A 57671-nucleotide genomic window follows, 5' to 3' on the forward strand; every position below is an offset into this window, starting at 1 on the left:
TTCTTGCACCCTTACTACTTTTTTGGTCGGAAAACCCATACACTGTTTACTTTTCTCACTGATTCAGCAAGCCCTAATTAGCTTTAAATAAAGAGAAATTAAACTTTACTAACTTAGAGGTATCTCTTCACCAAAATCTATTCGGCAAATCCCTAAGAATGACTTTGAGTTCTGGTTCATCAACCCGCTTAATTGCTTTAGGAATACTGACCCACTGCCGCTTTCTCTTATAAGCTTCAGGCCAATTTTCCACAACTGTTTCTACTTGCAGTAAAAATACATCGACTTGCCAAATACAGCCAGACTTATAGTATTCATAAGTTCCCATCAAATCAGGAAACACTCGACCCAATAAACCTGCTTCTTCCCAAGCTTCCTTGGCTGCGGAATCTTCGGGAGTCATGTCAGGTTCAATTAAACCTTTCGGTATTACCCAGCGCTTACCTCCCGACGAAGTAATTAGCATTACTTCTATGTTTCCGTCTAGAATGCGGTAGGGAATCACCCCGGATTGTTCCACCAATACAATGGTTCTGCTACTCATAATTTGTGCAAGAGATTTGGATGCCAAAGCTGCTTCAACTCGATCGGCAGTTCAAGACTAAAAACAAAAATTGCAGCGTGATTTTACAGAACTTACGCACGCGAGGTCAAAAACCCGGTTTCTGAGTAGCTGGTAGGGTGCGTCGCCCGAAACAATCCTCAATCGTAGCGACAATCGATGAGCGACGCACCTGACTACGCACGCGAGGTCAAAAACCCGGTTTCTGAGTAGCTGGTAGGGTGCGTCGCCCGAAACAATCCTCGATCGTAGCGACAATCGATGAGCGACGCACCTTACAAAATTTACTTACCTAATCTTTTTTCGCCTTAGCCTCCAAACTTTCCATACGACTCCTCAAATCTTGATTCTCCTTTTTCACCTGGTCTAATTCCTCCCGCAACTGCTTTACCGCTGCATCAGAACCAGCATTTTTCTGCACTCTTTGCACAGCTTCATCAGCCATGCGGCGGACGCGGCCGTCAGGAGTTTGGTCAGCTAAAGAACGCAAAATGCGAATTGCTTTGCGAGTTTCCATTTGTCCTAACCCCGCTACGACAGATACTTGAGTCAAGAAAAACGTCTCTCTAGACAATTCTGCCAATCGCTGCAAAATCCGTTCTAAATTGACCTTGGTTTGACCAGTCGAAATTGTGCCCAAAGAGCGAATTGCAGTTAAGCGCAAAGCTTGCGGAGTACCCGCAGCAGTGTATTTCAAAATTAGATCCAGCGCATCTTCAGAAGTTTTCATTTGCGCCAAACCGGCGATCGCCCCCGATCGCACAACCTCATTCCACCCCTGACGCTCTTTCAGCACCAATTTTAACTCTTTCAGTACCTGTTCGTCGGTCGGTTTTTCGTCGGGGTTAGCCCCTGCAATTCCGCCAAGAGCACTCGCTGCGGCCGCTTCTACGTAATAGCTGGCGTCGCCTTTTTCGACGATCGATCTCAGCGCTTTATAAGTTTCGTGAGTTTTGATTTTACCCAGCGCATTCACTACAGCGCGGCGAACCCTAGCATCTTTATCCTTCAAACCAGCTACTAAACCATCAAAAGCTTGGTCGAGTTTAATTTCAACTAAGTGACCGGCGACTTCGGCGCGCACGGCCCAAAACTGCTCTTTCTTGAGAACTTCTGACAGCGTTTTCACGGCTTCCAATCCTCCCTTTTTCGCCAAAGCTTGGGCGGCATAAATCCGGGAAACCGGGTCGGGATCGAACTGCAACTGAGCTTTTAGTTCGGCAACTGCATACTCTAACACAACAGTTTTTAAGTATTTATTCCCGACATCGAAACTGATAAAGGCGGGCTTCTCTTCGAGAGGGAAATAGAAACTTTGCTCGCGTTCGTAGACTCGCACTGTGAAAGTTTTTAGCTTGGCTGAACTGTCATCGCCGTCTTCTTTGTCCGGCTTGTAACCGAAGCCGATCGGAATTTTCAGGTCAAAGACATCTTTGCTGTTGCCGCTGTCATTTTTGCTATCTTTTACCTGGGTTTGAGTGACGGTAACTTTTGCTAATTTGCTGTCGCCGTCCCAGGAATAAGCAACCTTATAATCTGGATGGCCGCCGCGATAAACGTACTGGTCAAACAAAAACATGAGATTGCGACCGGTAGCCTTTTCTATTGCTCTGAGCAAATCGATCGTTTCCACAGTTTTGTGAGCGTTATCCCGCACAAAAGTGTGAATTGCTTTGTAAAATAAGTCATCGCCCAACTCGGCGCGAATCATGTGATAAACGCAAGCGCCTTTTTCGTACAAATGGCGATCGTACAATTCAATGGCTTCGCGGTAAACGTGAGTAACGATCGGGCGGCGGTAGCGGGAACTATCTTCAGCTAAATAATTGCGGGCTTCATTTAACATATAGTAAGCCGCGTCTTCTTTGCCATATTCTTTGTCAGTCCACAGCACCTCGGAATAAGAAGCCATGCCTTCTTTCAGCCAAGCATGAGACCAATGTTTAATTACTACTAAATCACCGAACCACTGGTGAGCTAATTCGTGGGCGACTAAGCTTTCAGTACCTCGATTGTCGAGGGTGGCGCGTTCGTCTAGCAAGCACCTATCTGTCAGCAAAGTGGTCGAAGTATTTTCCATACCGCCGAAGATGAAATCATCGACGCAGACTTGAGCGTATTTGGGAAAAGGGTAAGGATAGCCAAATGCTTTAGAGAAGAATTCAATCATTTGAGGCGTTTTGCCCATGCTGCGCTTAGCGTCTGCTTCGCGGCTTCTTTCCACGTAATAATTAACTGGTTTGCCGTTCCATTCGTCTTTGATTTCGGCGAAATCTCCGACTGCTAAGGTCATTAAATACGTCGGGTGTACCTGGGTTTGCGACCAGTGATAAATTTTATCGTCGCCGTCGTTTTTTGTGCTAATTAATTCGCCGTTGGAAATCGCAAAAAATTGTCTCGGAACTTGCACTCGAATTTCGGAAGTTGCCAACTGTCCGGGATAGTCGAAACAGGGAAACCAGAAGCGGGAATCTTCGTCTTCGCCTTGAGTCCAAACTTGTGTTGGTTTGTCTGGATAGTGTTTGTCCGGGCCCACGAAATAGAGGCCGCGCTGGGGTTTTTCGACCGAGTATTCGATCGCAATTGTAATTGGTTGGTACGCTTCTGTTGGTTCGTGCAGTTGAATTTGCAGCACTTCGCCGTCGCTGTCGAAATTTTGCTCGGTTTCGCCAACTTTTACCGATTTAATGTTCAGGTTTACCGCATCTAAGGTTAATTTGTCAATACCGCTGCGGACTGGATTGATGCGGATGCTGCAAGTGCCGCGAAAGCTTTGTTTGGGAATATTCAGCACTAAGTCGAGGAAAATGTGCTCTACTTGACCGGGGCGATCGGGGTTGTAGTGGGGCCGGGCACCGGGCATCTCGAAGGATTTGTGACCGTTTTCAGAATCAAAGTAAGTGTGTGACATTATGATGGCAAAGTTGTGAGTCGATCGGCGATCGCTGGCAGCGCAGATCCGGCTGAACTACCAGCTTATTATAGAGTAGCGCGTCCTAGTTGCTGTTGTCGCTAACTTATTAAAAACTGAGTCGATCGTGGTCGGGATGGAAAATATGATTTTTTCGCTACAATATCAGCAAGGCTAATGTCTGCAATCATCAGCCTGCAATTGAAATTGAGAGGGAAATCTGCATGACAGCTACACTATCAGTTCCCAGTTCGCTCGAATCTTGGCTGGGCGACGAAGCGGAAGACTTGCTCACCCATCAAGCGAAAGTTTCTAAAGATTTGTTGCACCTGCCGGGCCCGGATTGGGTCGATCGCAGTTTCGCTCAAACCGATCGATCTCCCCAAGTTTTGCGATCGCTTCAGCAACTCTATTCTAGCGGACGCTTGGCAAATACCGGCTATTTATCCATCCTGCCGGTAGACCAAGGAATCGAACACTCGGCGGCAGCTTCTTTTGCACCGAATCCCATCTATTTTGACAGCGAAAACATCATCAGACTAGCAATCTCTGCTGGCTGCAATGCTGTCGCGACAACGCTGGGAGTTTTGGGAAGCGTATCTCGCAAATACGCGCACAAAATCCCTTTCATTCTCAAACTCAATCACAACGAATTGCTGACTTATCCCAATCAATACGACCAAATAATGTTTGCTTCTGTCGAGCAAGCTTGGAATTTGGGAGCCGTTGCAGTGGGAGCAACAATTTATTTTGGTTCGCCGGAATCGACGCGACAAATCCAAGAAGTCAGTCAAGCTTTTGCTCACGCTCACGAATACGGAATGGCGACAATTCTGTGGTGCTACCTCCGCAACGATATTTTTAAACAAGACAAAGATTATCACCTTGCAGCGGATTTAACCGGGCAAGCAAATCACTTGGGAGTGACAATTCAAGCTGACATTATCAAGCAGAAATTGCCCGAGTGCAATAACGGCTACGAAGCTGTTGCTAAAGCAAGCGGCAAGAGTTACGGCAAAACCGACAAGCGCGTTTATTCGGATTTGACAACGGATCACCCGATCGATCTAACTCGCTATCAAGTGCTCAACTGTTATGCGGGAAGGATGGGTTTAATTAACTCCGGCGGTGCTTCGGGAAAAACCGATTTTGCCGAAGCACTTCGCACGGCGGTAATCAACAAACGCGCTGGCGGCTGCGGCTTAATTTCCGGCCGCAAAACTTTTCAGCGGCCCTTTGAAGAAGGTGTAAAATTGTTCCACGCCATTCAAGACGTTTATTTGTCGCCAGAAATCTCGATCGCCTAAAAATTCACAGTGCAGAGATTTGCTTCAATATCACAACCTAAACGTAGGGTGCGCACTGCGCACCTTATAAGTTGCAACTTAGCTGTAATATTAATACTAGCTCAACACATATAGAGACACACTATATAATTTTAAAATGCCCCACAGCGTTGTTTTAAACCTGCTGCCAGTTGCACCAATTCCATCTCAGTTTTTAACGGGACGGCATCTCCACGCTTTATTTTTGAACCTTGTGAGTGCTGTAGACACCGATTTGAGCGCGTACCTGCACGACCAATCTAATGAAAAAGCTTTCACTTTAAGCCCTTTCCAAGTAAGCAGAAAAGAGGCTTACAAAAGCAGCACACCGCAGATCCAAAAGAGAGTTTTGCCGACTGCTTCGCGCACTATTTCGCAGGCTGTACAGTGGGATTACAAGCAAGCAATTCACGAAAATACGCCGATTTGGTGGCGCATTTCTCTGCTGGATGACAGTTTGTTCGATCGCCTAACTCAACTTTGGCAGCAATTGAATTTCGAGATCCCTTGGCATCTGGGCCCGACAAATATATACATTACTAATATTGTGAGCGAACCGCAATCAAACCAGCCTTGGGTGAACTTTTGTACTTATGCCGAACTGTTCGATCGAGCTTCAGAAACTGAGCGCGTCATTGCTTTTACTTTTTGCACTCCTACTAATTTTAGGCAAGGTGTATACGATAGTGCTATGCCAAGTAGAGAAAGTGTTTTTGGCAGTTTGGCCAACCGCTGGAACAAGTACAGCAGCATTGCGATCGAACCTACTTTCACAGAAGCTATTTTCCCCAGTTTCTTCGATATCCGAACCGAAGTGAGTACCGATTCTCGAAGTAAATTTATTGGCTGCGTCGGCGATGTTAGTTACCGAATTATGGGAGATGTTAATCCGGTTGCTATCAAGCAAATTAATGCTTTAGCTGATTTTGCGCTTTACAGCGGAGTCGGGCGAAAGACGCCGATGGGTATGGGAATGACGCGCCGGTTGCAGGATTTTTAATCATTCACTTTTTGGCTGAATTTCACTGACGATTTCATAAACATCAGTGTCGGGAATTTTCGCAAACAAAGGCGTCATTTGCTTCAATATTTCCTGATAAGCTTGGCTTTGATTGGCGGCCATCTCTTCTACGCTTTCCCAAAAAATGATGGCAATACCTTTGTCAGTATTGGGCAATTGCAGCAAGTACGCTCCCTTAAAACCTGTAGCATAAGTTGCGACGGCTTTTTCAAAAAGTTCTTCTGCTTCTTTAAATTTTCCTGGTTTAAATTCGCCAATGGCAACGTAGGCAAACTGATGTCTGAGAAAGTCTAGAAATTCTGACATATCCTTTTCCTCAAAAAATCGCGATACACCAAGTTATATTTTACCCGATCGGCGGATTTTTGTGAATATCGCTGTTTATAAGTTTATCGACCTAAAAAAACCTAACAGCGATCGATCTTTCGATTATTCTGCTCTATCTAACCAAACCATTAAATCGGATAAACTAGAAAATTCGGCTATCTCCTCCACCAAACTCTCTAATTGCTCAACCGATAATTCCCCAATCCGCGAAACTACATCGGGATTTACTGCTCCTACACGTCGCTCCAGCAGACGCAAAATTAATGCTCTTTGGCCTGCTTTAATCCCTTCTTGCATCCCTGCTTGACGGCCTTCTTGCATCCCTGCTTGGCGGCCCGCTTGCATCAATTGAATCCTAGCTCGCTCCAAACCTTCTTCTATCCCTCTAGAAACTATTCCCCGCTGTTCTTCGATCGCCGCTTCTTGGGCTTCCATATCCTGGAACTCTTTCAAGCTTAAGTTAGCCTCATTGGCAATTTGAAAAGCTTTTTCTAGTTCTGGAACTGTTTCCATTGTGGCTGGGATTGTTTCTAAATCGGGAGTGTGCTTCATAAAATAAATCCATTTATCAGTCAAAGTTGTGAGTGCGTTTAACTCTTTTTTGAACTTCGGCAATTCGACAAAAAACATTTCTACTTGGAGATGGGTATAATCAAATAGTTTCTCTTTTTCTTTGAACACAAAATGAGAAATAACATCAGGTTGTTCTTTAAACATTTCAAAATCAGTAATCGTCAAAGCAATTACTGGTTTTAATCTAGGATAACCTTCTCTGATTTTGAGTTGATTGGCATAGGTTTTGGCTAGGTTGTAGACGACTCGTTTTTCAAAAGCGGCTACATTTAAAACTTGCATTTCAATAATTACCGTCTTGTTGCCGGTAATTCGAGCTTTGACATCCAAATAACTATCTTTGAGTCCGCTAACGGTAGCAGCCGAGTAAGGGTCAATAATTTGTAAGTCTTGGATGATTGGCTCACCGGCGTAAATTAGAGCATTTAAGAAGCTGATCAGGATATCTTGGCTGTCGGTGGAACCAAATATTTTTTTGAAGGCAAAGTCTGTTTTAGGGCTGATAAATCTCATGATATTTTTCCTAATCTGTTTTATTGATTTATGAAAGATTTTGATGAAGTGCGATCGCTTCGGGGTTGCGAAAACTGGGTAGCTGCAATAGCCCACTTGAATTTATGATAATACGGGTGATATAAATTTAACATACAAGTAAAAATAAAGCCAACAAAAAAGTAACAAAAATGACCAAAATATTAGTAATAGAAGACGATAACTTGATCCGAGAAACCGTATTAGAACTTCTGGAATCTCGCGGTTTTGAAGCTGTCGGCGCCGAAAACGGACAAGTGGGTATCCAGTTAGCCACCGCCCAAATTCCTGATTTAATTTTGTCTGATGTCATGATGCCCGAACTAGACGGTTTACAAGTTTTCGCGGTTTTGCGATCGCACCCTGCAACCGCCAGCATTCCGTTTATTTTTATGACGGGTTCAGAAATGGAAAAAGCTCTCGAACTCAAAGCAGACGGCTATCTCAAGAAACCTTACAGCATAGCAGAAATGCTCGGGGCGATCGCAACTAAACTAGAAAAACCGACAGTTAGCAACCCAAAACATCAAAAAGTACCGGACAATTCTGCGCCATCAAATCTCAGCTTGCGCGCCTGGAATCAAAAATCTCGGTTTGAGATTGCGTCGGTTTGCTGGCAATGACACGCACAGTAACGTTATTGATACATAAGTTGAGGGAATTTCAAATTGCTTCCAGCCAGAGGTGGCTTAGACTGGGTATGTTGAATTTGGTTAAAAATTTATGAACGCACAACCCAAAGGCCGCCTAGTTTGGAATCACTCTACCCACCTTCCCGGTTTGATACCAATTTTACAGCGGCTCACCCTAAAAATGGGCATTCAAACCGTTACTCCAGGCGTCATCAACAAAGTTAAAGGACACATCCCCCGCATGACATTAAGAGTGTCAGTACCCATTCGCGGGGGATTTAAAATCATTGCCAGACAGGGCACAACCGTACAAGAAGTCTTTATATTAACCACTCTCAGTCAAGGGGACTTGGAAGAGACGATCGCCCTAACCCTAGCCAAGTGACAATCTTTGTTTGGCCAGCATTGCCCGGGCTCTAACTGAAGCAGTTTCGTCGCGATCGACAATTTCGTCAAGTCTGGCCGAAACTTCCGCTAACCAATCCGGTTTAACAGTCGCAGCACCCGCCAAAGCTTGCAAACCCCCCGCTGCTGCGTAGCGAACCACCCATTCCGGGTCTCGGGACGCTTGCAGCAGCGTTTTAACAGCGCGAATTTGAGCCTCTAAAACTTGCTCTGCCGGCATAAGTTCCCAGCAAATCGTCCCCAAACCCCTAGCCGCCGCCCGCCGCACGCTCAAAGCAAAGTCATTCGCCGCTGCATCGAGCAAAATCTCCAAACCCCTGGGATCGCCAATGGCGGCCAAAGCCCGAACAGCCCAAGCTCTCGCCCCGTAATTGTAGCCGTCAAGCTGTTCTAGAAGCGGCAGCACCGCAGGTTCTCCGAGTTGAATCAGCCCGTCAACGGCGGCAACAGCGGCGCCTGGGTTGTTGTAACCGAGCACTGTAATTAAGGTAGGAATTGCTTGTTTTGAGGGAGCCGCCGCCAGTGCTTTGACGGCGTTTAACAAGCCCTCGGAAGAATCTGCTTGTTCGACAGCCTGAATTAGTTCTAATGCCATTTACTTATAAACTGTACCGTGACCATTGTAATTGTAGGTTGGGTCGATCGCGCGATCGAACCTTTTGTAGCCTCACCCATCAACATTCTCATCTATGCCGTAGGGACACAGCAGTGCTGTGTCCTGCCTAAAATACAGATATGCCGTAGGGAAACAGCACTGCTGTGTCCTGAATATAAGCTGTTCTGGATTTAAATTGTATGTTAAAAAACAATCAAACTCTTGTGGGGTGGGCCTCCCGCCCGCCCTGAATATACAATTTAAATGCGCGACAGCTTACTGTGTCCTGAATATACGGTAGACCATTGAGAATCGCTACAGCAATCGTATTTCAGTTGTGAACTAATTTTTTTCACAGTAAACTATCCATTAACTTCATAACTTGAATAGCTTCATCTGACAAAGATAGAGATGCTTGTTGTTCGAGATGATGCTCCAAAACTCCTTTCAGCGCAATCAATTTTATGCTATTTTCTGCTAAAGTCTCAGAAATAGCTTGCGCTCCCGGCAAATAGCCGATCGCCCCCAAGTCCATCAAAGCCGATCGCCTCAACTGCAAATTATCCCCATTCAAAGCACTTACCAACCGCTCTCCGTAAACCCGCTCACCAGTTAACTGATACATCGCCCGCGCAGCAGCGTACTGCACCCGCTCCACAGAATGTTCTAAAAAAGGTGAAATTAGCGGTATGGCCTCTATCGCTTGCAGCGTTCCCAAAGCTTCAATTACCGAGTCGTAAGGCTCCACTAGATGCGATTTTTCCGGCACTCGCACCGCCACCGAAATTCCCCCATCTAAGAGTTTCATTAACGGTGGAATAGAATCGCGATCGCCCAGCATTTCTAGAGCTTGAGCCGCCGCTTCCCGCACGTAATAATCGGCGCATTCCAAACAGCGAATCAGCGCCGGCAAGGCTTGTTTATCTCCCAATTTACCCAGGGCCCGCGCCGCATTTCGCAATAGGGAATAATCGCCTATTTTTGTTTGTTCTGACTCTTCTTGCAATGCGGCAATTAAAGCTGCAATAGCTGCCGGTTCCTTGACTCTAAACCTGCCAACCCACCAAGCAGCATAATACCGGAGACTGTAATCTTGGGAGTGCAAATTTGCGATCGCCTGTTCAACAGTTAAAGACTCGCCCTCAGCTACACCCGCCGGCGGTGAGTCGGATTCGTAATAATCCATAGTCATTAGTTATTAGTTATTAGTTATTAGTTATTCGGCGATTGAAATCGCTGCTACCCAGACAAAAGCTGCAAGGCTAGGGTTAGGGAAACTCGGCGATTAAAATCGCTACTAAACAGACAAAACCCGCCTGCGCGGGTTGCATTAACTCTTAGTCGTCTTGGAGTGGACGAAAGTTTGTGTAGCAGCGATTTCAAGAGACTGTTGGCGAATTCGCCGAGGGTGTTACCCCTCACCTCTGGGAGGCAGTTTTCCGTTCACTATTGGTAGTTAATAGCTATATGGTCAATTAGACATTTAGTCTAGAACCACTATTTTTAGGGGTGAGGGGTGAAGCCCTTTATTGATTCGCCAACAGTCTCTTTCAATCGCCGCTTTTAGCTTGTGTAGGAGCGATTTTCATCGCCCGTTCTAGCTTGTGTAGGAGCGATTTTCATCGCCCCTGCTACCAAACTATTCGTGCTCACCCGATGGTTCATGGGATGATTCATGGGATGATTCATGGGATGATTCATGGGATGATTCATGGGATGATTCATGGGATGATTCTGCACTCGCGCTTAAAGGATGAATGCTGACAATTTTCCCGCCCATGCGAGTAACCCGCTGCATTTCGTGATTCATCCGATTGTAAGGCACGGTGATAAATGTACTCGCGCTCGATCGAATCGAATAATCCACATTATTTGTTTCATCGCTTTGGCGCAAGCCCACAACTTCATACCGAAAGCAGCGACCAGCCGAAGCTGTATTGCCACTTTTTCCAGCTACAATTTGACCCAACATAAGCTTCTTGGTAATTGGTAATTGGTCAGTAGTCCTTAGTCCTTAGTCCTTAGTCCTTAGTCCTTAGTCCTTAGTCTCTCGTTCAGAATTTATGCAGAACCTAATTATGTAGGGCTCTCTGCACACCGCACCTTACGCAGAACCTTAGTATGTAATGACTAATGACTGATAACTAACAACTAAATTGGAGTAATGCTGGCGATTTTCCCGCCCATGCGCTGAAATTTTTGCATTTGCGAAGACAAATCATCAACTGGTACGATAAACGCCTTGCTGCTGCGGCGCACGCTGGGATAGCCACCAGTGCGAATTCCCGAAACTTCCACGCGGAAAAGCCGCCCTTCTTTACCGTAAGCTGCCGCGCCACCGAAACCGCTGGCGGGAGTTACGTTTCTCGCAGAAGGCCGATATGCCCAACCTTCGTTACCGCCAGAAGGCCCAACTACAGCCGTAGCGCTGTTAGTGCCGAGTTCGACAGCTAAGCGAGAGTTATTGCCTTCTAGTTGAGATGTATCGCTGTTTGCATAGCCGCGATACAGCCGGAACATCCGGGTAAAACCAACGGTTTTTTGCCCGCGCTGCGTGTTAAAGCCGCGGTAGTAAGGCACGATATTCTCGCCAAAGTTTTCTTGATACTCCACTGAATCGATGTAAGAATCAATATCAGCGTCGTAGCCTTGTGTTTGGTACAAATCTAAGTGCTCAACTACTTCAGATTCGTCGTAGGGAGCGCGACCGAGCAAGTGTTTGTAGTTTAGTTCTATCGTCCGAGTTTGGAAGCTGTTGTAGAAAAACTTGGTTTTGTACAGTTCTGACTTAGCTACAGCGCGTACAAATTCTCGTACCGTCAAACTCCCGTCCCGCAGCAAAGACTCGGAACTTATAAGTCGCTCGGATTTCATTAAATAGTCGTTGCCCAGCACCTGACGGTAAACGGCACGAATCACAGTTTCAACGTCGTCTTTGCTGTAGTTCGGGCGCAATTCTACCTTCGGCGCATCGCTCAATGCGGATGTTCCCAGTCTAGACGCTGCTGTCGTAATCGCCACCAGATTTTCTCCTAAATTATTAATGACCAAAGTTTAATGCTTTGTTGCACTTGAAATTTTTAGGACTAAGGATAATATGCCTCAAAGTAGGGTGCGCCGTGCGCACCTGCTCAAAGTAGGGTGCGCCGTGCGCACCTTACCTATACACATAAATTTGAAGAATTTTTTAGCCTTAGTCCTAATTTGCTAAAGACGTTTTTTTGAAACGTCTTTACAAACTTTAAGCTGTGGTAATACTTACCACTTTGCCGCCACGTTTGTTGATTTGCTGCAAGCGGCTCGAAAGTTGCTCGTAAGGCACGAGATATTCGGTAGTAGTCCGCCGCACTTGGGGCGAAAACTTAGCCGCACCTTGCATTGCGGTGACTCGGTAGAGTTGGTCGCGAGAACCGCCGGAATTGCCGCCTAGGGTTTTTCCGGTGGAGGGGGTATAGATGGGCGAAGCCGTATTTCTGGCAACTTCCCAGGTTAGCCGCGCTTGCTTTTGGTTTTGGGCGCGATCGCTAGAAGCAAAACCCCGGTACAATTGAAACATCCGGTTAAAACCGACGGTTTTTTGACCTCTTTGGGTCGCGAAACCGCGATAGTAAGGCACTATACTTTCGCCAAAATTTTCTTCATACTCAACTGAGTCAATGTAAGAATTGATTTCAGCTTCGTAGCCTTCTGCATTGTACAAATCAACGTGGAAAGCAATTTCCGACTCGTCGTAAGGAGCGCGGCCCAACAAATGCTTGTAATTAAGCTCGATTAACCGCGTTTGCGAGTTCGGGTAAAAAAACTTTTTCCGATAGGTTTCGGAATGTGCAATTGACCGCACAAAATCTTTCACTGAAATCTGCCCTTGCAGCAGCAGAGATTCAGGACTGGTAACTCGTTCGCTCGACATTAAATACTCGTTGCCGAAAACTTGGCTGTAAGCGGCGCGAATTACTGCTTTCGCATCGTCTTGCGTCCAGTGGGGGCGCAGTTCTACCCGTCCCGCTTCTTCAAATGCTTTTATTCCCAACCGTTCTGCTGCACTTAATCCCGCCATCTTCGCTTCTTCCTTTTTTGCTTTAAAAACTGATAACTGCTTAAAAAAAGTATTTGGAAAACTCGGCTTAGATCGCAGATGCCCGGAATTCTAAACAACCGCTAACAATCAAGCTAACAGTAGCTTACAATTCCGGGCATCACGCAAATCTAGCTCAGGGCGTTGATTGCGTAGTCGATGTAGGAAGTCGCTTCAGTTGCAGCGTCGCCACTCAGACCGTGGTTGGCTTTGATGTACTTGAGAGCTTCAACGTACCAGCTAGGAGACAATTCAAATGTCCGGTTGATTTCGTCAACACCTGCAATCAGGTACTCGTCCATCGGACCGGTGCCGCCTGCAACTAAGCAGTAGGTTACCATCCGCAGGTAGTAGCCGATGTCGCGAGCGCACTTGGCTTTACCGGTTGGGGTAGAAGCGTAGTTCGGGCCTTGCATTTGTTGGGTGTACGGGAATTTGTTGTACACAGCTTGAGCTGCACCGTCGATCAAGCGCTGAGAGTTGGCGGTCAACGCTTTGGCTGCCTCCAAACCTGCTGCGGCTTGGCGGAAACGGCCGAAGGCGACTTGCAGTTCAGTGCTGCTCAGGAAGCGGCCTTGAGAATCGGCTGCGGTTACTGCTTCAGTCAAAGGGGTTTTCATTGTTCTGGTTTCTCCCTAATGTTGTGTTGTTTTTGTTGTACAAAAATGATTGTTTGCAAAAATGCGATGCTCGCTATCTTTACAAGAAATGTTCGCTTGGCTATTTTTAGCCGACTGCACTGGCTGCGCGGTCGAAGTAGCTGCCGATTTCAGACATCAGCGAGCTGCAATCACCACGGGTAACGCCGTTGGGGTCGTTAGCAAGCGCGATTGCTGCTTCCTTCATTTTTTGCACGCCGGCTGCAACCGAGCCACCGGGAACTCCCAGAGCTTGGTAGGTTTCGCGCAGACCGTTCAAGCAGCGGTCATCCAAAACGCTGGCGTCGCCTGCAAATGTTGCATAGGTGACGTAGCGCAAGATGATTTCCATATCGCGCAAGCAAGCTGCCATGCGGCGGTTGGTGTACGCATTGCCACCAGGAGCGATCAGTTGCGGCTGTTCGGCAAACAGGGTGCGAGCTGCATTGGCGACGATGCTGGATGCGTTGCCGGTGATGCGGTTTACTGCGTCAATCCGCTTGTTAGCGTCGGAAACCATGCTGCTGAGAGCATCTAGTTGGCCCTGAGCTAGAAATTCGCCCCGAGCGTCAGATTGGGAAACCACTTTTGTAAATGCGTCAAACATGAAAGAACTCTCCTACTTGAGTTAATTGAGTTTGGTTGCGGTATAAAACCGTTAAGTTAAATTTGTTCAGGCTGCTAGTGCCTGCAAGGGTTGAAATTTGATGCCAGCTAATCTGCTGCTTCGATCGATCTCTCCCTTTCCGCTACCTGCACTATTGTTACATTGCAACGGACGTTTAAGAAACCTTAGAAAATTTTACACCTTTTATGAGATGCGACAAACCTTGTCAATCAGTGTTTTTGTTAACTTTGGCCTGTCGTTTCAACCCTCTGATAACTTTATACAATGCTCGCCCGCGTTTGTTTATTACAAATTATTACAGGAACTTATCTCTCAGAGAAGGTAAATTGGGGTTGGGCGAGAGGTGGCAAATATCCTCCCTGCGGTAGATGCGCGGGTGCAGATATAAACCCCTAGTCTGGTTTTATTACCGTGCTGTGGCGGTGGAACCGCCCCAAACCATCGAGTCGGGCATCGCCTCTGTGGACTTTCCCACGAAAAACCGAATTGTTAAGAAGAGTTAAGCAAATTAACGTTTGGCTAAAACAAGGTATGGGGAATAGGGAAAAAAGCAAAAATTCTGCCCCAGCCAGGATGCAGGCAGAATTCGGTAGGTAAAATCCAATCTTATTGCGACCCCGATCGCCACAGCCACAGCTTTTGCCCGAAATATCATCATTTACAGACTAAACTCAGCCGTTGGGCCTTGGGTAAAAGCGGAAGAAATTGCTAATTTTTAGTAGTAAGGTGGATAAGTGCTATCAGCGGTAGGTCTACAAACGGCGCGATCGAGCAGCCAGACGCAATGAAGTTAAAAGCTTTTTGCTTCCCCGGCATCGAACCGCCCAAAACCAATCCCAAGTTAAACAGTTTTTTATTCAGAACTCAAAACTTAAAACTTTCTTACTGTAATCAGCCAGATGGATCGGCTGTAGCTGTCCGGCCGCAACCACCTTTATGCCCCATGACCGATCGTAATTTATGTCTTCAAATTCTCCCTCTTCTTGGCACACCGTAGCAATTGACCAAACTCTCCAGCAGCTAAGCAGCAACAAAGACGCTGGCTTGAGCAGCCAACAGGTGTCAGAACGCTTGCAGCAATACGGCCCCAACGAACTAGAAGAAACAGGAGGCCGCAGTCCGTGGTCGATTTTTGTCGATCAGTTCACCAATATCATGTTGTTGATGCTGATGGGTGTGGCCGTGATTTCGGCTTTTTTGGACATCAGGTCGAATACTTTTCCCAAAGATGCGATCGCCATTTTTGCGATCGTCATACTCAACGGCATTCTCGGCTATTTCCAAGAGCAAAGTGCTGAAAAAGCCCTCGCAGCCCTCAAAAACCTCGCTTCCCCCCTAGTCAGAGTCCTGCGGGGCGGCAAAACTTCGGAAATAGCAGCCAAGGAACTCGTACCCGGAGACGTGATGCTGTTAGAGGCTGGGGTAAAAATAGCAGCAGACGGACGGTTGATCGAAGCATCAAATCTGCAAGTTAGAGAATCTGCTTTGACGGGAGAAGCTCTAGCAGTTACCAAGCAAGCAGACCTAGAACTTCCAGAAGATGCTTCCTTGGGCGATCGGCTCAACGTGATTTTTCAGGGAACAGAAGTTGTTCAGGGACGAGCAAAGGCGATCGTCACCAACACCGGAATGCAAACTGAACTGGGCAAAATTGCCGCCATGCTTCAGTCAGTAGAAAGCGAACCGACTCCCCTGCAACAGCGGATGGGCCAGTTGGGAAATGTTCTAGTGTCCGGTGCCCTAGGCTTAGTCGCAATTGTCGTCATCGGCGGCATGATTACCTTCCAAAACGGCAGCATCGGTTTCGATACCAGCAGGTTTGAAGAACTGTTAGAAGTTTCTCTCAGCATGGCTGTGGCTGTGGTTCCCGAAGGACTCGCAGCAGTCGTGACAGTTACTCTGGCACTCGGAACTAGGCGGATGGTGAAGCGAAACGCCCTGATTCGCAAACTGCCTGCTGTAGAAACTTTGGGCTCGGTAACAACCATTTGTTCCGACAAAACAGGTACTCTGACTCAAAATAAAATGGTAGTGCAGCTAGTGTCTACGGGCGACTGCACTGTCAGCGTCGGAGGCGACGGCTATGCCCCGATCGGAGATTTTACCGATCGCCATACATTGACCAAAATTAATAATTTAGAAGAATACCCAGAACTCGAATCTTTATTAATTGCCTGTGCAGTTTGCAACGACGCAGTATTGCAGCACGAACAGCAAGAATGGAAGATTTTGGGCGACCCCACGGAGGGAGCTCTGCTTTGTTTAGCGGGAAAAGCAGGCATTTATAAGGAAAAACAGTCTCAATTGCTGCAACGCAGGGCGGAGTTTCCTTTTTGTTCCGAACGCAAGCGGATGAGCGTGATTTGCGAAGTGCCCGGACATTCGGGACATTCGGGATTTCCCTCGGACAAAGGACAGCAGCAGAATTATTTGATGCTGACCAAAGGTTCTCCAGAATTGACTTTGGAGCGCTGCAAAGGCATCATAATCGGCGATCGAGTTGAACCTTTAACTCAGGAAATGCGCGATCGCATCCTCGCCGAAAACAACAATATGGCAAGCGCAGGTTTGCGAGTCCTCGGGTTTGCATATAAAATCTGGGAAAACGTGCCGCCAGAAGGTTCTGATGAAACCAGCGAACAAGAGATGGTGTGGCTGGGACTCGTGAGTATGCTGGACGCCCCGCGCCCGGAAGTGCGGGAAGCAGTGGCGAAGTGCCGCGATGCAGGGATTCGGGTGGTGATGATTACAGGAGACCACCAGTTGACAGCAAAAGCCATCGCCTACGATTTAGGTATTGCTAAAGAGGGCGATCGAGTTCTCACCGGTCAAGAATTAGAAAAGCTCAGCCAAGAAGAACTCAAACAGCAAGTCGAACAGGTTAGCGTTTACGCCCGCGTTTCCCCAGAACACAAATTGCGCATTGTCCAAGCTTTGCAAAGTTGGGGCAAATTTGTCGCAATGACCGGCGACGGCGTTAACGACGCCCCCGCCTTGAAACAAGCCGATATCGGCATCGCCATGGGGATTACCGGCACCGATGTCAGCAAAGAAGCTAGCGATATGGTACTCCTCGACGACAACTTCGCAACTATTGTCGCCGCCGCTGAAGAAGGGCGAGTGGTTTATAGCAATATTCGCCGCTTTATTAAATACATTTTGGGTAGCAACATCGGCGAAGTTTTGACAATTGCGGCCGCACCTTTAATGGGTTTGGGAGGAGTGCCGCTGACGCCACTGCAAATTTTGTGGATGAACTTAGTAACAGACGGCGTTCCCGCTTTGGCCTTGGCTGTGGAACCGGGGGAACCGAACGTGATGAAAAGGCCTCCTTTCAGTCCGCGAGAAAGTATTTTTGCGCGGGGTTTGGGTTCTTACATGATTCGGATCGGGATTATTTTTGCAATTTTGACGATCGCGATGATGTCCTGGGCTTACGGATATACTACAAACCCCAACCATGTCGGAGATCCCGATGCTTGGAAAACAATGGTGTTTACAACTCTTTGTTTGGCGCAAATGGGTCACGCGATCGCAATTCGGTCTAACACTCAGCTAACTATTGAGTTAAATCCCTTCACTAATGTTTTTGTGTGGGGGGCTGTAATTGTGACTACTATTCTGCAATTGATGCTGATTTACGTTCCGCCGCTGAGAGCATTTTTCGGCACTCATTATTTAACGGCGTTTGAATTGATGGTTTGCTTCGGTTTCAGCGCCCTGATGTTTGTCTGGATTGAAATGGAAAAACTGTTCGTGCGCTTTTACAAATCTCGAAAATAGTGTTAACTGCTGACGAATACTGAGCGATATTTCATTATTAGCTATAACCCTCGCATTTGGCACTATTCTCTCTTCACATCCGCCAGGGGTTGCAACCCCTGGCTCACAGCCAAAGTCATCGCTATGAAAACTCAATAGATTGTGTCACAATTAAACATTTATTAGTTCGTTATAATGTGATTGCGAGCGCAACGCTCGGCGAAAATCGCAATCGTAAAGGCGATCGGTGGCCAACCTGTAAGGTGCGCCCGGTCGTTCACCCTACGATCGGTGTATTACTAATTACCAATTACCAATTACTAATATTATGTATTTGAAAACGCTGCACCTACGGCAGTTTCGGAACTACTTCGATCAAAAGGTAGCCTTTGACGCTCCCAAAACCATTTTAGTAGGAAACAACGCTCAAGGAAAATCTAACTTGTTAGAAGCGGTAGAGTTACTTTCTACATTAAAAAGCCACAGAGTAGGGCGCGATCGCGATTTAATACTCGACTCAAAGCCGATCGGGCAAATAGATGCTACACTCGAACGCCAAACCGGAGCGATCGACTTAGCTTTAACTCTTCGCTCTGGGGCGCGCCGGATATGCAAGCTCAACGGCGAACCGCTGCGCCGCCATTTAGACTTTTTGAGCGTCTTAAATGTAGTGCAATTTTCTTGTTTGGATTTGGACTTAGTGCGCGGCGGGCCCGAAGGAAGGCGCAATTGGATCGATCGCCTAGTCATCCAGTTAGAACCGATTTACGCTCACATTTTGCACCAGTACAATCAAATTTTGCGCCAGCGAAACGCTCTATTGAAACGTTCTAAAGCAATCAGGAAAGCGGAATTTTCAGAAAGTTTTGACAAAATACAATTTCTTGCACCCGAAAGTCTCGAACCGGAAAATAAAGAAGATTTACCAATTCCCAACTCCCAATTCCCCATTCCCAGTTCAGAATTAGCTTTGTGGGACGCGCAGTTGGCGACAGCGGGGGCTCGCGTGATCCGCAGGCGCGATCGAATTTTGGAGCGTTTGATGCCTTTAGCTCGAAATTGGCACGGTTCAATTAGCGGTTCAGCAGAAGTTTTAGATGTGAAATACGATGCTAATATTGAAGTAAGTTCGGAATTAATCGCTAAAGACAATCTCGAAGGAGTGCGGCAAGCATTTTTAGAGAAAATTCAAAAAAGGGCGATCGCAGAACAGTTTCAAGGAACAACTTTAGTCGGCCCCCACCGCGACGATATTACATTTACAATTAACAGTACCCCAGCTCGTCAATACGCTTCCCAAGGCCAGCAGCGAACTCTGGTATTAGCATTAAAATTAGCCGAATTGCAGCTTATTGAAGAAGTCGTCGGCGAAGCACCTTTACTCTTGCTCGACGACGTACTTGCAGAACTCGATCTGAGCCGGCAAAATCAACTTTTAGAAACAATTCAAGAACGATTTCAAACACTGATTACTACAACTCACCTAGGCGCTTTTGATGCTCAGTGGCTGCGACAAACCCAAATTCTCTCCGTCGTTGCCGGACAAATCAATCGATTTTAGATGTTAGATTTTAGATTTTAGATTGACAAATTTTCTGTTTCATGGTAAGAATGCAAAAAATTTGAAAAATTGGCATTATTACCTCACTTTGAGATAGGATAAAGGTTAATTTTGATTGCCGCTTTCGCTTCCATTTTTCTAACCCTTGTCAACGACCCAGGTCTAAAGACACTGGGCTTCTAGCCTAAGACTTAAACCACAGTTGACCAGACTAAGTACCTCGCGTACTACGTTAACGGTAAGAGTTTAAAGACCTACCAAGGAATGCGAAGCTAGTTCCTTGCTCTAGAAATTTAGGATTAAACAGACTTATTGGGTTAAATCAGTGTCCTAGATATAGTACCGGCCGTTAACTTTGTCGAAGCTAACATTACCCCGAAAGGGAGGCTCATAAAAGAGCGAACATTATGCGTACAGGGTTGCGAAGTTTGAGATGGTAATTGTCCCATCGAAAGTACACTACAAAAGTACACCGAATCTAGCAATCCCAAGGCGGTAATGGAAAGATTCACGCCGGTTTCAACCGCCGAGTCGTTTCCCTCTCAGCACTCTTCGTGACTGAGTTTCCCACTTACCGAATTTTTTATGAAGCATTACATTTCCCGTCTGTTAGCTCTGGTATTAGTTGTTGTCATCGGCATAGCGGGCTGTACCAATGTTCCCGCCACTCTGAGTGGAGATTACGGCCAAGACACATTAGCATTAGTGAAGAGCTTGAGAACAGCGCTCACTTTGCCAGAGGGCGCGCCGGAAAAAGCAGCCGCTCAAGCCGCTGCTCGCACAAGTATCAACGATTTTTTTGCTGCATACCGCCGCGATCCCGCTCTTACCAAGCTGGCATCTTTCACGACAATGCGCACGGCATTAAACTCTTTGGCAGGACATTACAGTTCCTATCCCAACCGTCCCGTTCCTGAAAAGTTGAAAAAGCGTCTTGAGTCAGAATTTCAGCAGGTAGAAGCTGCTCTCAACAGAGGATCTTAATCTCACAATTTAGGATAAAGGATAAATTTTAATAATTCATCTTTCATCCTTGATATTTGAGTGTTAACAATTTTTAGTAGAAATATCAACTGCTTTTAGCGCCCACTGTACCCTGGCGCTTTTTTCAGCAGCATTTAGTGAAAAAATACTGAAAAATTGAACTGGATATGAGATCGAATTCGGGCTTTTTATCCCGTTTATTTTTGAGTCCGCGAAGGCGCGTGCCTGCGCGCAAACACTTAGGCAGAGGAAAGTTTGTATAACATAGCAGCGGTTTAATCACCGAGTCTTATCTTGCCCGTCCTTATTGAATTTAAATAGCCGCCAGATAGAATTTGCATTGTGCGATCGACTTGTGCCATAACTAGGTCAACCGAAAAAAGTAGAAAATTTGTAGCTGCTTGTTGAGCGCGATCGGCTATCGGGCGATCGCTACCCAATTTAAACCAGAAAACCCCATTCAATTCTCCCATGAAAATTGCACCAACTCGCATCGCGAATTTTCAACACCAGCGACGCTTTTTAAGTGCGGTAACTGCTGTTTTTACCAGTAGCTTCATCAGCCAGCTTGTTTGGCCGTTTATCGAAACTCAACCAGCTTTTGCCGAAACATCAGCCTATTGCCAATTATCCAAAGAACAGGTAAATCAAAAAGAAGACTTGCGCCGCGCCGCCCTGTCAGGAAAACGGGAATCTCAGCAAGCATATTTTGCTGTTTTGAGCAAACACGCGCGGGAAATAGCAGAATGCCGCCAAAAAACTTGGCCCGAAACCCAAGCAATTTGGCTGCGTTTGTATCCCTGCGATGTCAGACCCGGAGAAATCGATCGGGTATTAGACAAAGTTGTGAATAAAGGCTACAACCAAGTCTATATAGAAACATTTTATGACGGTCAAGTGCTGCTACCAGTCGCAGACAATCCTACGGCTTGGCCTTCTGTTTTGAGAAATCGCGGCTACGAGAAATACGACTTGTTAGAAAAGGCGATCGCCAAAGGCAAACAGCGAGGTTTAAAAGTATACGCCTGGTTATTTACCATGAACTTTGGCTATACCTATTCTCAGCGTTCCGACAGACAGCAAACCCTCGCTATCAACGGTAAAAATCAGACAAGTTTAACAGTAATTGAAGGCGCAGCACTTAACGAGGACTTCGGAGAAGTTCCGGGCAATCAAGCCTTTATCGATCCGTACAATCCACAAGCACGGCAAGACTATACTTTGTTAGTAAATCAAATAGTCAAGCGCAAGCCACAAGGAATGTTATTCGACTACATTCGCTATCTACGGGGCGTCGGGCCCGCTTCAGTTGCTACCAAAGTTCAAGACTTGTGGATTTACGGCCCAGCATCGCAGCAAGTTCTTTTGCAGCGGGCTAACAATCAGCAAGGGCGAGATTTAATTCAGCGATATTTGACTAAGGGATTTATCAATCCTAATGACGTTCAAGCAGTAGTCAAACAGTATCCAACTGAGCGAGAACCTCTTTGGCAGGGGCGAATTCCGCGACCGATACCGGTAGCAACTCCAGTTTCTCGAAGGGAGAATGCCGCATCAAGATCGGTCTCAACAACTCCCGCCGCTAACAAGCCAAACCCTGCAACTCCAACATCAAAACCTACACCGCCGCTTCCCGATACCGGCATTCTGCAAAAAGACCTGTGGAAACTGAGCGTTGCTCACGCAGTCCAAGGGATTTTAGATTTTTTGGGAATAGCAATTCAACCAGCTCAAAGAATGGGAATTCCTGTAGGAGCAGTGTTTTTTCCCAGTGCAAATCAAACGATAAATCAAGGGGGATTTGATTCGAGATTGCAGCCTTGGGACAATTTTCCGGCTGCTGTGGAATTCCACGCCATGTCTTACGGAAATTGCGGGGATGTAAGCTGCATTGTACCACAGGTGCAGCGGACAGTAAGTTTAGCGCCTGCGGGAGCAAAAATTATTCCTGCCATTGCTGGAGATTGGGGAAAACCTCTGAAAAATCGGCCGTCTTTGGAGATTCAAATGCGGGCAATTCGCTCGGCGACGCCGCAAATTAATGCCGTGAGTCATTTTGCTTTTGGGTGGCAAGAACCGGAGGATGAAAGGGCACGGCAAACTTGCCGATTGTAGATAAGCTGTAGGTTGTAGAGATGCGGTTCGTGGCGTCTCTACAAGAGAGTATTTGTGCGATAATATTTGAGAATGTTTCTTTCTGTTAGGATCGTCATCCCAGTTTTAATAGGACAATACAGAATCTGAATAAATGTTAGTACAAAGGAGTATTTCCTATGGTAGATCAGCCTGAACCCTACAACCAATTATCTAACCAAGATACGACACTTGATGAACTAAATTTCATGCCAGAGGAAGAAGATAATGATGCTGAAGCCTATGAAACAGATAAACTGATATACGATCCCGATCAAATTAATATTTTCACCCAAGAACCAACCATCGAGCTACTCCTAAGAAGAATCAATGAGGAAGCTCTCGATTTAGCACCGGACTTTCAGCGCCATGCAAACATCTGGAAAGATGACGCGAAAAGCAGACTAATTGAGTCGATCCTGATTCGGATACCATTACCCGCTTTTTATATAGATGCAACTAATGAAGATAAATGGTTAGTCGTGGATGGATTGCAGCGGCTATCTGCTCTCAAGCAATTTATAAGCGATAAAAAACTGAAGTTATGTGGACTAGAATACTTGATCAATTTAGAGGGCAAAAATTATGATGAAATTGAACGCAGATACCAGCGTCGAATAGAGGAAACTCCGGTTACAGTTTATTTGATTGGAAAAGGTACGCCTCCTGAAGTTAAATATAATATTTTCAAACGGATTAATACAGGTGGATTGCCGATGTCTCCTCAAGAACTCCGCCATGCTCTCAACCCCGGTAAGGCCACAAAGTTTTTAGCTAAGTTGGCTCTTTTACCAGAATTTCAGCAAGTTACTAATATTAGCAAATTGCGTAAAATGCGGATGGATGACAGAGAGTTTATACTGGGATTTCTAGCTTTTACACTTACATCTTATCTAGATTATAAAAATGACACAAATGACAACAGAAATGTGTTTTTAAGTCGCGCTTTATTTAAGGTAAATAATTTGCATGAAGAACAATTAAATACGATCGAAAAAAAATTTAAAAAATCTATGATGGCAGCGTTTGAAATCTTCGGTACAAGTGCTTTTCGTAAAATATCTCACAAGCAAAAGAAGCGGTATCCAATTAACAAAGCATTGTTTGAATGTTGGTCAGTTACTCTCAGTCAACTTAAGGAAGAACAAATTACTGTATTGAAACAGCAAAAGCAGAATTTAATTGAAAAATTCATCTATTATGTAGATAACGATCCAGATTTTCTAGCATCTATATCTCAGGCTGCTGACAAAATAGAGTACCGATTTAGAATAATTGAACAAATAATTAACGAGGTGCTTGCATGATTACTTCACTAAATTTGCTTAACTTCAAACCTTTTGCAAATCAATTATTAGAATTCCGAAACTTGACTTTATTTTCTGGTCTAAATAGCACTGGTAAATCTTCGGTATTGCAATCGTTCCTGCTACTGCGACAATCTTATCAACAGGGTTTATTACCACAAAAAGGGTTGTCGCTTAATGGGGACTTAGTGAAGATTGGTACTGCTCAAGACGCACTGTTTGAAGGAGCTAAAGAGGAATTAATTGGTTTTGACATTGTTTGGGAAAACAACAGCAAGGGGGTATGGACTTTTAAATATGACAAAGAGGTAGATGTGTTGAACATTGATTCGGAACAAGTTAGTTCAGAAGTGTATCAATCGAATCTTTTTGGTAAGAACTTTCACTACCTTCAGGCAGAACGGATCGGGCCGCGTCCATTTAATGAAATGTCAGACTACCAAGTACGACAGCTTGACCAACTCGGTATTAAAGGTGAATATACTGCACATTTTCTTTCTGTGAAAGGGGGTCAAGTTATTCCTAATAGTAGTCTCAGCCATCCTGATGTAAAATCAAAGATTGAACCAGGTGATGTTCAAGTAAAATCAATGGAGTTGATAGACCAAGTGGAGGCGTGGATGGGAGAAATTAGTCCGGGTACGCGACTCAAAATTGAGGCAAAATCAGATGTCGATTTAATGAGTTTTCAATATTCCTATGGAGATAGCAATCCTTACCGTGCAACTAATGTGGGATTTGGAATTAGCTACATTTTACCGATTATTGTAGCGGCACTTGCATCAACACCTGGTACAATCATTTTAATTGAAAATCCTGAAGCGCATCTCCATCCGAAAGGACAAGTTAAAATGGGTCAATTATTAGCTTTGGCGGCTAGCGGTGGCGTTCAAATTGTAATAGAAACTCACAGCGATCATGTTTTAAACGGGATTCGCCTTGCGGTTCACGGGGGCAAACTTGACCCGAAAGATGTTCGGTTGCATTACTTCCAGCGTCAAAATAAAGAAGGACAAGCTGTGACTGAGGTAATATCGCCAAAAATCGATCGCAACGGACGAATTGATCGATGGCCGGATGGTTTTTTTGATGAGTGGGACAACAGTTTGGAGATTTTGTTGGAACCTGCGGTGGAAGGAGAATAAGCGATGGATTTGGAGATGGTGTTTAATGAACTGTCGGCGCGAACTCTTGCTCCTGATATTTCTACAGCACAACAATGGATGTCTGAATTGATTAGTACGATGCGTGAAGCTAAACGCTGCGGACTGAAGGGAATCCGCACTCAAGCAGATTTTAATGCTATGTTTCTTGCGGAAAACTATCCTCTTTCTCGTTGGCGCAACGATCCTCAAGTTAATAGAGAAGAGCAGACTTTTCTGAGAACTCTGGCAACTAAAAATCCTTTATCCGTTGATATTCCCGATCTAGATATTAAAATAAAAGTTGAAGCTCCAGATTGTGAGTTGATTTTACAGGGTAGCCAAGCAGAAGGATTTAAAGTTGCTCACTACCTTGAAACATTGGCAATTAGTCTGAATTCAGAATCGCTGTGGAATAGCAGTCGCCTCAATTTAGAACTAATACAAATTGACGATAATGGGGAGCTGATAGAAGAAAGTGTAGAGGTTCTTCATGCTAGTCAGAAAAACCATGTTCTCGAACACGCTGATTGGATTAAGAAACGTCAGAAAACAGCGGTGGTTGACGGTTTGGAGCTTTGGAACCGTCGAGATGAGTTATTCTCCAGCCTGGAATTTTGCGATCGCGTCAGCCAACAGATAGAAAGCCTTGTCGATCCGAAAATGTTACGACAAGTTGTCAGAAAGTTATTTGAGCTTGATGAATTATCTAAAAGCTGGACAGAAGGAGCGCTAAATTTGGATAATCTTCCTAGTAAGGCATCTCCAGAGAGTGAGTCAAGACTTAAGCAGCTTAGAGAGCAACTAAATATTCAGTGTCTTGACGGGAAAAAGCGTATTTTCAGTTTGCACATCCGCATGACACCGGGAGCTTGGCGACTCCATTTTTGCACAGAATTAGGGCCCGGAAAGATAATCATTGGGTATATTGGCCCCAAAATAGAATAATTTACAGCGAATTGTGATCGCATTTCCCAATGAACAGACATCTCAGCCAAATTAATTTACTCAAAATTTCATCTGCGTTCATTTGCGTTCATCGGCGGTCAAAAATCTAAATAATGTTAAACTTATTAATCACAATAAAATCATTTATTAATCATAATGCAAAAACTACAAGCAAGAGATATCAACCTCCGCTATCTAATCGATAACTTCGGTTTACAGCGAGTTCGCAACAGCGAATTTTTCCGAGAATGGCAAGAAAACTTACCCGAAGTAACAGACTCAGAAAAACAATTGCTCGATCGCGTCCAAGACATATACTTCAACTTGGTAGACACCCCGCCTGTATTGGAAAATGCAGTCAAGCTAACAATCATCAGCCCCATTTTGTTTATTGCCGGTCTTTATGAGTCTCCTTTTCAAGTCAAGGCCGAAAAGTCGATCGCCATTCAAGAGGAAGACGAAGGCAGAATCATCGAAGGCAGAATAGATATCCTAATTATGAAAGCAAACTTGTGGGTGACAGTAATTGAATCCAAACAACTTTCGTTTTCAACTGACGAAGCGCTTGCCCAACTCCTGACATATATGCTGGCATATCCGAACCCAGAAAATCCTACTTTTGGGATGATTGCCACAGGTGCTAACTTCAATTTTGTCAAGTTAGTTAGAGGCGAAACTCCCCAGTATGCGCGATCGGCTGAATTTGTTATTTCCAATCCCGGCAATGAATTGTACCGCGTTTTGCAGATTTTAAAACGCCTGAGTCAACTACCAGACTAGCAATAAAAGCCATTTTGAGTTATCTTTCAAAGCAGACAATATCTAATATCTCAAATTTCAAACTGGTGCGAGCATGGTAAATTACTGGATAGTCGGCGCTGTGGCAATAGCTTCTGTCTGCTGGGCAGAAATAATACGAGACTTTTATCACGTCGTGTCCCATTATTGGGCACCCCTGCAAAAGCTGCACACTTGGCATCACCGCGTTTTCCGCCCGAATTTGACAGCCGTCAGCGAGACAATTTACAAGCAAGCACACTGGCGTCACGACGTGCCCGAAGCTGCGGCGATGATGGTTTTAGGCTTGTTGCTGTGGGTTGTAGCTTATTTTGGGCTGCCGGCATATCACTGGGGCGCAGCAGCGGGTTGTATTTATACTTTAGGCTTTTTGTTGAGCGCGATCGCCCGCGGGTGCGGCATCAAAGGTGCAGACGAATTAACCGACATCACCCACCAACCGGGAGACTTCCTGACTCCCCCTGGCAAGTGGTTAGTTAATAAACCTTATCATTGGCGGCACCACTTCGACAATCAAAATGCTTACTATTGCGGTACTTTCACCTTAATAGATCAACTTATGGGTACAGCACTTTCTCTCAAAGGCAAAACTGTAGCCGTCACCGGTGCATCGGGAACTTTAGGACGTTTGCTACTCAAACACCTGCACAAAGCTGGTGCAAAAGTGATCGCCCTCTCCTCTGGAAATGAGGAAATTACTTTGAATGTAGACGGCGAAAATTTACCTGTAAAAACCGTAACTTGGCAAGCTGGCCAAGAGGCAGACTTAGCCCTATTGTTAGAAAAAATCGATATTCTCGTCATCAATCACGGGATTAACGTACAGGGAGAAAGAACCGGAGAGGCGATCGCCAACTCATACGAAATTAACACTTTTTCCGCGTGGCGGCTGATGGAACTCTTTTTCTTAACAGTCCGCACTAACGAAAACATCGCTTGCAAAGAAGTCTGGATCAACACTTCCGAAGCAGAAGTAATTCCCGCTGTCAGTCCCCTGTACGAACTCAGCAAACGCGCCCTGGGAGATTTAGTCACCCTGCGCCGGCTGGATGCGCCCTGCATCGTTCGCAAACTGATTTTAGGGCCGTTTAAAAGCAATTTAAACCCGATCGGCATTATGTCTCCCGACTGGGTAGCGCAGCAAATTGTCAAACAAGCTAAAGCCGATGCGCGCAATATCATCGTGACAATTAATCCTTTGACTTTTATCGTTTTTCCAGTCAAAGAGTTTTTTGTTTCTCTTTACTTCCAAATTTTCAGCCGGAAAGCAGTCTCTTTGACAGATATAGAATTAGAGCGATCGGGCGTTGAAGTAATAACTAAGTGATATCAAATCCAGTAAAATCAACCTAATGCTTCTAGGGTTCTAGGTGAAGTACGAATGGCTTACGCAGTACATTCGCGCTTCACCTAGTGAGCGTACAGTGAGAATTGGTATTACTTACTTGCTACCAACTTTGCTCTCTTTAGAAATAGTTTCAGCCTGCTTGGCAACAGTTGCTTGAAATGCCAGCGATAACCAACGTATTTCAAATGATTCCAGGGGTTCAGGAAACCTGTATGAAGATTAACAAACTCTGGCTGGGATTTACCGTTACGGGCAACCACAAAATAGGGCGGTTTGACAGCAGGATCGACGTGATTGAGGGACATGTACTCAATCACGTAAGCCCAGCGGGTTTCCTGCGAAACATTAGGTGTGGTACTGTGAAGTGTCAGCGAGGAAAACAAAACAAGATCCCCCGCTTCTGCTTCAATGAAGAGTGGACTCTCAGGAGTTCCATCATACACAGCATAGTTACCTTCAAATTTGTGCGGCAGCCGTTTTTTGTGACTGCCCGGTTGTAACCACAGCCCACCATTTTCGGGGGTCATTCTGGTAAGTGCAATCCACAGTTGGTAGTGATTATCCTTAAGCTTGCTGTAGCCATTGTCCTGATGCCAAGGAAAGGTTTCTGCTCCAGGTCCTTTGGCTACTGCCTGATCCCACCGCACCCAGAAATTTGGACCAATGAATTGTGCAAGCAGTTCCACAAGTCGGGGTTGAGAGATGAAGTTTTGGATCTTTTCACTGTATTTGAATAGCTGACTGTGAAAAGTTAAGCTTCCTTTATTCAGATTATTGTCAATGTGCTTCGGATCGGCTTGTTTAATATCCTCGATCAGTGTTCTCATCTCGGCTTCTGAAAAAAAACCCCGGAGCTTAACATATCCATCTTGATTAAACTGATCGATTAATTTGGTCTGTCCCATCTGCTTTACCTCTTGAATCAAGTTCTCGGTTTTAAACAATGTTTGGTAAAAATTAAAGATTTAGTTAAGTTGCAACGGAGACGAAGAAGTCATAGCAACAATGACTGACAAACTCGTAACTTTAGAAACCCGCTTTCTGGGAGAAACCGGATTTCTATATCTAAATTTTTTTGCCTGTCAGCTTAATTACTAACCTCAGCCATTTCAATGACCCGGCCGTCGTAATCCTTGACCAAAAAATTCAGCGGCTTTTCTCGGCGAATTTTATAACTAATGCCGCGAGTTTGTACCCTCATCAATAGCTGATCCAAACAATCGCGATCGAAACAAACGTGACGCTGGCGATTTTTTTCCCCTGCACCGGCCCCGCTAATGATGTGCAGTTGGGTATTTTTCATCAACTGATACCACAAACCATCTGGACTCCCCATCGTTTGAGAGCTCGTTGCCCTCCCGACATTAGGCGACAAATACAGCGGATCGATACCAGTTGTCCCCAAAGTTTGCTCGTAATTGTAGTAGTAGTGCAGCGGCACTTCTGCTACTGGCAGGTTTAGCATACCTTCATAAAACTCCCTCGCTTGTCCGAGATCCGATACCATCACCGTGTGTACCTTCGGAGCACTGGTGAGAAACATCCACATCGCCCCCGCATAGGCGGCCAGCAGCATCACCATAATCCCTTGAGTCGAAAACAAGCTGTCCAGGGGCAGGGAGGGCAAGAAAGAGCTCAAGTACAAAGGCCGAAGTCCAAAAGCAATAAAACTAACTGCTAGAGTCATGAATTATAAGAAAGGGTAAACAACGAAATTTATCAAGATTGCAGTCGCGATCGCCCGCGAGACTTAAACTATTAGTTTAGCCATCTATGTTAGCAAAAACTAGCGGTTAGGCCCTACCCGATGAAAGTCTTTGTCTACGGCACTCTCAAACCGGGGGAGTGCAACTACCTCCGCTACTGCGAAGGAAAAGTTGTGGATGCTTGCCCGGCGATCGCCCGCGGTCAACTTTTTGCCCTGCCGATCGGCTATCCTGCGATGATGGCCGGAGATGGCACAGTCTGCGGTTTTCTCCTCTGTTTCGCAAATTCGGCTATTTTGGACGATTTAGACCGACTTGAAGACTACGATCCGCTGCGGGAACCGACACAAAACGAATATCAGCGGCAGTCCATCGAAATCTTCGATCGACACCTCAAACCTTTAGGCACGGCTTGGGCTTACTTCATGTTACCCGATCGCGTTCGTTCCCTAGGAGGCATCTGGCTGCCCCACGGCAGGTGGGAAAATAGGTTTTTCACCAAATAAGGTGGTTAATGCCGATGAGCTTAGTAAATTGCCATTGCAGTGCGATCGGGCGGATCGAACCTGTAACCGTAACCCCGAATAGTTTTAATAAACTGCGATCCAGTGACATCAAAATGTTAAAGCACGATCGCCATCTGCTGCTGAATCTACTTGATATTTCTGATTCAAAAAGCGATGAACTAGATTGCGGATGGGTAGGTCACCATCCACAACCAGAATCTTGGGGGCAGTATCAACAACCATAACAAAAATGTTTCTTCGTATTGTTGACAACGGGCAATTATAGAACAGATTTAGTCGTAAATCCCTGCTCGTTCCAACTAAACAGACTTTCTTCTGGCAAATCTTCTTTCAATTTAGCTTGGAAGTCAAAAAACTTTCCCAAATCCCAAATTTTGATTTCTAGGCGTTCGTTAAATACGGTTATTTCAAGCTCTATTGGAGTTTCTAAGGGCAAATTTTTGTGAGCGTGCCGAACAGCATTAGTAAAACCTTCAATCGCCGCAAGTTTGCACTGCTGGAAAACTGCTTCGGGAATGGGTAGATACTCTAATTGTTCGACCCACGATAAAACTTGAGCAACAGCTTTGATATCAGTATTTACTTGAAGGCTAATTTTTTGAATGGGCTGGTTAGAACTTCGATCTGATTGGCGAGTTCGTTGCTCTGGAAGCCAGTTAAAGCTGTTTAAAACATTGATATGACGCTTTGAAAAACCAGCTTTAGTGCTATGTTGGGGTGGTACAGTCTGAAAATATTTGACAATTAACAAACTGTTTCTTCGACCCTCAGAAGTGCGGGTATAGCTTAGCTCATCGGCAATTATAGCCAATAATTTTATACCTATCCCACCTGACGGAATTTCATCCATGTTATCTCTCATTTTGCTATCCTTTGTCATCATTTAATGTGTACTTTTTACCTAAAAAAGAAAGGGGCATTCTGAACAATTAATTTTGCATGATTTATGCCTGACTTTTCCCGTAAGTAGATGAGTATGAAAATACATAAGTAGTCAAAAGCGAGGCAAAACGAAGTGAAGCGAAGCAATCGAGCGGGCTTACACTCACTTTACATTCTGTTACATGAACGGGTTTATTTGCGCCTACCTACTTATGCCGTGCAGTTGTTGTCACGATCATTTTCTCTTTGTTGCTGGGGTCTTGACAAACTCAGTTTGCGATCGCTAAACTGAGCGAAAACTGACATTTACAAATAGAAAATTAAATTATACAATGACAACCCTCAAAACCTCTGAAGAGGGATTAGTAAAAATTCAGCAAGCTAGAAGAGAAAGGGGATGGACGATAGAAGACCCCAGATGGCTAGTAGAAGCTAGTCAAAAATTAGAGCCCGATCGAACTTGGACAGAGGCAGGGCCCTATGCCGATGGCCTCTCGCTGCCAACTTGGAGGCGTTTTTTACGAGGAAGAGAACCCATTAAAGCTAATGCTTTCAAGGCTTTCTGCACGGTTTTGCATTTGGATTGGGAAGAAATTGTCGATCGTCCTCCACCCGAAAATCCGCAGCCACGGAATTTAGACATTGATTCGGTAGTGCAAGAGATCCGGCAAAAATGCCACAGCAAAATCCAACAGCTTTACAGCAAAATGCAACTGTTGGATATTGCACAGCCCGTTGATGTCAGCAACCTCTACGTTGAAGTCAACATTTTGGAGGAAATTACCAGTTGGCAGCCGGGAGAAATTAGCGATTTACTCAGAGACTTCAACCCAAATGCGGATAACTTTAACCGCTTGGGTTTAGGCAAAGTGCATCAGAAACGAGTACCAGGATTGGATGCGGTGAAATCTCACTCTAAACTGATGGTACTCGGCAAACCTGGTTCCGGTAAAACTACTTTTTTGAAACACATCGCCATTCAGTGCGATCGCGCCAAATTTCAAGCCAACAAAATACCGATTTTTATCTCTCTGAAAACCTTTGCTGAAATCGCTAGTCTTGACTTATTAGAATATATCAGCGACGAATTTGCTAGTTGCGGAGTAGAAGGGCGATCGCAAACTGAATTCGCACTCAGTCAAGGCAGAGGTTTGATTTTATTGGACGGCTTAGATGAAGTGCCCGAATCAAATAGCGATGCAGTCGTCAGACAGATTTGTCAGTTTGTCCGAAGGTATTACAACAATCAGTTTATTATTACCTGTCGAATTGCCGCTGCTAAGTACCGATTTCACGACGAAGCTTTTACCTGTGTTGAGGTAGCCGATTTTAATGACGAGCAAATCGCGGCTTTTGCTCGCAATTGGTATGTGGGATTTTTCCAAAATCTGGAAGCAGGCCAAGCTTTAGTATCTCAATTTTTAGAGAAGCTGAAAATGCAAAAAAATCAGCAAATCCGAGAACTTGCAGTAACGCCTATCTTGCTGAATTTGACTTGTTTAGTATTCCAAGCCAAAGCTGATTTTCCATCCAACCGAGCCAATTTGTATGAGGAAGGAATGGAAATTATGCTCAGAAAATGGGATGAAACCAGAGGCATTAAACGGGATGAAGTTTATCGCGATTTGAATTTGTGCCACAAGAAACATTTACTTGCTTTTGTGGCAGCTATTACTTTTGAGCATGGCGATTATTTTTTTGAAAAAAACACTGTTCAGCAATTGATTGCCGACTATCTAGCTAACTTGCCCGATGCCACAATTGACCCCGTTCACTTGGAGATGGACAGTGAGGTTGTGCTGAAGGCGATCGAGGCACAACATGGATTATTAGTGGAAAGGGCAAGAGGGATTTATTCGTTTTCTCATCTAACATTTCAAGAGTATTTGACTGCTACAGAAATAGTTAACAATTCCGCTCCACAAGCCTTGGAAAAACTGGTCAGCCACCTGACCGAGAAGCGTTGGCGAGAAGTATTATTCTTAGCAGTTGGAATGTTGCAAAAAGCTGATGACTTGTTGCTGTCAATTAAGCAGCAAGTTGATGGACTGGTCGCTGAGGATGAGCAGTTGCAGCAGTTCCTAATGTGGATCAACAAAAAATCCCTTTCTGTTGATTTTCCCTACAAACCTGCGGCAGTTAGAGCATTTTACTTGACCCTTGAATATCCCCTCCTTGACTGCGGCTTTGCCCTTTCTCTTGACCCTAATCTGAAAAAAGTTGTGGGACAAGCTCTAGAACAGGTTCTTAACCTTGCACTTGAAGGTGCTCTTGACCTTGCCCTGAATACCGTCCTTAAGGATGCGCTTGAGCCTACTCTTGGTTACATCAGGCTTACCCTTGAACGTACCCTCGTCCCTAACCTTGACCTTGTTCTTGACTGCGACCTTGTACCTGCCCTTAAGCCTGAACAAAGGCAAGGGATACAAGAACTTCTGGAACAACTGCCCGATCCAAAAAGTGACAAAGAGATATTTGCAAAATGGTGGCAAGATAACGGTCAGGCTTGGGATAAGCGATTAAGACAAATGATGATTTTGTATCGCGATGTGCGTCGCGTTTGGCAATTTAGCGAACAGCAGAAGTCATTGCTAAAGAATTATTACGATGCTAATAAATTGCTGGTAAAGTGCCTCAATAGCGGTTGTAATGTATCTCCTGCTGTGCGGCAGGAAATTGAGGAGACATTGCTGTTGCCGATCGCCAATCTGCAAAAAACCGATGACAAGTGCGATCGCGCGTTCTAATTCCACTAGCTACCTACTCGGATATTAAGATGCGATCGCCCCACAATTCGTCATTTAAAGCCAGGAAAGTGTCAAAGAATATATCCACCTTGAAAAACTGGGAAAAACGGCAAAAAGCCCCCTTTTCTAGGGAGCTTAGCAACTTCGGTTATTGCTCAAAACAGAAACCTTACTGCGCCTTTGGCAAAGACTTCTGAGGGGTTGCTACACCAACTTTGGGAATATCCATTATCGGTGCATTCACGCCAAGCATCAAATCGTTGGGATTAACAATCTCGACTAAAGGCTCGTTCAAAGCCACTATCAAACCATCAGATTCAGCAGGAACGGGCGATCGAGCAAACTGGGGAGCAAACAATTGGCGGCCGCCACCGACACCAGACACCACCGCAATCAACAAAGCTGCGATCGCACCTCCCCCCAAAACCCAAGTCCGTATCGGCTTGCGTTCAACCCGCTGCAAAACCTTCGTCGCCAACTCCTGTGCAGATTGTTCCGCAGCAGGCACCGGCATTGTCTGAAAACCATGCTGCATCATCAGCAGTCGCGAGTACAAACGTTTCGTAGTGGGGTCATTTGTCAGCCAGTCCTCAACTTGCCGGCGTTCTGCCGCCGTCACTTCGCCGTCGAGGTAGGCACTCAGCAATTCAAAGCGATCGCGCATCATAGTAGTTACATTTCCCTGGGGATAATTGTTGTTAGCTTGATTTTGGGCGAGTGAATCCCGGAGACCTTGCTGATTTTGATGTTTATCCGATTCAAAGTTAGAATTCATATTTCACATCACTTGCTCCAATTGGGGGAAGCACGCGCTCGCTATTAGGATGATTTACTGCTTATTTATATTTTAAAAGAGAAGTTTTGATGTCACAGCAAACATCACCAAATCTTCTTGACCCGCCTCTGAAAGCACTCTGGCTAATTACCGTCGAGATATTTTTGCAATTGCAACTGCAATCTTTGGCGAGCTCTAGCAATTCGGGACTTGACAGTTCCCAGAGAAACTCCGGTCATTTCCGCTATCTCCTCATATGCTAAACCTTCTATTTCTCTCAAAACAATTGTCGTGCGGAATACTTCCGGCAAATCTGCGATCGCCACCCGCAACTGCTCGTAAAATTCTCTAGTCGTCAAATCTTCATCAGGCCCCGGACTGTCGGCCGGAATTTCCCAATCAACCTCGCCATCTTCCAGAGTACGGGGTACGTCCAGCGACAGCGGAGTTCGCACCCGCTTGCGCTTGCGCAACTCATCGTAAAACAAATTAGTGGCGATGCGACTCAGCCAGCCCCGAAATTTAACAGGCTCTTGCAAGCGGTTAATATTGCGGTAGACTCGAATCCAGACTTCCTGAGCCAAGTCTGCTCGGTCTTGCCAGTCAGGGGCCAAGTGATAGAGAACCCTGTCTACGTGGGACTGATACCGCTTCAACAGTTCTGAAAAAGCAGTGCTTTCAGGTCGATTTCCTTCCTGACACCGCAACACCAAGTCATAATTAGAGAGTTTTTCGGCTGGCAATTGCACTCTTTGAACGGTCGCCACAACCGCAGACCAGGACACGGAAATAAAGTCGCTCATCGGTGGAATTGGCTCATCGAACATTCCACATTTTTTGACGTTACCCGATCGTAACAAGTTCCCCTCTTCAATCTAGACTCTAAAATCTAAAATCTAAAATCGATTGACTAATGCCCAACAACTTCGCACGATCCAATACTAACCCAACTGCTAGAACCGTCGGCCCAATGTTCCTTTTTCCAAATCGGTACATTGTGTTTGAGCGTATCTATCGCGTACTGGCAAGCTGCAAAAGCCGAGTCCCGGTGGGGACAGCCAACAGCCACCAGTACGCTGATTTCGCCCACCTGCAAGTGTCCGACGCGGTGGTGAATGGCAACCCGATTCACATCGGCCCACTGGCGGCGGATTTCAGTAGCGATTTGCTGGAATACTCGCACTGCCATCGGTTCGTAGGCTTGATATTCTAGGGAAACTACAGCTTGACCGCCAGTTTGGTTGCGGACGGTACCGCTCATCATTACCACGGCTCCGTTCGCGGGGTCATCTGCCAAAGCGTATATTTCCTCTACAGACAACGGCGCTATGGTAATGGCGAAGCTGTCTGATTCATGGCGTTGAGGAATTGTGCCGATCGAAAGTGCAGCGAAGGAGTTCATTGCGAAAGAAGTGGTGCTGGATATGTTAATTGATCTTGACACAAATCAAGTCGCGATGGATTTGTCTTGCATTCTTGTCCGGGACACAGGGAGACTAATTTTTAGATTAATCTCGTAGCACGGGCAAGGGCCCGACGCCATCGGCCCGAACTTTTGCACCAGTGCGATCGGCTACAATATAACTAGCCCGAACCAAATTAAGACCGTGCTTTAAGACGAGCAGGATGCTTGTTCGATCGAATAACTGGCGATCGGGCTGTAGCAACTCAATAAGTCAGCACACCAAAATAAATAGTCTCATTCCCAACTCGCTGCAAGCAATCTCCAGCCCCAAACGATTACTTCCTTCCCTTTTGAATGACACAGTTAAGTTTAATTCTGCCCTCTTACTTATCCGCGTCCCCCCAATCTTTAGCAGCAGATGTAAACTTTATTTATTTTTTTGTTCCAAAAAGCTACTTAAATGACATGATATACCTGTGCAGGGTTCAGGCTAATTGGTGAATGCTCAGTAAAAGCAAGACCGTAACGCCCTCTTGTGCCTTTTGGGACACATAAGTTAATGGTTTTGGCTGTTAATTGAGGTTTTGACCTGAGTCTGCACCAACAAATGTTAACAACAATCACGAGGAAACTATGGAAGCACTAGCATTGAGCCACTCTTTTGTTGCTTATGAATCTCCAGAGTCCGAACTCCAACTGGAATTGAAAATTCCTAATTCTGCATGGGTAGGCGTTGCAGGTCTGGCAGTAGCTCTATCTGTTCTGGGCGCCACTGGCGAAGCGCAGGCCGGTTGCTACAAACAACGCTGCGGCGGCGGCCATCGCAGCCATAACAGCTACGCCGAAGTTGCAACCAACGGCGGCAGACTGAATATCCGCCACCGCCCCAATGGCTGTGCTCATGTCATCGGCAAGTTATACAATGGAGACAATGTGGCATTGACCGGTCGTTACAGAAACGGCTGGGCTCAACTCGAAGGTGGCGGCTGGGTGTCTTCGTCCTGGCTCTCCTAACTCTTAACTAGATCACTTTACATTTCTAGAAAGAGTTTTAATCGTTACTCGGTCTGACCGGGTAACGATTCTTGTAAAGAGGCGATGGAGACTGAAAATAATCAAATATCGGAAATTAATCAGTAACAGCTAACAACCTAAACTTTACCCCCGCCGATCAGGTAAAGTAAGGCCATCCGCACCGCCACGCCGCTGGTAACTTGCTGAGAAATTAAGCTAAACTGCGGATCGTCCATCAAATCCGAACTAATTTCCACGCCGCGGTTAACCGGGCCCGGGTGCAACACCTTCACATCCGGCTTGCAGAGTTTGAGCCGATCGCGCGTAATCCCGAACAAAGAATGATACTCTCGTAAACTCGGCAGCAAATGATCGCTCATCCGTTCCTTTTGCAGCCGCAAAGTCATCACAAAATCAGCATCGGCCAAAGCAGGTTCAAGCTGCCAGTGCAAAAATAATTTGCCTTCCCTACCGTCGCCACACTCAGCAAACAACAGCGGCAGCAAAGTCGGCGGCCCGGCCAAATGAACCTCTGCCCCAGAAGCCGTTAGACTCCAAATATTAGACCTAGCCACCCGCGAATGCAAGATATCCCCCACCACAGCAATTTTTTTGCCCGCTAAAAGTTCCAGCCGCGGACGTTCGGTATCTAACAGAGAACAAATAGTAAATAAATCTAGCAAACCTTGCGACGGGTGTTCGTGCTGGCCGTCTCCAGCATTGAGAACGCTGACTCTCGAACCCAAGCGATCCATTTCCGAAGCAATTGTGCTGGGAACTCCAGCTTGTTCGTGCCGGATCACCATCAAATCCGTTCCCATCGCCAAATAAGTCTTAGCCGTATCCAGAATAGTCTCCCCCTTCGTCAGAGAAGAACTGCCGGGGGTAAAATTTAGCGTATCCGCCGACAGCCGCTTCGCCGCCAACTCAAAACTGTTGCGAGTCCGGGTAGAAGGTTCAAAAAACAAATTCGCGACCACTTGACCCTGCAGGGCCGGCACTTTCTTCGTGCGGCGGCCGAGCACCTCCCGAAAACTGGCTGCAGTTTGCAGCACCGTGTCGTATTCGTCTGAGGTAAAATCAGCCAGAGTGAGAATGTGTCGCCTTGTCCAAGTCATACAATTTTAGATTTTAGATTTTAGATTTTAGATTGACTCAATCAGGACGGACGATGGGTTTGGAACTTGCTTGTACGCCCGCTCTGCTGTCGCCTTTGAATGTTCGATCGACATTTAGGGGTGGCGATCAACAGTATCCAACAATTTTCGATCGCTTTGGCGGTCAGTAGAGTTATAATCAGTTTATGTATCTCAGACCCCACTCTCACAGCGAACCCAGCGTCAAAGGTGAAACAGGTGTGGTTGAGCGGTCACAAATCCGAAATTAGGCTTTCGCAAGCGTTCGAGCAGTAGTTGCAGTTTCTCGCTCATCGTAGGGCCTTGTCAAAAACAAGCCGAACGCAGCCCTTGCATCTGCCACTTGCGTGCATACAATCGAGGCGGCAAACCTCCCACTGCCGATCGACAGCATATAGCGGGACATTTTAAAGATGATTAATTCTTTGAAGTCAGTCTTGACTCTTCAGTCCTGCTTATAGGCCCTTGTCAAAACGAACTGTGTTAAGATACAAGTTGAATATGTAGCTTCCCGACAAAAATCTACACGTATCTTGGCGAGACTGTTCTTGGCGAAACTGCGGTAAAAGTGTGAGCTGGGAAGTGGTAATTACACAAGATTTAAACAATTCAAGAGGTATTATGAGCCAGCAGGTTATACAGCCGATGGTTAAGTTCCAGCGTCAGGTGCATTCTCTCGTCACGTCTGACATTATCAAGCCCACAGACAGCATTTGGAAAATTGCTCTGCTTTACGGCGACGAATGGCCTTACTGGAAACAGCAACTCCAAGAGTTTGATTTTTCTATGCAAGACCCCGTTAGCGAGTTGATAGCTGTAGAAGCTTGGGACGAGGAATAACAGAGGAGACGGAGGACTTCGGTGTCTGGGAGAAATGAAGATGCGATCGGTTAAATTGTCTTTCATAAATTTTCCGTTGCTAACTTCTTCCCTCTTCCTTGTTCCCTGTTCCCTCTTTCTACTGACGAATGACGCATGACAGCGGACTTTTTCCTAATGACTAATGACTAATGATTTCTTGCTTCTGTTAAAGGCAAGCTGCTAAAGCTCGAGCTAATTGTTGAGCAGTTTGAAAGCGATCGCCAGGCTTAGCTGCGGTGGTTCGCAAAATGGTCTCCCGCAGCTTCGGGGCGATCGTCGGAATATTTTCGAGCTTAAACCCGTAACCTCCAGCTATTTTCCCGTAAAAGTTTTGAGGGCTTTGGGCCGTCAGCAAAAAAATCAAAGTAGGCCCAATAGCATATAAATCCGACTGAGGGAGAGGCTGTCCCCGGTCTTGTTCTGGTGCGGTGTAGCCTTCAACGCCGATGCGAGTGCCCGGAGGAGTGCCGATTTCTTTAACGGCGCCAAAATCCAGCAGTGTAATGCAATTGTCGCGGTGGCGCACCAGCAAATTAGCAGGTTTAATATCCCGGTGGACGATCGGGGGTTTTTGAGAGTGAATGTAGTCCAAAACCTCACAGGTTTGGATCATCCACTCTATTGCTTGCTGGGGAGCAACAGGGCCGCGGTTGTAGATGCGTTTTTCTAAATCCTCGCCGTGGAGCATTTCCATCACCAAGTATTTTTTGCCCCCTTCCACAAAAAAGTCAAAAAACTGAGGAATTCCGGGATGGTGGAGGGCCTTGAGAGTTTTAGCTTCACGTTCAAACAGTTCTTGAGCTTTGACTATTTGAGCCATGTCAGCATTCATTTCCTTGAGCACTACGAGAGAAGCTGCGGGGGAACTTCCGGGTTGTTGAGCTTTCGCTTTCTCTCGATCCCAGGCTAAAGTCGTTGTCCCCATACCGCCTTGGCCCAAAGTTCGCAGCACTTGGTAGTGACGGACTGTGCGATCGACTTTAATCGGTTCGCCGCAGTGAATGCAGAATAAATTCCCCGGCGGGTTTCCCGCGTGGGTACACCTCGGGGCGGCGAGATTGAGGCTGGGGTTCGCCTCAATTTTGCCGCCGACTTCAATAGTAATAGCTTGGAAATGCAGAGTTGGGCCGCCCCGCGCCAACTGGATCAGAGCACCGTCGGATATCCAACCCTGAGACATGAGAATACCGTTAACAAAAGTGCCATTTGTCCCGGAATTGACTAAGTACCACTGACTGGACGTGCCGCTTTTAACTCTTTGCAATTCCAGGTGCTCCCGCGACACTAAAGCATTGGGGATCACAACGTGATTTTCAGGAGAGCGGCCGATGCGCACAATGGACTCGCTCTCGAAACTCCACTGTTGCAGGGGGGTCTGTTTTTCTGGATCTAAAAGAGTCAGCAGCATTTTCGATTGATGTGATTAATCTGCCACATCAGATTGATACAAAGTGGACAATACTGATATATATGACACATATAGCCTTTCTCAGAAAGATGAGGTACTGTCGGGCATAGGGCATAGGGCATAGGGCATAGGGCATAGGGCATAGGGCATACCTCACTTTTTCGAGAACCGCTATAAGAAACTTACTTCCTACTTATTTCTAGGGAGTCGGCTCTTTCTAGTCTACAGGCGTGAATTCAGGACGACGCATCCTTACTCGCTTATAATGGGAATGATAGCCAAATTAATCGCTGCGTTTTCCCGATCGAGCAACAGATTGCAACACTCGCAATCAAAAACTCGTTCTTTTAATGACATTGCTTGCTGATGACCGCAAGCCGAACAAGTTTTTGATGACGGATACCAACGGTCGCTTTAATTAAATCAAAATTTAGGTAAGAGCACAGAAAGTCAAGCCTGACCAGGAAACGGTCGTTGCTGTTCTCTTGGACTGCAACAATTGCAGGTTTAACCCTGACGGTAGCGGGCAGCGCCACCAAGACAAAGTTAGCAGCATCCAAATTTTAAAATCGAAATGCGCCTACCTGGGCCCGAATGATAATTGCCGTGATATTGTCGTGACCGTTGTGTTTGTTGCCCAATTCAATCAACTCGGCAACTCCGCGATCGAGATTAGCTTGGGGATTGAACAGGGGTTCGAGAGTGCTGGGCCAGTGAGTTTCCAACAAATCATTATCTGTCAGGCCGTCGGAGGCCAAAATCAATAAAGTATCTTCGCACAAGTCTAAAAACTGCACCTCTGGCTTGAGAAAATTACTGTCTCGCGGGCCGATGGCTTGAGTTAGTTGATAGGCGTCGGGACGGGCATAAGCAGTTTCCGGGTCAACGCCGCGCTTAATTTCGCGCTGCCCGACTTCGTGATCTGAGGTGATTTTTTCTAGGGTTTGTCCCTTTCTCAGTCGGTAGAGGCGGCTGTCGCCGACGTGGGCAACGGCGAATTGGGTGTCTTGAACTAAAACTGCGACTAGAGTTGTACCCATGCGGGCGCTGCCGGAGCGTCCGTCCTTTTGATTGATTTCAAAGATGGCTTTGTTGGCTAGCAGCACTCCTTCGCGGATGGTGTCTGCCGGAGGTAGTTGATTTTCCCAACAGGTTTGAAAGAATTCTCTGAGGGTTTCAGCGGCTAGTTGGCTGGCTACTTCTCCGCTGTCGTGTCCGCCCATGCCGTCGCAGAGAATGTAAAGCCCTTTGGTTTGAAAGATGCGACCGAAGGAGCTTTCGAGTTTGTTGAGCTGAGTCCAGATGCTGAAGAAGTCTTCGTTGTGGTCGCGCGTGCGGCCGACATCGGTGAGGCCTGCGTCTTCTAAGCTGTAAATCTGGAGTGGCATGGGCTGGGTTAAGACCTCGCCAACGTCGGGGGGCGACTCGTCGGGGCTGCGGTAATGCCCGCGCTCCGGGGTTGAGCTTGGTGGAGGTGCGGGTTGGAGTTCGAGGGGAACAGTTTCTAGGCGCGATCGCAATTCTTCTATTGTGTTAATCTCGCCTCTGTACATTTGTTGCAGCAGTTCGAGCAATGCGCCAAACTGAGTACGATCGGACTGGCTAAATATCACCTGCCACAGTTGCCCCAAATCTACCAGTTGCAGGTTTGAGCCGGCGGGTTCGGGATAGAGGTATTGCAGCCGCAAAGAAGCCAAGGAAAAGGAAGAGTCGGGGTTGACTCGCAAATTTGTCAGTTCCAACAAGCTTTGCCGACAGCGCCAGGGTTCTAGGGCAGCCCACAGTTCTGTCATTTCGTGCAGCCAGTATAAAATTTGCTGGGTGGAAGTTTCGGGTTGATTCCACCGTTCTACCAGCAGCGGCCATTGGGAACAGTCTTCTAGCAGCAGCACTGCCTGTTCGTTGTCCGACCAGCTATCGTGAATGACTGGCAGGTTTTGAGAGAATTGCCACCGGAGTGCCAGATAAGGTTCAGCTATGCCTTGGCAAAGCTCTGCTAAGGCGGAATTGGTCGAATTTTCTCCGGGTTTGATTGCTGCGGTGTAGGGGGAGGTTCGTCTGGCGACGCTGGCAGAGTTGGCTGCTAGCATTGCTTTGAGGGGTGACATTTCCAGCGGCTGACAGTCCAATACTGTTACTGCTACTGTGTCTGAGGGTTTTCTCGGCGGCAGGGTTTCTAGGAGTTGGTAGCGCTGCTGGGTGTCTAAATAAGCTCCTGCTGGCTGGGAAGGGATTATATATTCTGAATTGCGGGCGGGGAATTCTGGAGATTGGGGGGAGATGTCAGCTATGTTTGGGCTGTCCGGGTTCTGTGTTGCTTCGTGGATTTGTTTGGGCTGTGATGCGGTTGTAAAATTGTGCTCAGATGGGGTTTTTTCCGCCTCTGGTGCTGTAGTAGAGCTTTTTTCTGTTGTTTGAAAGGATGCTGGTGCGATCGCCCCCACGGCTTCCACAGCGTCTATTTCTCGGCTGCTAAATTCGCCGTCGCTTGGCTGTGGAGAAGTTGGTGCCACTGCTGTTCGGGGTTCGGCTGGGGTGGTTATTTCTGTTTTAATGGCGTCTGCGATTGGTTCAGGAGAGTTTTGGGGCGATGCGGTTTCTGGAACTATGTCTGGTTTTTGCGGAAACTCGGCTGGAGGTAGGGTGGATTCGTCTGGCTCAAGGAGTGGAAAATTCGATCGACCGGAGATAATGGCCCGCCACACTTGACCTGTTGCGACGCCGCAATTCTGACATTCTTTGGCGCTAAAAGCGACTTGGGCACCGCATTCGTGGCAAGGTTTGTAAATTAGGGAATTTCCGCATTGTTGACAAAACTTGTTTGGATTGGGATTTTCAAATTGACAGCGGGGACAGAGGAGCATAGGGGTTTTAAATTGGAGATTTGCGATCGAGTTTGAGGGTGGGGGAGTTTTGGGTTTTGGTCTGTGAGTTATGAGTTACAGCAGATTCTACGTTTATGAAGTACACCCGCCTATCGTTCGATTCCCGGTTAGACACGGCGAAAGCCTTTGTCCCTACATTCCATAAACCGGGAATATGCTGTATGAGTTTTGGGCCTGACTGGCAACGGATAACTCCCATTGTCATATACCTTATTTTATCGGGATGAATTCAGAACTAAGATATTTCTTAGAACTGAGATGTTGCACCCGTGTCAGGAATAGGCCTCTTAAGCCAGATCCACAAAAACCTCTCTCGCTTCACAGGCCAAAAGCCGGCCCCACCGGCGTCCGCGAGTGCGGGCCCGACAAGAAAAGTTATCTGATGACTGGAATTGGCATCCTGCCTGTTTTTAATCATGGTGGCAGGTATCCGTTAGAACTCACATCTTGCACCATTGTCAAGAACAGGCAAGATGCCTGTTCCTAAGCAAGTAATTGAGAATGGTGCAAGATATCCGTTAGAAAGGATTTGCTGTAGAATCTTCTTGGAAAACGGTCTCTCGGGCGATCGACACAATGGTGGAAAGGGGTACTTCACAGAAATATTTCCGCCGGAATTGTTCTTCGGAGACTGCTGCTAGGAATTGCGCTGCAAAACGGGCGGCGATGGGGGAATTTGGCTCTGAGAATTGGATGGATTGGTTATCTAATAAGGGTTTGGGGATTTGCTCTGGCGCGTCTTCACGGTGTGAGGTTTCGGGTTGTCTGGCGATGTGGAAAGCTCGATCGCGATAATTTATTTTGAAACCGAGATATGTTAGGGTTTTGAACCCCAGTTGCAGGGATGTGTCGCTGATGCCGAGTTTTTGGCTTAGTTGTTGTCTGGTGACGGGTTTGTTGGTGCGGCTGAGGTATTTGGCGATGCCGATTAGCTGTTGGCAGATTTGCTGTGGGGGTACGGTTGGGGGTAGGGTGTAGGCGATCGCGAGTTTTTGTTGCTTGTGCTGTGCTTGCCTAAACCAGATCCGCAGTTCGTCCCAGCTTGCGGGGCATTCTTTGAGGACGATCGAGTTTTCGCGATCGACCATTTCGGAATTGTAAACTAGATTTTGCGCTAACATTTGAGATTCTAAGTTTGTGCTGGCGGCTAATAACTCTTCATCATTATTTCTATTGCGCCAATCTACGATCCAATCTATTTTAGTGGGTGAATTGATTTGGTTGTCTTCCGTGCGTTCTTGCACTGATACGAGGCGCACTTCATACCGCGATTTGTAAGTATTAAAATCGAGTTCAACGGTGACATCGCAGCGGCCTTGGGGAACTTCGTTTTGGTTGTGTCCCCACCAAATGCCGGGAAATCCCGTATCGCTAGATTCGTCCCTAATTGTAAATTCTGTTTTGATATATTCTACTTTTTGTCCTTTCAAATCCTTAATTTTTTGATTCCAGAGATTGTCAAACCAGCAGTTTTCAATCAGCAATTTGGGTGCGGGGTTGCCCATACCACACGGTTCGAGCAATTTTAGTTCTTGAAATAACTCTTTGCCTAATTCGGAGACAGTAATTTTTAGGTCGGCTTGAACGGGGGCGGCTGTTAAACTATCTGTACTGTATTGTTGCCGCAGTTGCTGATTAACAGCATCGGTAAATAGGGGGATATTTTCAACGGGGAGACTCAATCCGGCGGCGAAGGGATGACCGCCAAATCTGTGCAATAAATGCGCTTGGTCTTTGACTAATTGGTAAAGGTCTATTTGATTGGCGGAACGGGCCGAACCCCTGGCAATTTTGGATGGGGAAAGTGTTTGTGATTCTGAATCTAAGAAGGAGGTAAATTGCCTTTCCTGGGAATTTTCGTTAATTTCTTCGCTTCCTTCTGTGCTGAATAAAATCACGGGGCGGCCGTATTCTTGGGCGATTTGTCCTGCTACTAATCCTAATACTCCTACGGGCCATTGGGGGTCGCTGAGGACGATGACGCTAGTAGTTGAAAGGTCGAGTTTGGCTAATTTTTCGGCTGCATCTTTGGCAACATCTTTTTGTAAAGATTTACGTCTGGTGTTGGCAATTTCGGTTAAATTAGCTAGTTCTTCGCAGCGTTTTTTGTCGCGGCTGGTGAGGAGTTCTACGCAGAAGCTGGCGTCGCCTTGAATGCGGCTGACGGCGTTGATTCGGGGGCCGAGCCCGAAGGAAATGTCGGTTGGGCGATCGCCCGATCGCTTGCACAGTTCGAGCAATTTTGCCACTCCCGGGCGCGTGGGATTTGCGATTTGTTTTTGCAGTTGTTCGATGCCGATTTGTGCTAGGTAGCGGCTGTCTCCTGTAAGTTGAACTAAATCGGCAATTAAGCCGATCGCTACTAATTCTAATAAATCTGTGAGCGGGCGCTGCGGAATATCCGGTAATGTGTGATATAATGCTTCAACTAATTTGTAAGCTACTCCAACTCCTGAAAGGTTAAATAGTTGGTGGTTTGGGGGAAAGTAGCGGGGATTGATAATGGCTGTAGCTGGTGGGCGAGCTTCCGGTAATGTATGATGATCGGTGATAATTGTATCGATGTTTAAGCTAGTCGCATATTCGATTTCGGCGATGTTTGTACTGCCGGTATCGCAGGTAATAATTAAGCTAATTCCCGATTTGGCTAATGCGTCTATTCCTGTGATATTGAGTCCGTGAGATTCGGTTAATCGGTTGGGAATGTAATAAGTTAGTTGGTCGTTTTGAACGAAAAACTCTCCCAGTCCATCCCACAAAACTGAGGTTGAGGTAATGCCGTCTGCGTCGAAATCTCCCCAAATTGCGACTTTTTCTGCGCTGTTTCGTGCTTGCTGGATTCTTTCTATCGCCCAGTTCATTTCTAGTCCGAATTCAAAGGGACTTGCTGGTTGGTAAAGTTTGGGATTTAAGAAACCGGGTATTTGTTCGGGGTTTTGAATTCCTCTATACCAGAGAAGTGCAGCAGCATAGTTTCCGGGGAGTTCTGGTGCGTGGTTTCTGACAGCTTGAATTAGCCAAGCTGGGGGCTGGGATAGGGGTTGATCTTGCCAGTTTTGAGGTATTTCTGCCATCCGATTTTAGATTTTAGATTTTAGATTGCGATCGCAGATGAATCCGGGGGCTTGTTTGTCTGTTAAATAGGACTTACGCGAGTAGCATATATGTAAGGTGCGTCAGGCTCAAACCCTCAATAATCGAGCCATAACGCAACTCTGACGCACCCTACAAGTCGATCGCGCGTGTGACACTTGGCAGTAGTCCTGTTAAATAAATATTTCGTCGATTATAGCAAGATTTGGCAGCCAATTTGCGGGAGTTTCTGCGGGAAGATTTGGTGAGGAAGCTGTGGTGTCTTGTGTGCGGTTGCAGCGAGTGGCGAATTGACAGGAATCGCAAAGATTTGAGCTAATTTCTACTTGTGGGAAAAATTCGCCGCCTTCGGTATAGCGCTGTCGCCAGTCGGTTAGCTGCTGCAAGAGGTTGGTTAAATCTTGTTTTGTGCGATCGTGTTCTGTTTGGTTGTAATAAAATGTGAGTTTTTGCGGCGGTTCTTCTCCTCGCAATTGTACAAACCAGTATGTCATGGAAACTTGTTCGGGGGAATAGTCGCTGGTTTCTACTAAGACGTATAAATAAAGGCGAGTTTGCCAACTTTCGGCTATCCATTTTGATTTTTGAGGGCGGGGATAGGTTTTCCAGTCAAGAATTTGGGCGGCGTTTGGTTCGGCTATTAGCAAGTCATAGATAACGGTGAATAGGTAGTCTTGGAAAATTAGGGTGCGGGGGTGTTCGGCTTGGCGGAAAATTCGATCGCTATTTTCTGAATTAGCGAAAAGTTCGGGTGCGGTGTTGATAAATGCTGCCACACAGCGTCCCAGTTCGGGGTCTTGTTGGATGATAAACTCTATGGGAAGTCCGAGTTCTCGCTGCTGCATTAATAGGTGAAAGTGGCTTCCCCATGTGAGTTTTTCTTTGTGTTCTGGGGAGGCGGTGGTGGCGAGTAGTTCTAGGTAGCTGTGTTGGAATTTGCGGGGGCATTCTTCCAGGATTTTGAGTTGGGTTTGAGAGAGTCGGAGCATTTTTTTATGATTTTATATTTTAGATTTTTTATGATTGTAAGCGAGGCGACTGGTCTTTCTTTTGACGGCAGATTGAGGCAGATGACGCAGATCCACGCAGATAATTTCGCTCGCTTTTTGGGCAATAGTGCGATCGCCCTACACTTACTATTATATAATGATTCATACCGTTAACGGCGAAGCTAATGCGTTTTGATACCTACATCCAGTCACTTCAGAGCAATCTCCAGCGGGGAAGCGAGCGCACCCATTACCCAAGTATCAAGAATTTACTCGATAATCCGGCGGCTAGTTTGGTAGCAATCATAGAAGAAAAAGGTAATAAAGCTGGTGTTCCAGATTTTACTGTCAGGCGCAGGGATTTACTCGTCGGTTATGTGGAAGCTAAGGATGTCGGCTTAGATTTGAATCCTGTTGAAAAAACCGAACAGTTGCAGCGATATCGAGAATCATTAAACGGTAATTTAATTCTCACGAATTATCTAGAGTTTCGCTGGTATGTTGAGGGAAAAGTCCGATTGACCGCAGTTTTAGCCGAAAGAACAGGAAACGAAATAACTCTCTGCAATTCTGACAAAACTCTTGAATTAATCGAGGGATTTCTTAATTACGCCGGTGCAGCCATTAACAGTCCTGAAGATTTGGCAAAACAGATGGCGCGATTAACCAAATCAATTCTACTCGCTACAGAATCAGCTTTACAAATCGAAACTGAAACCGGAGAATTACATCAACTAAAACGTGGCTTTAATGAGATATTACTGCCCGACCTCAACGATGCAGCTTTTGCAGATATGTACGCTCAAACTATTTCCTATGGTTTATTTGCGGCGCGAGTCGGTCACGCTCAAAATCCCGGAAATCAACTTTTCGATCGCCGGACAGCGGGCACGTACATCCCAGCTACTAATCCGTTTTTGCGCCGATTATTTAACAGCATTATCGAGACTGATTTACTCAGTAAAATTAACTGGGCAATAGATGATTTAGTCGAGCTACTAGGGCGAGTTGACATGACTGCTATTCTCGAAAACTTTGGTAGTCGCACTCGCCAATCCGATCCAGTTGTTCATTTTTACGAAACCTTTCTTGCAGCTTACAATTCAGCTTTGCGGAAAAGTCGCGGCGTTTACTATACTCCTGAACCCGTTGTATCCTATATTGTTCGCTCTGTCGATGCTATCCTGAAAAACCGTTTTAATCTACCTTTAGGATTAGCCGATAATAGCAAAAATCCAGATACGCAACAGCCGCGAGTTCAAATTCTCGATCCGGCAACTGGTACGGGTACTTTCCTTTATGGAGTTGTCGATCGCATTTATCAAAATTTGGAAGATATGGGAATATCTGGGAGTTGGAATCAGTACGTACAGGAGAATTTATTAAACCGATTATTTGGTTTTGAGTTGTTAATGGCTCCCTATGCTATAGCACACCTCAAACTCGGTTTGCAACTGCAAAATCTCGGCTATGAGTTTAGCAGCAAGCAGCGTTTAGGAGTTTATCTCACGAATACATTAGATGAAGCTTTAAAAAAATCCGAGGTTCTCTTTGCTCAATTTGTCGCGCAAGAAGCTAATGAAGCTTCAGCAATTAAGCGGGATGTCCCGGTGATGGTTGTGTTGGGAAATCCGCCTTATTCCGGTCATTCTGCTAATAAAAGTGAATGGATAGCAGGATTAGTAAAAGATTACTATTATGTTGATGGTGTACCGCTGAAAGAACGCAATTCCAAATGGCTGCAAGATGATTATGTAAAATTTATTCGTTTCGGACAGTGGCGAGTCAGTCAAACTGGATTTGGTGTGTTGGCTTTTGTTACTAATCACGGTTATCTCGATAACCCGACTTTTCGGGGAATGCGTCAAAATTTGATGCAAACTTTCACTGATATCTATGTTTTAGATTTGCACGGTAATTCTAAAAAGAAAGAAGTTTCTCCAGATGGTTCGCCTGACCAAAATGTGTTTGATATTCAGCAGGGAGTGAGTATTGGCATTTTTATCAAAGAACCTGGTAAGTCTACTCCGGCAAAAGTTCATCATGCCGAATTGTGGGGAAGTCGTACTAACAAATATAATGTTTTAAGCAATTGCGATCTTTATACAACTGAATGGAAAGAGATTAAAGATTTTTCACGAGATTATTTATTTACAATTCAAAATACTGACCTAAAACCTGAGTATGACAATGGGTGGCAGATTTTAGATATTTTTATTTTTCAATCTATGGGAGTCACCAGTGGAGATGATGAGTTTCTTTATGATTTTTCAGTTAACGAGCTTAAAGTAAAAATTGATACTGCATTGCGAGAAACTAAAGCTATTAAGGCTGATAGAACTTTACTGAGACTTCAAAGAGGAGCAGATCAGATTATAGACAAAGATTTGAAGTTATGTTTATATCGACCTTTTGACCAACGCGCTATTTTATACTCTAGTGAAATTTTGGAGAGAGCTAGAGAAAAACTCGCTCGTCAATTCCAAGAGCAAAACCTTGGCTTTATTAGTATTAGACGAACCAGGGAAGGCTCTAATACTCAATTCTTTGTAACAGATACAGTGACAGATAAGAGTGTTATTTCTTCAGCCGATAATGCTAATATTTTTCCTCTCTACATCTACCCTGATACTAAAAACGAGCAGGGTAATTTATTCACCGATCGCACTCCCAATTTATCCCAAAACTTTCTCAGTGCCATTCGTGAAAAATTAGGCTATATACCAACTCCCGAAGCAATCTTTTATTACGCATATTCTGTCTTTCACAGTCCTACCTACCGCCAGCGTTATGCAGAATTCCTGAAAATAGACTTTCCCCGCTTACCCTTAACTTTCGACAATGAACTTTTCAAAACACTCGCTAAAAAAGGTGAGGAATTGGTGGAACTGCATTTGATGAAATCGAAAAAATTAAATAAAGTAATTACTAAATATCCTGTTAGCGGCGATAATGCTGTTACTCAAGTTACTTACAATGAATCTGAACGGCGGGTTTATATTAACAAAAAGCAATATTTTGAAGGTGTTTTACCAGAAGTTTGGGCGTTTAAAATAGGTGGATATCAAGTATTAGATAAATGGCTTAAAGACCGCAAAAAAGCAAATCGCAGTTTATCTTTTGATGAGGTGTTGCACTATCAGCGCGTCGTGGTTGCTATGAAAGAGACAATGCAAATTATGGCTGAAATTGATGAGGTGATACCGAATTTTCCTTGGGAATAGATGTTGAGTTATGGCTGGAATGCCCTCGATCTCTCACCTCTCCCATCCCAAATCTAAAAGTGCGTGAAGCGTAGCTATCCCGTAGGGAATCGCCCTTTTTTCCAAGTGCGATCGCTTTATACATATAAAAGCTGATTAGCGATTTCATCAGCCGTTAGCGTATTCAATAAAATGGCAACCCGTTGAGCAATCTCATAGGCGTTCTTTTGAGGAATCACAATAATCCCCGAATGTTGTTTTCCTTCGGTCATATAATCTAGATGCAGTCGCTCAAAGTCTACGCGATTATGGGTGAGCAAACATCGCTCCATAGATGCTGCGTAAGCTAATTGTTGGCTATCGGATTTACTCAGCATTCCCTGTTCGCTGGTTGTCGTCACATCGAACCCTCTAGCCAGCAGTAAAGTAGCTACAAGCCTTGAAACATCTTCATCTGTATAAATAGTTGCAAACAGTTTCACGGCTTTCTCATTGCAGATTTAACAGCAGGATGAATCAATTCTTCAGGAATTCGATTGCGCTCAATATAAGTATTTATTTCTTCCTGGTTATCCAAATAAAAGCTCAGCGCGTCAAAAATTTGAGCTAATTTCAGGTGAGGTAAGTGCATGGGGATTTCTTCAGGAGTAATACCCAAACGCCACAATTCAACGATCGCCCGAACTGAAGTCCTGGTTCCTGCGATAATTGGTTCGCTTTGCAAGATTTCAGGGTGACGTGCGACATAACGCGAAACAGATTGTACATTCATGGCAGATTAACAGGGCAGATATATTTTTATTATATGTTATGATTGAGGCTATAAGTGTGTAAAAAATTAAGGGCGATTCTCTACGGGATAGCTATGCACGCGCGTACTTTTCGCCAACTTCTCTACAACTTCCCAATTTGTTGAGCAAACCACATCGCAGCCGTCCCATTTCCCTCACCCAAAAGTTTTAAAGTCTCTGATAGTAAAGCAATTGGCAATCCCTCAAGCGCACCGGAAATTTCGCATTGCTGATATTTCCCGTTTTCCTGCAAGCGAAATGCCAAAACTCTCTCGCCCTTAATATCTACTACCCAATACTCAGGAATTCCCAAAGCAGCATACAACCGCTTTTTTTCATCTAAATCGCTGGCCAAAGTCGTATCGGAAGTTTCTATCACTAAATCCGGGATTCGCGATTTATTCAGATTGACTCGGCGCGGTTCACCTTTTTGCCACTGGATGAATTCTCCGCCGACATATAAAATTCTATCTGGCGCACCTCCTCCCACCTTTGGCTTCTCAATTACACATCCACCCAAATCATCGAAAGCTTGTCCTCCTTTGCTGACAAACCAAAATCCAAACACCAGAGTCAAGAGGTTGTTAAATCTGGCGTGATTAATTCCTTCATTACCCATGTCTATCCAAAGATATCCTTCATAAAACAATATTCTGGCTTCTTCCAAAGATGGATCTTCGCAAGCAGCTACATAATCTTCCCATGTGGCGGCTTGCCATTGCGGGATTTCACCTACTTGAGACACGATGAATTTTGCAGTTGTAGAAGTCATGATTCAAAAGCAAATTAAGGATAATTTTATCCTAACTGAAGTGCGTAATATCGGGGCGATCGCGGGGGGATTTCCCCTACAAAACACGCCTGATTCAGGCTATTTGTAGGGGTGGTGCCCCGTGTCTGCCCCGAATTGGGGCGATCGCAATCCTTGTGTTTATCGAATTGCTGTCGGCGCCGCGATTGGTACTTCTAAGTCTGGCTGCAAGTCAAAGACTACGACAAGCGTTGCTTGAGGCATCAGTTGACGCAGACACAGCAAGTGGCCGTCAGCATCCGATCGACTGCGGAACCGCCCCACAATCGTCCGCTGCATACTGGGCATGAGTTTGGCGATCGCCCAAGGGTAAAGGCGTTTTTGGTACGCGATCGCCCGAGGATTCGCGGAGAATCCCTGTTGATAACCGTTTTGTGGCATAATCTTGTTGTATTCGTAAGGAGTACAGAAAGGGCGTTAGTAAGTTTCTTGGCGGGAATGTACTAACGCCTTTCCCATTAAAATTCAAGCACATATCACAACAATTGTCAATTGTCAATTCTTAACGCTAAGTTTTAACGGTCATCGTATCTGAATCTGCGATCGGCTATGGATTTGAGAGTTTTAGTAAGTGTTGAATTGTTTGCAGAAGTGATATATTTTTGATTTTTAACCGCAGATGAACGCGGATAAACGCGGATGAAAGAAAGATAAATTGAGAAGTTGAACCGGGCGGTTGAACTCGGCGGTTAGAAAGAGACTGTTGGCGAATTCGCCGAGTTCATAAACGCGGATGATAAATTTAAATTCTTAAATAACTAGCCGTCGGACTCAGCGGCAAAAGCACGACTGTTTGTTTCTGCAAATCTAATTCAATTCCTAATGCTTCTAAGGGAATGACACCCAATAACGGATCGGCTCCTGCGGGCAGTTCTATGCACTCAAAAGTCGCGTCTCTTCCCATTAATGAAATTTTTGCATCTTCAAAAATGCGTGCCGTACCGATGCCTGTTGCCGTTGCTACAGGCACTGTTTTCAGGAGTTTTAAACCGAGTTGGGCGATCGCATCTTGCGGCAGGCATAAAGTAGTCGCCCCAGTATCTACCAGCACATTTTTTATGGTAATAGAACGTACTCGATCGGCAGGAATCGCGCCATCTTCAAGGCGAATTTGATCGGCATGATTCGTGATTGTCAGCGTTGTGGTAATTTTGCCCATTATTTCTGTGATTGTTGATGTCATAATTATATCCCTCTAGGTATCATTTTAGACCGATTGCAACTTTAAAGTAAAAGAGCGATCTCACTCAATCAAAGCTCACAAAATCACTCTTTTGTCAACACAAAAACACTTCCTTCATTCCCGCGCCCGATCCGCAAATTGCTATCTAAATAAGTAACATCGAGCCATCCCTGCTGTTCGCGAGCATCCAGCCAGAAATCAACAGCAGCGAACTTTTTTCCCGACTCAATATCATTGATAAACTTAACCGGAGATTCATAGCCAATCAACTTGCTTAAACCTAAAATAGACCGTTCAAACTTCACCTGCACTCGCCGTTCCGAAGTCGCCTCAAATTTCGCCGCCACGCTGACTATTCCTTCTAAGTAAGGCAAGCCATAAAACTCGGCAATGTTGTAAATTTTAGATTCTTTGACGCGGATAGATTGATAAATTGAACCCAATTTCACCAAGGGAAAACCGTCAAGATTCAGCAGTGCGCGGCTGGTGGTGTACAATAACCGCCAATCACCATTTAAAAGCTCTCCGGCTTCGACAGGGCGCGGGGTGGGGTTGTAATCTTCCAATTGGGCGATCGCACTTAAAATCGCTTGTTTGTCGCTGGGAGTGGCCAGCAAACCTCGATTCTTACCAGCAATTATTTCTAAAAGTGCAGATTTTCTAAGCATAGTTTTGTTTGTTGGCTGTTGACTGTTGACTGTTGACTGTTGACTGCTACAAATAACCAATAACCAATAACCAATAACTAAGAACTAATAACTAAAATACCAAATTTCACTAGATAAAGCAGAGTCCGATACAGGGATGCTAATTCTTGCTCGTTTTTGGCATAACGCCTGAGAACTTCTCCGACGCTGACCGCACCCTTTTGTTTAACTGTGTCCAATATCTCCATCTGAATGTTAACAGATATTCTCCTGTCTTGACCGAAGCTGGTAAACCAAATTGTTTGCAACTCTCTCAGAAGTTCTGGTGTGGCGATCGCACCCAGACTCAGCATCATCTCATTGCTTAATGTTCTAGTCGCATAATGACCCAATACCCGAAACGGATCGTCGCCCAGCGGATAAGGCGGCTTCCCGGCTTTTAAAGGTGCTGACTCCGGTGCGGAAATACGAATTTCTGCTAATTCTCGCCACAACTGTTCGTAAGCTGCAATTACTACTTTCCAATCATAAATCTCCCTCGCCCTTTGTCTCGCATTTTCCCCCATCCGCTTTCTTAATTCGGGGTTTTCAATTAATTGGCACAGCGCGCGGGTGCAAGAATTAATGTCAACTGCTGTGACTAGGGAAGTGTGACCCATGTAAGTCGGCCAATTTAAGCTGCCGTCGAGATAATTTAGCGCTAAATCTAAACAAGATTCCGGGGGCGGGATGAGTGTGGGAATGCGGAAGCCGTCTATTTCGTGGCGTACTGATTCTTTGTATCCGTTCCAATCGGAGACTATGGCCGGCAGTCCGTTGGCCATAGCTTCTATTGGCGTCAGTCCGAAGGTTTCTTGAATGTTGTCGGAAAGCGAAATAAAAATGTCGGCTGCCGACCAAATATTTGTTCTAATTTCGGGCTTTCTGCCATCTACAAAAATAGCGTTCGCGGAGGGACAAAAGATTTGCGCGCTATTTTTAAAGTCGGGTTCTTCTCTCGGATCTTCGATCCAACCGGCTTGAATTAAGTGGATTTTGGCTTTTGTCTGTTGGGCGGCGCGTTCGAGGGCGATGTACATCGGTACTGGATGAGCTTTTGCAGAAAAAGTCAATCGACCGACAAATAACACAACAATATCGCCGGGAGAAATGCCGAGTTCTTGCCGCTGTCGATCGCCCGCATTGACTGCTTCCACACCCTGCGGAAACGCGCTGCAATCCACTCCTAGGGGAATAACGGGCAATTTGACTAAAATTTCCGGTTGACCGCCGTTGCGCTGCGCTAAATATTCAGACCACTCTGTCAGAACTCCTTCTACTGCTGTTTTCACGGCGCTAGAGGTGCAGATCAGGGCGTCCCAAGGCTGTACCGGTGCGGTGACTAAATTGCCGATCGACTCCATGACGTACTTAGTTGCGATCGTGTGAGTAACGCCGCAAACGCTGTAAGCCCGCTGATCGACAAATCTGCGCGCCCAAACTATCTGCGAGAGGGCGGGATCGGGTCGGTAAATTGTGCCCGGTTGAGATAGCAAATCCGGTCGTTCTGTCGGAATCCAGCGGACTTTCCGAGGTTGTTGCAGCCAAGGTTGGATGTGCGAACAAAACTCCTTAAACGTTGTTTCGCTGTCTGCGCAACAGTAGAGAGAGTCAGCGGTTCCGTGGTGGACTAAGCTTTTGAGAAATCCTTCTCCGGCTGAATGACGCCCCAGAAGTTTTTGCCCTCCGGTGTCGTAACCCTCTTTGCTGTATAAAACCGCCGCCGTTGTATCCATTCTGAGATTTATTGCTTGAGAGTTGACTGAATTCGGCAGAGGGCATTCGGGATAAGGCTTCTATCGCAAACCAGGAGACTGTTCTGAATCAACCGCTTGCCCGTTAGAGAAGTCTGCACAAGAGGATCGCCGTGTGTCCTGCGATATCTTAAAAGGCGATCGTCTCAGATTACAATACTTACGGTGACAGAAGGATTGGCAAAAGCGGATTTTAGTGTTATCCTTGGGCCCATGTTGGGGGCGATCGCCTTTTCGATCAGCCATCTTATCCGCTCCGGAACCAAACACTGCGTGTGGTATAATGCCTTAGCCCTGCGAAAGGCGCAATTTGCTCGGCTAGATTAAAGGAGCAGTCAGTCGGCAAAATATTACCTCTACTCGATCGCGTCTTTGTATTTAGAAACCGAGAATCATGTACAACCCATCTCTGCGCCAAATACCTCGCCACTTGCCTGCGGATGTAATTCCATTAAAGCAGCAATCTTCTCTTTTAGATTGGTTGGAATCTAACAATCGCCTGTTAGCAAGGGATGTCCAAGAACCCGACTATCTGAACGAAGAAGAATTTCCCGAACTGATGGCAGTTGACGACAGTCCTTACGACGATTTAGAAGAGGAAGTAGAAGAGGATGCGAGTGCAGGCGAGGAATAGCTGGTAGAAGGGTGAAGAAATCAACCGGAAACAGGGAAGAAAAACTAAGAGATTTCCCAATCTCCTGTATCGCACCCTATTCCCAATTGTCAATTGCTTATTCTCAAATGGTGTGTTGAGGAGTGTTATGGATAACTTTGTGGATGAGAAAATCCCTTTTAGTATGCCTTTCAAACTTACAGGCAGGAATTTATTCCTGCTGCTGGGTTTGGGGCTCGGCATTGTAGCGATCGGTTTAGATATAGCAGCGGGTAGACTTTTAAATACGCCTGCATCGCTATTTATACCGCTAGCTGTTTGTGCTGTAGTTGCATCGAGTTTGGGCTATGCAGTTGTGCCTTTACTCCAGCAACTAAAAGCAGGACAAATAATTCGCGAAGACGGCCCCCAAGCCCACTTGAAAAAAGCGGGAACCCCGACAATGGGGGGCGTGTTTTTTGTGCCTGCAGGGGTGGCAATTGCTTTGCTTTGGTCGAGATTTAACTCAGATGTTGTTGCCGTATCCGCTTTAACTTTAGCTTACGGTTTCATCGGCTGGATCGACGACTGGCAAATTCTGCGCCTCAAGTCGAATAAAGGTATTTCACCTCGGATGAAATTGGCTTTGCAAATCGGTTTTGCTGCTCTATTTTGTCTGTGGCTGATGTTCCGCGAACCAGCTATTTCTACTAGCATTGCTTTGCCTTTCGGTTGGGTATTGCCTTTAGGTTTTCTGTTTTGGCCGCTGGCGGGTTTTGTGCTGGTAGCTGAAAGCAACGCTACCAATATTACCGACGGTGTTGACGGGTTGATGGGAGGTTTGGGGGCGATCGCACTTTTGGGATTAGGCGCATCTGTAGCCTCAACTTCGCCAGAATTAATGATATTTTGCGCTTGCATCAGCGGCAGTTGTTTCGGTTTTTTAACTCACAACCGCAATCCCGCCCGCGTGTTTATGGGTGATACAGGTGCCTTGGCTTTGGGAGGTGCGTTGGG

54 protein-coding genes (1 of these 54 running past the window's edge) are annotated in these 57671 nt (G+C 45.8%); 21 read left to right on the forward strand and 33 right to left on the reverse strand.

Features of this window, described 5'->3' with window-relative positions:
* Positions 1–127 precede the first annotated feature (127 nt).
* Both QUA02_RS10070 and QUA02_RS10075 read right to left on the reverse strand, forming a co-directional pair.
* Positions 128–544 carry an NUDIX hydrolase gene (locus QUA02_RS10070; protein ID WP_333027152.1) on the reverse strand — a complete coding sequence of 139 codons (417 nt, stop codon included), beginning with the start codon at positions 542–544 and terminating at the stop codon, positions 128–130.
* 310 nt (positions 545–854) lie between these two features.
* Positions 855–3473 carry a M1 family aminopeptidase gene (locus QUA02_RS10075; RefSeq protein ID WP_333027153.1) on the reverse strand — a complete coding sequence of 873 codons (2619 nt, stop codon included), beginning with the start codon at positions 3471–3473 and terminating at the stop codon, positions 855–857.
* 224 nt (positions 3474–3697) lie between these two features.
* Between QUA02_RS10075 and QUA02_RS10080 the strand changes: the two genes are divergently transcribed.
* Both QUA02_RS10080 and cas6 read left to right on the forward strand, forming a co-directional pair.
* Positions 3698–4780: a class I fructose-bisphosphate aldolase gene (locus QUA02_RS10080; RefSeq protein WP_333027155.1), complete on the forward strand. Its 1083-nt coding sequence runs from the start codon at positions 3698–3700 to the stop codon at positions 4778–4780.
* A 136-nt stretch (positions 4781–4916) separates the two neighbouring features.
* Positions 4917–5798 (forward strand): CRISPR-associated endoribonuclease Cas6, encoded by an 882-nt coding sequence (gene cas6 / locus QUA02_RS10085; protein ID WP_333027156.1) that lies wholly within the window; start codon positions 4917–4919, stop codon positions 5796–5798.
* On the opposite strand, the gene QUA02_RS10090 is transcribed toward cas6, so the two are convergent.
* Together QUA02_RS10090 and QUA02_RS10095 are read right to left on the reverse strand one after the other, a co-directional pair.
* Positions 5799–6125 (reverse strand): antibiotic biosynthesis monooxygenase, encoded by a 327-nt coding sequence (locus tag QUA02_RS10090; RefSeq protein ID WP_333027158.1) that lies wholly within the window; start codon positions 6123–6125, stop codon positions 5799–5801.
* Positions 6126–6248: 123 nt separating this feature from the next.
* Positions 6249–7232 (reverse strand): Rpn family recombination-promoting nuclease/putative transposase, encoded by a 984-nt coding sequence (locus tag QUA02_RS10095; RefSeq protein ID WP_333027160.1) that lies wholly within the window; start codon positions 7230–7232, stop codon positions 6249–6251.
* Positions 7233–7402: 170 nt separating this feature from the next.
* Between QUA02_RS10095 and QUA02_RS10100 the strand changes: the two genes are divergently transcribed.
* Together QUA02_RS10100 and QUA02_RS10105 are read left to right on the forward strand one after the other, a co-directional pair.
* Entirely contained in the window at positions 7403–7873 is a 471-nt protein-coding gene (locus tag QUA02_RS10100; RefSeq protein WP_333027161.1) for a response regulator, read from the forward strand.
* A 100-nt stretch (positions 7874–7973) separates the two neighbouring features.
* The gene (locus QUA02_RS10105; RefSeq protein WP_333027162.1) at positions 7974–8267 is read left to right on the forward strand and encodes a DUF2103 domain-containing protein; all 294 of its coding nucleotides are present in this window, start codon (positions 7974–7976) and stop codon (positions 8265–8267) included.
* On the opposite strand, the gene cpcF is transcribed toward QUA02_RS10105, so the two are convergent.
* Positions 8256–8882: a C-phycocyanin alpha-cysteine-84 phycocyanobilin lyase subunit CpcF gene (gene cpcF / locus QUA02_RS10110; protein ID WP_333027163.1), complete on the reverse strand. Its 627-nt coding sequence runs from the start codon at positions 8880–8882 to the stop codon at positions 8256–8258. The two genes, QUA02_RS10105 and cpcF, sit on opposite strands and share 12 nt — an antisense overlap.
* 18 nt (positions 8883–8900) lie before the next feature.
* Between cpcF and QUA02_RS10115 the strand changes: the two genes are divergently transcribed.
* A complete protein-coding gene (locus QUA02_RS10115; protein WP_333027165.1) occupies positions 8901–9077 on the forward strand; it encodes a hypothetical protein in 177 nt (58 codons plus the stop codon).
* A gap of 157 nt (positions 9078–9234) precedes the next feature.
* Here QUA02_RS10115 and cpcE read toward each other — a convergent pair whose 3' ends face one another.
* From cpcE to cpcB, 6 genes are all read right to left on the reverse strand, one after another.
* Positions 9235–10074, reverse strand: coding sequence for a C-phycocyanin alpha-cysteine-84 phycocyanobilin lyase subunit CpcE (gene cpcE, locus QUA02_RS10120; protein WP_333027166.1), 840 nt, complete (start codon positions 10072–10074; stop codon positions 9235–9237).
* A 447-nt stretch (positions 10075–10521) separates the two neighbouring features.
* A complete protein-coding gene (cpcD, locus tag QUA02_RS10125; RefSeq protein ID WP_333027168.1) occupies positions 10522–10854 on the reverse strand; it encodes a rod-capping linker protein CpcD in 333 nt (110 codons plus the stop codon).
* 179 nt (positions 10855–11033) lie between these two features.
* Positions 11034–11903 (reverse strand): phycobilisome rod-core linker polypeptide, encoded by an 870-nt coding sequence (locus tag QUA02_RS10130; RefSeq protein ID WP_333027169.1) that lies wholly within the window; start codon positions 11901–11903, stop codon positions 11034–11036.
* A gap of 220 nt (positions 11904–12123) precedes the next feature.
* On the reverse strand, positions 12124–12939 hold the full coding sequence (locus QUA02_RS10135) for a phycobilisome rod-core linker polypeptide (protein WP_333027171.1): 816 nt from the start codon (positions 12937–12939) through the stop codon (positions 12124–12126).
* 149 nt (positions 12940–13088) lie between these two features.
* A complete protein-coding gene (gene cpcA, locus QUA02_RS10140) occupies positions 13089–13577 on the reverse strand; it encodes a C-phycocyanin subunit alpha (RefSeq protein ID WP_172185445.1) in 489 nt (162 codons plus the stop codon).
* A gap of 106 nt (positions 13578–13683) precedes the next feature.
* Positions 13684–14202, reverse strand: a complete 519-nt coding sequence (cpcB, locus tag QUA02_RS10145) for a C-phycocyanin subunit beta (protein ID WP_333027173.1) — start codon at positions 14200–14202, stop codon at positions 13684–13686.
* A 981-nt stretch (positions 14203–15183) separates the two neighbouring features.
* On the opposite strand from cpcB, the gene QUA02_RS10150 reads away from it, so the two are divergent.
* From QUA02_RS10150 to psb27, 3 genes are all read left to right on the forward strand, one after another.
* Complete coding sequence (locus QUA02_RS10150; RefSeq protein WP_333027177.1) at positions 15184–18006, forward strand: cation-translocating P-type ATPase; 2823 nt, start codon at positions 15184–15186, stop codon at positions 18004–18006.
* 307 nt (positions 18007–18313) lie between these two features.
* Positions 18314–19546: a DNA replication/repair protein RecF gene (locus tag QUA02_RS10155; RefSeq protein WP_333027178.1), complete on the forward strand. Its 1233-nt coding sequence runs from the start codon at positions 18314–18316 to the stop codon at positions 19544–19546.
* A 585-nt stretch (positions 19547–20131) separates the two neighbouring features.
* The gene (psb27, locus tag QUA02_RS10160) at positions 20132–20530 is read left to right on the forward strand and encodes a photosystem II protein Psb27 (protein ID WP_333027180.1); all 399 of its coding nucleotides are present in this window, start codon (positions 20132–20134) and stop codon (positions 20528–20530) included.
* A gap of 275 nt (positions 20531–20805) precedes the next feature.
* Here psb27 and QUA02_RS10165 read toward each other — a convergent pair whose 3' ends face one another.
* Positions 20806–21003, reverse strand: coding sequence for a hypothetical protein (locus QUA02_RS10165; protein WP_333027182.1), 198 nt, complete (start codon positions 21001–21003; stop codon positions 20806–20808).
* Here QUA02_RS10165 and QUA02_RS10170 point away from each other — a divergent pair.
* The 6 genes from QUA02_RS10170 to QUA02_RS10195 all read left to right on the forward strand — a co-directional run bounded on the left by QUA02_RS10170 (position 21002) and on the right by QUA02_RS10195 (position 28185).
* Entirely contained in the window at positions 21002–22645 is a 1644-nt protein-coding gene (locus QUA02_RS10170) for a family 10 glycosylhydrolase (RefSeq protein ID WP_333027183.1), read from the forward strand. The genes QUA02_RS10165 and QUA02_RS10170 overlap by 2 nt on opposite strands.
* Before the next feature lie 158 nt (positions 22646–22803).
* A complete protein-coding gene (locus QUA02_RS10175) occupies positions 22804–23970 on the forward strand; it encodes a GmrSD restriction endonuclease domain-containing protein (RefSeq protein ID WP_333027185.1) in 1167 nt (388 codons plus the stop codon).
* Positions 23967–25115, forward strand: a complete 1149-nt coding sequence (locus QUA02_RS10180; protein WP_333027188.1) for a DUF3696 domain-containing protein — start codon at positions 23967–23969, stop codon at positions 25113–25115. Before QUA02_RS10175 ends, QUA02_RS10180 begins: the two co-directional genes overlap by 4 nt.
* 3 nt (positions 25116–25118) lie before the next feature.
* On the forward strand, positions 25119–26060 hold the full coding sequence (locus tag QUA02_RS10185; RefSeq protein WP_333027190.1) for a hypothetical protein: 942 nt from the start codon (positions 25119–25121) through the stop codon (positions 26058–26060).
* 156 nt (positions 26061–26216) lie between these two features.
* A complete protein-coding gene (locus tag QUA02_RS10190) occupies positions 26217–26840 on the forward strand; it encodes a restriction endonuclease subunit R (protein WP_333027191.1) in 624 nt (207 codons plus the stop codon).
* A gap of 73 nt (positions 26841–26913) precedes the next feature.
* The gene (locus QUA02_RS10195; RefSeq protein WP_333027193.1) at positions 26914–28185 is read left to right on the forward strand and encodes a bifunctional sterol desaturase/short chain dehydrogenase; all 1272 of its coding nucleotides are present in this window, start codon (positions 26914–26916) and stop codon (positions 28183–28185) included.
* A gap of 110 nt (positions 28186–28295) precedes the next feature.
* Here QUA02_RS10195 and QUA02_RS10200 read toward each other — a convergent pair whose 3' ends face one another.
* Positions 28296–29111, reverse strand: a complete 816-nt coding sequence (locus tag QUA02_RS10200; RefSeq protein WP_333027194.1) for a phytanoyl-CoA dioxygenase family protein — start codon at positions 29109–29111, stop codon at positions 28296–28298.
* A 182-nt stretch (positions 29112–29293) separates the two neighbouring features.
* Positions 29294–29893 (reverse strand): VOC family protein, encoded by a 600-nt coding sequence (locus QUA02_RS10205; protein WP_333027195.1) that lies wholly within the window; start codon positions 29891–29893, stop codon positions 29294–29296.
* 120 nt (positions 29894–30013) lie between these two features.
* Here QUA02_RS10205 and QUA02_RS10210 point away from each other — a divergent pair, with 120 nt between their 5' ends.
* Entirely contained in the window at positions 30014–30418 is a 405-nt protein-coding gene (locus QUA02_RS10210) for a gamma-glutamylcyclotransferase family protein (RefSeq protein WP_333027197.1), read from the forward strand.
* Between the two features lie 108 nt (positions 30419–30526).
* Here QUA02_RS10210 and QUA02_RS10215 read toward each other — a convergent pair whose 3' ends face one another.
* Complete coding sequence (locus tag QUA02_RS10215) at positions 30527–30661, reverse strand: hypothetical protein (RefSeq protein WP_445305159.1); 135 nt, start codon at positions 30659–30661, stop codon at positions 30527–30529.
* Positions 30662–30698: 37 nt separating this feature from the next.
* Entirely contained in the window at positions 30699–31301 is a 603-nt protein-coding gene (locus QUA02_RS10220; protein ID WP_333027201.1) for an ATP-binding protein, read from the reverse strand.
* Positions 31302–31653: 352 nt separating this feature from the next.
* Here QUA02_RS10220 and QUA02_RS10225 point away from each other — a divergent pair, with 352 nt between their 5' ends.
* Positions 31654–34068, forward strand: coding sequence for an NACHT domain-containing protein (locus QUA02_RS10225; protein WP_333027204.1), 2415 nt, complete (start codon positions 31654–31656; stop codon positions 34066–34068).
* Positions 34069–34237: 169 nt separating this feature from the next.
* Here the strand turns inward: QUA02_RS10225 and QUA02_RS10230 are convergent, their stop codons facing one another.
* The 3 genes from QUA02_RS10230 to QUA02_RS10240 all read right to left on the reverse strand — a co-directional run bounded on the left by QUA02_RS10230 (position 34238) and on the right by QUA02_RS10240 (position 36245).
* Complete coding sequence (locus tag QUA02_RS10230) at positions 34238–34843, reverse strand: anti-sigma factor family protein (protein ID WP_333027207.1); 606 nt, start codon at positions 34841–34843, stop codon at positions 34238–34240.
* Positions 34844–34986: 143 nt separating this feature from the next.
* On the reverse strand, positions 34987–35646 hold the full coding sequence (locus QUA02_RS10235) for a sigma-70 family RNA polymerase sigma factor (RefSeq protein ID WP_333027308.1): 660 nt from the start codon (positions 35644–35646) through the stop codon (positions 34987–34989).
* A gap of 107 nt (positions 35647–35753) precedes the next feature.
* A complete protein-coding gene (locus QUA02_RS10240) occupies positions 35754–36245 on the reverse strand; it encodes a molybdenum cofactor biosynthesis protein MoaE (RefSeq protein WP_333027210.1) in 492 nt (163 codons plus the stop codon).
* Between the two features lie 636 nt (positions 36246–36881).
* Between QUA02_RS10240 and QUA02_RS10245 the strand changes: the two genes are divergently transcribed.
* Positions 36882–37262, forward strand: a complete 381-nt coding sequence (locus QUA02_RS10245) for an SH3 domain-containing protein (RefSeq protein ID WP_333027213.1) — start codon at positions 36882–36884, stop codon at positions 37260–37262.
* Between the two features lie 137 nt (positions 37263–37399).
* On the opposite strand, the gene QUA02_RS10250 is transcribed toward QUA02_RS10245, so the two are convergent.
* Positions 37400–38380, reverse strand: coding sequence for an aspartate carbamoyltransferase catalytic subunit (locus QUA02_RS10250; protein ID WP_333027216.1), 981 nt, complete (start codon positions 38378–38380; stop codon positions 37400–37402).
* 639 nt (positions 38381–39019) lie between these two features.
* Between QUA02_RS10250 and QUA02_RS10255 the strand changes: the two genes are divergently transcribed.
* Positions 39020–39238: a DUF4327 family protein gene (locus QUA02_RS10255; RefSeq protein ID WP_333027218.1), complete on the forward strand. Its 219-nt coding sequence runs from the start codon at positions 39020–39022 to the stop codon at positions 39236–39238.
* A 187-nt stretch (positions 39239–39425) separates the two neighbouring features.
* Here QUA02_RS10255 and QUA02_RS10260 read toward each other — a convergent pair whose 3' ends face one another.
* The 6 genes from QUA02_RS10260 to QUA02_RS10285 form a co-directional block, all read right to left on the reverse strand.
* Entirely contained in the window at positions 39426–40667 is a 1242-nt protein-coding gene (locus tag QUA02_RS10260) for a protein kinase domain-containing protein (RefSeq protein WP_333027221.1), read from the reverse strand.
* 252 nt (positions 40668–40919) lie between these two features.
* Positions 40920–41024 carry a hypothetical protein gene (locus tag QUA02_RS10265; protein ID WP_333027222.1) on the reverse strand — a complete coding sequence of 35 codons (105 nt, stop codon included), beginning with the start codon at positions 41022–41024 and terminating at the stop codon, positions 40920–40922.
* Entirely contained in the window at positions 41015–41227 is a 213-nt protein-coding gene (locus QUA02_RS10270; protein ID WP_333027223.1) for a hypothetical protein, read from the reverse strand. The genes QUA02_RS10265 and QUA02_RS10270 overlap by 10 nt, the downstream gene beginning before the upstream one ends.
* 3 nt (positions 41228–41230) lie before the next feature.
* Positions 41231–43531, reverse strand: coding sequence for a serine/threonine phosphatase (locus QUA02_RS10275; RefSeq protein ID WP_333027225.1), 2301 nt, complete (start codon positions 43529–43531; stop codon positions 41231–41233).
* A gap of 539 nt (positions 43532–44070) precedes the next feature.
* Positions 44071–46626, reverse strand: a complete 2556-nt coding sequence (locus QUA02_RS10280) for a single-stranded-DNA-specific exonuclease RecJ (RefSeq protein WP_333027226.1) — start codon at positions 46624–46626, stop codon at positions 44071–44073.
* 192 nt (positions 46627–46818) lie between these two features.
* Positions 46819–47634: a PD-(D/E)XK nuclease family protein gene (locus QUA02_RS10285; RefSeq protein WP_333027227.1), complete on the reverse strand. Its 816-nt coding sequence runs from the start codon at positions 47632–47634 to the stop codon at positions 46819–46821.
* A gap of 185 nt (positions 47635–47819) precedes the next feature.
* Between QUA02_RS10285 and QUA02_RS10290 the strand changes: the two genes are divergently transcribed.
* Complete coding sequence (locus QUA02_RS10290) at positions 47820–50858, forward strand: type ISP restriction/modification enzyme (RefSeq protein WP_333027228.1); 3039 nt, start codon at positions 47820–47822, stop codon at positions 50856–50858.
* 116 nt (positions 50859–50974) lie between these two features.
* Here QUA02_RS10290 and QUA02_RS10295 read toward each other — a convergent pair whose 3' ends face one another.
* The 7 genes from QUA02_RS10295 to QUA02_RS10325 form a co-directional block, all read right to left on the reverse strand.
* Positions 50975–51319 carry a DUF5615 family PIN-like protein gene (locus tag QUA02_RS10295; RefSeq protein ID WP_333027231.1) on the reverse strand — a complete coding sequence of 115 codons (345 nt, stop codon included), beginning with the start codon at positions 51317–51319 and terminating at the stop codon, positions 50975–50977.
* A complete protein-coding gene (locus QUA02_RS10300; RefSeq protein WP_333027232.1) occupies positions 51316–51609 on the reverse strand; it encodes a DUF433 domain-containing protein in 294 nt (97 codons plus the stop codon). The genes QUA02_RS10295 and QUA02_RS10300 overlap by 4 nt, the downstream gene beginning before the upstream one ends.
* A 122-nt stretch (positions 51610–51731) precedes the next feature.
* The gene (locus QUA02_RS10305; RefSeq protein WP_333027233.1) at positions 51732–52400 is read right to left on the reverse strand and encodes a Uma2 family endonuclease; all 669 of its coding nucleotides are present in this window, start codon (positions 52398–52400) and stop codon (positions 51732–51734) included.
* A gap of 159 nt (positions 52401–52559) precedes the next feature.
* Positions 52560–52820, reverse strand: coding sequence for a hypothetical protein (locus QUA02_RS10310; RefSeq protein ID WP_333027235.1), 261 nt, complete (start codon positions 52818–52820; stop codon positions 52560–52562).
* Between the two features lie 361 nt (positions 52821–53181).
* Complete coding sequence (locus QUA02_RS10315; protein ID WP_333027237.1) at positions 53182–53622, reverse strand: retroviral-like aspartic protease family protein; 441 nt, start codon at positions 53620–53622, stop codon at positions 53182–53184.
* Between the two features lie 83 nt (positions 53623–53705).
* Positions 53706–54290 (reverse strand): PAP/fibrillin family protein, encoded by a 585-nt coding sequence (locus tag QUA02_RS10320; RefSeq protein WP_333027239.1) that lies wholly within the window; start codon positions 54288–54290, stop codon positions 53706–53708.
* Between the two features lie 77 nt (positions 54291–54367).
* Positions 54368–56044 (reverse strand): glycosyltransferase family 4 protein, encoded by a 1677-nt coding sequence (locus QUA02_RS10325; protein ID WP_333027241.1) that lies wholly within the window; start codon positions 56042–56044, stop codon positions 54368–54370.
* Positions 56045–56456: 412 nt separating this feature from the next.
* Here QUA02_RS10325 and QUA02_RS10330 point away from each other — a divergent pair, with 412 nt between their 5' ends.
* Both QUA02_RS10330 and mraY read left to right on the forward strand, forming a co-directional pair.
* Entirely contained in the window at positions 56457–56696 is a 240-nt protein-coding gene (locus QUA02_RS10330) for a DUF3134 domain-containing protein (RefSeq protein WP_332978736.1), read from the forward strand.
* A gap of 127 nt (positions 56697–56823) precedes the next feature.
* On the forward strand, positions 56824–57671 hold the 5' portion of the coding sequence (mraY, locus tag QUA02_RS10335) for a phospho-N-acetylmuramoyl-pentapeptide-transferase (protein WP_333027243.1). The gene runs 268 nt beyond the window's last position; only the first 848 of its 1116 coding nucleotides appear in the window; its start codon is at positions 56824–56826; its stop codon lies off the right edge, out of view.

It is taken from the genome of Microcoleus pseudofavosus SVA1_A4, assembly GCF_036700565.1.
Classification (GTDB): domain Bacteria; phylum Cyanobacteriota; class Cyanobacteriia; order Cyanobacteriales; family Microcoleaceae; genus Microcoleus.

Bases quoted from the DNA above. Each gene is read 5' to 3' on its own strand.
- QUA02_RS10080 (WP_333027155.1), top strand. From the start codon at position 3,698: ATGACAGCTACACTATCAGTTCCCAGTTCGCTCGAATCTTGGCTGGGC.
- QUA02_RS10320 (WP_333027239.1), bottom strand. From the start codon at position 54,290: ATGCTTAGAAAATCTGCACTTTTAGAAATAATTGCTGGTAAGAATCGA.
- QUA02_RS10315 (WP_333027237.1), bottom strand. From the start codon at position 53,622: ATGACATCAACAATCACAGAAATAATGGGCAAAATTACCACAACGCTG.
- cpcB (WP_333027173.1), bottom strand. From the start codon at position 14,202: ATGTTTGACGCATTTACAAAAGTGGTTTCCCAATCTGACGCTCGGGGC.
- QUA02_RS10090 (WP_333027158.1), bottom strand. From the start codon at position 6,125: ATGTCAGAATTTCTAGACTTTCTCAGACATCAGTTTGCCTACGTTGCC.
- QUA02_RS10245 (WP_333027213.1), top strand. From the start codon at position 36,882: ATGGAAGCACTAGCATTGAGCCACTCTTTTGTTGCTTATGAATCTCCA.
- cpcA (WP_172185445.1), bottom strand. From the start codon at position 13,577: ATGAAAACCCCTTTGACTGAAGCAGTAACCGCAGCCGATTCTCAAGGC.
- cpcF (WP_333027163.1), bottom strand. From the start codon at position 8,882: ATGGCATTAGAACTAATTCAGGCTGTCGAACAAGCAGATTCTTCCGAG.
- QUA02_RS10300 (WP_333027232.1), bottom strand. From the start codon at position 51,609: ATGAATGTACAATCTGTTTCGCGTTATGTCGCACGTCACCCTGAAATC.
- QUA02_RS10165 (WP_333027182.1), bottom strand. From the start codon at position 21,003: ATGGGAGAATTGAATGGGGTTTTCTGGTTTAAATTGGGTAGCGATCGC.
- QUA02_RS10280 (WP_333027226.1), bottom strand. From the start codon at position 46,626: ATGGCAGAAATACCTCAAAACTGGCAAGATCAACCCCTATCCCAGCCC.
- QUA02_RS10225 (WP_333027204.1), top strand. From the start codon at position 31,654: ATGACAACCCTCAAAACCTCTGAAGAGGGATTAGTAAAAATTCAGCAA.
- cpcD (WP_333027168.1), bottom strand. From the start codon at position 10,854: ATGTTGGGTCAAATTGTAGCTGGAAAAAGTGGCAATACAGCTTCGGCT.
- QUA02_RS10285 (WP_333027227.1), bottom strand. From the start codon at position 47,634: ATGCTCCGACTCTCTCAAACCCAACTCAAAATCCTGGAAGAATGCCCC.
- cas6 (WP_333027156.1), top strand. From the start codon at position 4,917: ATGCCCCACAGCGTTGTTTTAAACCTGCTGCCAGTTGCACCAATTCCA.
- QUA02_RS10175 (WP_333027185.1), top strand. From the start codon at position 22,804: ATGGTAGATCAGCCTGAACCCTACAACCAATTATCTAACCAAGATACG.
- QUA02_RS10260 (WP_333027221.1), bottom strand. From the start codon at position 40,667: ATGCTGCTGACTCTTTTAGATCCAGAAAAACAGACCCCCCTGCAACAG.
- QUA02_RS10200 (WP_333027194.1), bottom strand. From the start codon at position 29,111: ATGGGACAGACCAAATTAATCGATCAGTTTAATCAAGATGGATATGTT.
- QUA02_RS10230 (WP_333027207.1), bottom strand. From the start codon at position 34,843: ATGAATTCTAACTTTGAATCGGATAAACATCAAAATCAGCAAGGTCTC.
- QUA02_RS10250 (WP_333027216.1), bottom strand. From the start codon at position 38,380: ATGACTTGGACAAGGCGACACATTCTCACTCTGGCTGATTTTACCTCA.
- QUA02_RS10205 (WP_333027195.1), bottom strand. From the start codon at position 29,893: ATGACTCTAGCAGTTAGTTTTATTGCTTTTGGACTTCGGCCTTTGTAC.
- QUA02_RS10325 (WP_333027241.1), bottom strand. From the start codon at position 56,044: ATGGATACAACGGCGGCGGTTTTATACAGCAAAGAGGGTTACGACACC.
- QUA02_RS10180 (WP_333027188.1), top strand. From the start codon at position 23,967: ATGATTACTTCACTAAATTTGCTTAACTTCAAACCTTTTGCAAATCAA.
- QUA02_RS10220 (WP_333027201.1), bottom strand. From the start codon at position 31,301: ATGAGAGATAACATGGATGAAATTCCGTCAGGTGGGATAGGTATAAAA.
- QUA02_RS10240 (WP_333027210.1), bottom strand. From the start codon at position 36,245: ATGAACTCCTTCGCTGCACTTTCGATCGGCACAATTCCTCAACGCCAT.
- QUA02_RS10290 (WP_333027228.1), top strand. From the start codon at position 47,820: ATGCGTTTTGATACCTACATCCAGTCACTTCAGAGCAATCTCCAGCGG.
- psb27 (WP_333027180.1), top strand. From the start codon at position 20,132: ATGAAGCATTACATTTCCCGTCTGTTAGCTCTGGTATTAGTTGTTGTC.
- QUA02_RS10235 (WP_333027308.1), bottom strand. From the start codon at position 35,646: ATGAGCGACTTTATTTCCGTGTCCTGGTCTGCGGTTGTGGCGACCGTT.
- QUA02_RS10190 (WP_333027191.1), top strand. From the start codon at position 26,217: ATGCAAAAACTACAAGCAAGAGATATCAACCTCCGCTATCTAATCGAT.
- QUA02_RS10310 (WP_333027235.1), bottom strand. From the start codon at position 52,820: ATGCCACAAAACGGTTATCAACAGGGATTCTCCGCGAATCCTCGGGCG.
- QUA02_RS10170 (WP_333027183.1), top strand. From the start codon at position 21,002: ATGAAAATTGCACCAACTCGCATCGCGAATTTTCAACACCAGCGACGC.
- QUA02_RS10100 (WP_333027161.1), top strand. From the start codon at position 7,403: ATGACCAAAATATTAGTAATAGAAGACGATAACTTGATCCGAGAAACC.
- QUA02_RS10305 (WP_333027233.1), bottom strand. From the start codon at position 52,400: ATGACTTCTACAACTGCAAAATTCATCGTGTCTCAAGTAGGTGAAATC.
- QUA02_RS10275 (WP_333027225.1), bottom strand. From the start codon at position 43,531: ATGCTCCTCTGTCCCCGCTGTCAATTTGAAAATCCCAATCCAAACAAG.
- QUA02_RS10210 (WP_333027197.1), top strand. From the start codon at position 30,014: ATGAAAGTCTTTGTCTACGGCACTCTCAAACCGGGGGAGTGCAACTAC.
- QUA02_RS10155 (WP_333027178.1), top strand. From the start codon at position 18,314: ATGTATTTGAAAACGCTGCACCTACGGCAGTTTCGGAACTACTTCGAT.
- cpcE (WP_333027166.1), bottom strand. From the start codon at position 10,074: ATGACTATGGATTATTACGAATCCGACTCACCGCCGGCGGGTGTAGCT.
- QUA02_RS10135 (WP_333027171.1), bottom strand. From the start codon at position 12,939: ATGGCGGGATTAAGTGCAGCAGAACGGTTGGGAATAAAAGCATTTGAA.
- QUA02_RS10185 (WP_333027190.1), top strand. From the start codon at position 25,119: ATGGATTTGGAGATGGTGTTTAATGAACTGTCGGCGCGAACTCTTGCT.
- QUA02_RS10095 (WP_333027160.1), bottom strand. From the start codon at position 7,232: ATGAGATTTATCAGCCCTAAAACAGACTTTGCCTTCAAAAAAATATTT.
- QUA02_RS10105 (WP_333027162.1), top strand. From the start codon at position 7,974: ATGAACGCACAACCCAAAGGCCGCCTAGTTTGGAATCACTCTACCCAC.
- QUA02_RS10150 (WP_333027177.1), top strand. From the start codon at position 15,184: ATGTCTTCAAATTCTCCCTCTTCTTGGCACACCGTAGCAATTGACCAA.
- QUA02_RS10195 (WP_333027193.1), top strand. From the start codon at position 26,914: ATGGTAAATTACTGGATAGTCGGCGCTGTGGCAATAGCTTCTGTCTGC.
- QUA02_RS10255 (WP_333027218.1), top strand. From the start codon at position 39,020: ATGAGCCAGCAGGTTATACAGCCGATGGTTAAGTTCCAGCGTCAGGTG.
- QUA02_RS10070 (WP_333027152.1), bottom strand. From the start codon at position 544: ATGAGTAGCAGAACCATTGTATTGGTGGAACAATCCGGGGTGATTCCC.
- QUA02_RS10265 (WP_333027222.1), bottom strand. From the start codon at position 41,024: ATGTCATTAAAAGAACGAGTTTTTGATTGCGAGTGTTGCAATCTGTTG.
- QUA02_RS10075 (WP_333027153.1), bottom strand. From the start codon at position 3,473: ATGTCACACACTTACTTTGATTCTGAAAACGGTCACAAATCCTTCGAG.
- QUA02_RS10330 (WP_332978736.1), top strand. From the start codon at position 56,457: ATGTACAACCCATCTCTGCGCCAAATACCTCGCCACTTGCCTGCGGAT.
- QUA02_RS10215 (WP_445305159.1), bottom strand. From the start codon at position 30,661: ATGGTTGTTGATACTGCCCCCAAGATTCTGGTTGTGGATGGTGACCTA.